Below are 52,192 nucleotides of genomic sequence, written 5' to 3'. Positions count from 1 at the left end.
ACGCGGCAGACTTGGCCGCTATCGCGGCGTTCCTCAGCTTGGTCTTGCTCAGAGGTTTGTCGATTGGCATAAATGCTCCGGAGTCGGGTCATGTTATGCCTCGCACACAAAATTCAGGACAGGCTCGATGGAGCGGTTGCCCCCCCGCTCCATCACACCTATTCCGAGAGTCGCCCTCAGGATCTCACACCGCGCGTCGACTGTCATCCGCGAGCCAGCTTTCACCGGCTGAGCCGCTTCCCTTCCGAGGCTCGCAGAGCCTTGTTCATCCGCAAGCCGTCGGTCAGGTCGCGTGTTCCCCACTTGAAGTCCATCTCAGCTCGGTAGCGATGCAAGTAGCGTTCGCTCACTTGGTGGAACGTCCCGCATCCTCACGAACTGGCAGAGTGGAAGGGGATGACGGTGAACGAGTGGGACGCTGACGTCGGCGTCGATGTGCTGTCCAATGGAAAATACGCGCCCGTCCTCGTGCTCATTCCTCCCGTTTCGGAAGGACTACCGCTCCGTCGAAGGCTGGCGGGAGAGTACGAACATGCGGAACTTGCTCGCATGGCAGTCCTTGACGCCATGGTTGCCATGACGCAAGAATCGTCCGCCCACTGAGATTGCCAAGGCTCATGGTGATGCAGTGCCCCGAGAGGCCGCGACACCAGACTGAACGCGCCGTTGGCGACAGATGGTGTAAACCAGTGCGATTAGATCGGAGATTCGACGGGCGACCATCTAGGGCCGCAGGGCAACACGCCGACCGTTCGGCCCCATCCGAAGAACACGTTTGACGAGCCGCGTTCTTGGTCGGCACGCGACGAAGGGCACGTGTGAGGACCCTCCGTCGCCCCAAGCATTGACTTCCCCGTGACAGTAACTTGACGTCAAATGTCAAGTTACTGTTGAAAGTATCAACTTATTGTTAGCAGCAACCTCTAGGCGGACAGTGCCGCGCATACCTGCCTCACTCCACCGTCACACTCTTCGCCAGATTCCGCGGCTTGTCGACGTCCGTCCCGCGCGCGCATGCCGTGTGATACGCCAGCAGTTGCAGCGGCACCGTATGCAGGATCGGGCTGAGCGCGCCGTAGTGTTCCGGCATGCGGATCACATGCAGCCCTTGCTCGCTATCGATCCGCGTGTCCCCGTCCGCGAACACGAACAGCTCCCCGCCTCGCGCGCGCACTTCCTGCATGTTGCTCTTGAGCTTTTCCAGCAGCGTGTCGTTCGGCGCCACCGTCACCACCGGCATCTGCGCCGTCACCAGCGCCAGCGGCCCGTGCTTCAACTCACCCGCCGGATACGCCTCGGCGTGGATGTAGCTGATCTCCTTGAGCTTCAGCGCCCCTTCCAGCGCGATCGGGTAATGCAGCCCGCGGCCCAGGAACAGCGCGTTCTCCTTGCGCGCGAATTCCTCGCTCCACGCAATCACCTGCGGCTCCAGCGCCAGCACCCCCTGCACCGCCACCGGCAGGTGACGCAGCGCCTTCAGGTGCTCCGCTTCCTGCGCCTCGCTCAGATGCCCGCGCGTCTGCGCCAGCGCCAGCGTCAGCAGGAACAGCCCCACCAGCTGCGTCGTGAACGCCTTCGTCGACGCCACGCCGATCTCCGCGCCCGCCCGTGTGATGTAGGCCAGCGCGCATTCGCGCACCATCGCGCTCGTGGGCACGTTGCACACCGTCAGCGTGTGCTTCATCCCCAGCGAGCGCGCATGCTTGAGCGCCGCCAGCGTGTCCGCCGTCTCGCCGCTCTGGCTGATCGTCACCACCAGCGTGCGCGGATTCGGCACGCTGTCGCGATAGCGGTATTCGCTGGCGATCTCCACGCTGGTGGGGATCTTCGCGATGCTCTCGAGCCAGTACTTCGCCGTCGAGCCCGCGTAGTAGCTGGTCCCGCACGCCAGGATCAGCACCGAATCGACCTCCTTGAAGATCCGGTACGCGCCATCGCCGAACAGCTCCGGGCTGATGCCCGTCACCGCGTCCAGCGTGTTGGCGATCGCCACCGGCTGCTCGAAGATCTCCTTCTGCATGTAATGCCGGTACGGCCCCAGTTCCGCCGCGCCGCTGTGCGCCTGCACGGTCCGCACCTCGCGCTCGACCGTGACGAAGCGGCCCGTCGCCGCATCCTTGTTGCTGATCCAGTAGCGGCCCAGCTGCAGGTCGACGACGTCGCCCTCCTCCAGATAGACGATCTGGTCCGTCACGCCGGCCAGCGCCATCGCATCCGAGGCCAGGAAATTCGCGCCCGCATGCGCGTCGACGCCCACCCCCAGCACCAGCGGCGAGCCCTCGCGCGCACCAACCACGCGGTGCGGCTCGTCCTTGTGGAACACCGCGATCGCGTACGCGCCGCGCAGCTGGCCCACCGCCGTCTGCACCGCCTCCAGCAGGTCGCCGTGGTAGTGGAAGTCGACCAGGTGCGCGATGACCTCGGTGTCGGTCTGGCTGTGGAAGACGTAGCCGCGCGACTTCAGTTCGGCACGCAGTTCATCGTGGTTCTCGATGATGCCGTTGTGGACCAGCGCGATGCGGCCCGGCTGCAGATGCGCCTCGGCACCCGGTCCGTGCGAGAAATGCGGATGCGCGTTGTGCACCGCCGGCGCGCCGTGCGTCGCCCAGCGCGTGTGCGCGATGCCGGTGCCCGCCGCCACGCCGTCCTGGCCGGCCAGCGTCTGCAGCTCCGACACCCGCGAGGTGCTGCGCGCCCGGCGCAGTTGGCCGTCCTGGTGCACCGCCACACCGCAGGAGTCATAGCCGCGGTACTCGAGCCGCTTCAGGCCCTCGATCAGGATGGGAACGATGTCTTTCTGGCTGACTGCGCCGACGATGCCGCACATGATGGTCTCCCCGGATGCCCGGATGAATTTGCGAATGGCGGGATGCTAGGCAGGTCTTGAAGTCAGTTGCTTTCAACGTTTTGCGAATAGTGAAAGAATCCATCATCGTTTGATGAACCAGGCATATCCTTTCACCATTGGACATTTCGTGGAATCTTCTGTCACCCTGGACGCCGTCGACTTGCGGGTGCTGGACCTGCTGCAGCAAGACGCTTCGCTGTCCAACCAGGCTCTGGCCGAACGCGCGCATGTGTCGCCAGCGACCTGCCTGCGCCGCGTCCGGCGGCTCGTCGAGACCGGCGTCATCGAGAAGCAGGTCGCCATCCTCTCGCCGGAGAAGCTCGGCGCGGGACTGTCCGCGCTGGTGGAGATCACCCTCGACCGCCAGGGCGCCGAGCACCTCGATGCCTTCGAGGCCCTCGCCATCGCGGCGCCCGAGGTGCAGCAATGCTGGCGCGTCGCGCCCGGGCCGGACTTCGTGCTGGTGCTGCAGGTGCCGGACATGCCGGCGTATCACGCGCTGGTGCAGCGGCTGTTCACGCAGCATGCCAACGTCCGCAACGTGAAGGCCTTCTTCAGCGTCAAGCGCGCGAAGTTCGAGCCGCGCCTGGCCCTGCCAGCGGCACGCCCCTGAGGGCAGTCCCCGCCGCTGCCGCCGTGAACTCCCTCGCCCCCGCGAGGGGGAGAGCGGATGACTGCGCCGTCAGCGCTTGAGGATGAGCAGCCCCTTGAGGTACTCGCCCTCGGGGAAGTAGATCGTCTGCGGATGATCCGGCGTCGCGCCGACGCGATCCAGGATCAAGCCATCCGTGCCCGCGTCGATGCCGGCGCCCGCGACGATCTTGTGGAACAGCTCCGGCCCCACGCCGCCCGAGCACGAGAACGTGAACAGCAGCCCGCCCGGCTTGAGCAGCATCAATCCCAGCCGGTTGATGTCCTTGTAGGCGCGCGCGGCGCGCTCCGCATGCGCCGCCGTCGGCGCGAACTTCGGCGGGTCCAGCACGATCGCATCGAACTGGCGTCCCTGCTTCAACAGGTCGCGCAGCGTGTGATTCACGTCCGCATCCAGCGCCGTGTGATGCGCCGGATCGAAGCCGTTGAGCGCCACATGCGCCGTCGCGCGCGCCAGCGCCGGACCCGACGAATCGACGCTGATGACTTCCGTCGCCCCGCCCGCCAGCGCCGCGACCGAGAACCCGCCCGTGTAGCTGAAGCAGTTCAGCACCGAGCGGCAGCCGTATTGCCGCACCACCTCGGCGAACTTGCGGCGGTTGTCGCGCTGGTCGAGGTAGTACCCGGTCTTGTGCCCCTCGGCCACATCCAGGCTCAGCTTCCAGCGGTTCTCCGAGATCACGAGCTCGGTCCCGCCCTCGCCGCGCAACCAGCCGGTCACGGCGTCCATGCCCTCGAGCGTGCGCACGTTCGCGTCGGAGCGCTCGTACAGCCGCGACAGCCCGGTCTGCGCGAGCAACTGATCGGCGATGGTCTGCTTCCAGCGCTCCATGCCCGCGGACAGGAACTGCGCGCTGAGCGTATCGCCATAGCGGTCGACGATCAGACCCGGCAGGCCATCGGCCTCGCCATGGATCAACCGGACCGCGTCCGAATCGATCGGCATGCGCGCGCGCAGCGCGATCGCGGCGGCGATGCGGCGCTCGAAGAAGGCCGCGTCGATGCGCTCCTTCTCATCGAAGCTCCACGCGCGCACGCGGATCAGCGACTCGGGGCTGAACGAGGCCCAGCACAGGAACTGACCCTCGGCGGACTCGACACGCACGGTCTCGCCGGCGTCGGCCTTGCCCTTCTCGATCGAACCCTGGAACACCCACGGATGGCGGCGCAGCAGCGAGCGATCCTTGCCCGGGCGCAGACGAATGACTTTCATGGGGCGCGATTGTCTCAGCGCTTCTCCGCCGGCCCCAGCGTCCCGAACGCCCAGCCGATGTTCAGGCTGACCATCGGCGTGCTGTGCCGGTCGCCGCGCAGCGCCTTCCACTGGCCCACGCCCACCTTCACGCGCAGGCGGTCCTTGCCGGTGCCTTCCCACTGGCCCCACAGCTCGCCCTGCGTCACCGCGCCGCCGCCGACCTGCACGCCGCCGCCGCCGGCCGCGCCGATCAGCGCCTCCGCGCCCACGCGCATGCCGCTCCACTTCGGCGACTGCGCCCCCATGCCGAACATGCCGTACGAGAACGCGCCCGCCTTGCCCAGCGCCGCGCTGCCCGCCTGCGCCACGCCGTACCAGGGGCCGCCGAAGTCGCGCGTCATCCCCAGCCCCAGCCCGGTCACGCCGGCCCGCGTACCGTCCTTGAAGACGAACTCCTTGAAGTGCGGCACGCTCATGTACCAGGTCTGCGCCCGCACCGTGCCGGACTCCAGCGGCGGGCTGCTCAGGATGCGCGACACCTTCTCCAGCGGCAGCGCCAGCGAACCGCGCACCTGCAGCGAGTCGTAATGCCCCCACGGCGCCTTCATGTAGCCGGCATCCAGGCGCAGCGTCGGGCCCCACGGCGTGATCCAGCGCAGCGTCGGCCCGACCCGCACCAGCCAGCCATTGCCGGTGTCCATGTCGCCGCCGCCGCCCAGGCCGAACGAGACCTGCCCGCCCACGCGCAGCCGCTCGCTGCCGATGCCCCAGTCCTGGCCGGCATTGGCCAGGATCTCCATGTAGCCGTCGTGTCCGCCCGCCGCGGCGCCTGAAGCCTCCAGGCCCCACCACGACGCGCCGTTGCCGAAGTACTGCCGCAGGTCCGCGCCAGCCTTGCCCTTGCGGCTGTTCAGCGGCACGCCGCCACGCGTGCGGCTGCCGCCGCGCGGCTTCTCGACACCCGCGCTGATCGCGATCTCGTCGAAGCCCATGCCCGTGCGGTCGCCCGCCCGCCCCGGCGCGCCTGAATCGCTCGGCGAGAAGCTCAGGAAGCGGTCCATCCGGCCGATCGTGAAGGCCACGCCGGTGTCCTTGATGTTGCCGCTGCCATTGGGGAAGGCCACGTGCGACACGCCCACGCCGGCGTACCAGTTGCCGAACTCGCGCCGCAGCGACAGCTCCGGCCGCAGCATCAGCCCGCCGCCCGGGCGGATCTTGTCCGAACTGACGCCGCCGCCAGCGCCGGCATACAGGCTCGCCGCCAGGTGCCAGTCCTGCCCGAGCCGGAAACGCCGCTGCACGTTGAAGCCGACCGTGAACAGGCCGCCGAACTCGCCCTGCGCCGCGCCGTACGCGGCCGGGCCCAGGCCCCAGTCCTCGTTGATCGCGACCATGTAGCTCGCGCCCAGGAACGCCGTCTTCTGCCCCGTGGGCATCGTCATCGGCGTCCAGTTCAGCTCGAAGGCGGCGGGCCGGCTGTCCGTCGCCGTGACCAGCTTCGGGCCGGCCGGTGCCGATGACGGCGCCGCCTCACCCGCGTGCGCATGCGCCTGCAGTTGCGCGGCCAGCAGCGCCGAGCACAGCAGCAGCGGACGGGACGGGAAGTTCGAAGCGGTCGGGACGAAGCGGATCATCGGGATCAATCGGTTATTTCTTGCGGGCACGCGGGTGCGCCGCGTCGTAGACCTGGGCCAGGTGCTGGAAGTCCAGCCGGGTGTAGACCTGCGTGGTGCTGATGTTGGCGTGGCCCAGCAGCTCCTGGACCGCGCGCAGATCGCCGCTGCTCTGCAGCAGGTGCGACGCGAACGAGTGACGCAGCATGTGCGGATGGACATGCGTGGGCATGCCCGCGGCGAGCGCGCGCTGCTTCAAGCGCTTGCGGACCTGATCGGCGCTGAGCCGGCGGCCGCGCGGACCGACCAGCAGCGCCGGCTCGTCCGCCGCCGCCCACTGGCCGCGCAGCGCCAGCCATTCGCCCAGCGCCTTCATCGACGCGCTGCCCAGCGGCACCGCGCGGAACTTGCCGCCCTTGCCCAGCACCTGCGCCTCGGCCGCGTCCAGCGCGATCCAGCCGGCCGCCGCCGCGTGGTGGCGCACATCCAGGCCCACCAGCTCCGACACCCGCAGCCCGCTGCCGTAGAGCAGCTCCACGATGCAGCGCTCCAGCGCCTCCACGGCCGGATCGGCGGGGTCCTGATGATGCTCGGCCAGCCGCACCGCGTCGTCGACGCCGAGCGCCTTGGGCAGCGGCCGCCCCTGCTTGGGCGCGTGCAGGTCGGTGATCGGGTTCGCGTCGACCAGGCCGTTCTGGCCCAGCCAGCGGTACCAGCCGCGCCACGCCGACAGGATCAGCGACAGCGTGCGCGGCTTGAGCCGCTCGCCATGCAGCTTGGCCAGGAAGCGCCGCGCCTGCGGCAGCGACAGGCGCAGCAGGTCCAGCCCCTCGGCCGCGGCGAAGCCGCTCAGCCGCCGCAGCGCGTCCGCATACAGCGTCAGCGTGCGCTCCGCCAGGCGGCGCTGCACGCGCAGGTGATCGAGGTAGCGCTGCTGCCCGTCAGTCAGGCTGGGCGGCGGCATGCGGATCGGCGTCCAGCAGACGCGAGAGCGCGGCGCTCGCGATCTCGCCGACGCGGGACAGGAACTCGGTGCCCATCTCGGCCGTGTAGCGCGTCGGATCCGGCGAACCCAGCACCAGCAGCCCGAAGGGCTGCGCCGGCGCGCCCGCCGTCAGCGGCACCAGCGCCAGCGAGGCCACGTCATCCTCCAGCCAGCGCGCCGCCTCGAAACCCGAATTGATGCCGCAGTACGGCTGGTTCAGGCTGCCGACGAAGGTCTTCACGTCCGCGCTGACCTCCGCCGCGAACGGCGCCAGCGCATGGCCGGCATCGACGTTCCACAGGCGCAGGTTGGCCTGCGGGATCAGGAACTGGTGGCGCAGCTCGCGCAGCAGCACCTCGGGCAGCTGGCGCTCGTCGCGCGTGAGCATCAGCGCCAGCGTCCAGCGGTGCAGCCGGTCGGCGATCGCGACGTTCTCCTGCCCGTTGCGGATCATCTCGACGATCTTGTGCTCCAGGCCGCGGATCTTCTCGCGCAGCAGCTCCGCCTGGCGCTCCTGCAGCGAGACCGCGCGCTGCCCGTGCGGATGCGAGATCCGGACGTTGGCCAGCAGCTCGGCGTGACGTTCGAAGAACGCCGGGTCATTCGCCAGGTAGTCGGCGATGTCTTGTTCGGTGATGCCTTCGATGCCGCTCACAGTTCGATTTCTCCTTCAAAGACCGTCTGTGCCGGCCCTGTCATGTAGACCGGGGCATCGAGCCCCGGGCCGCCCGGCGTCATGCCGGCCCATTCGATGCGCAGGTCGCCGCCGCGGGTGTGCACTTCCACCGCCTCGTCCAGCCAGCCGAGCCGGATGCCGGCGACCACCGCCGCGCACGCGCCGGTGCCGCAGGCCAGCGTCTCGCCGGCGCCGCGCTCATACACGCGCAGCTTCACCTCGCGACGGCTGATCACCTGCAGGAAACCGGCATTCACCCGGCGCGGGAACGCCTCATGGTTCTCGACCAGCGGGCCAACGATGGCCACCGGCGCATGGTCGACGTCCTCGACCCGCTGCACCGCGTGCGGATTGCCCATCGACAGCACCGCGACCTCGGCCGTCATGCCGTCGCCCAGGTCCAGCGGCCAGCGCGCGTAGCCGCCATCCACGCCATCCGCCGGCCGGGCCGTCGCGCGCGCCGGATCGAACGGGATCGCAGGCAGGTCGAAAACCGGCGCCCCCATGTCCACCGTGACGCGGCCATCGTCGCGCAGGCGCAGCTCGAGCAGCGCGTTGATCGTCTGGACGCGGATGGTGCGCTTGTCGGTCAGCCCCTTGTCGACGACGAAGCGCACGAAGCAGCGCGCGCCGTTGCCGCACTGCTCCACCTCGGAACCGTCCGAGTTGAAGATGCGGTAGCCGAAGTCCACGTCCGGCGTCTTCGGCGCCTCGATCACCAGCACCTGGTCGCAGCCCACGCCGAAGCGGCGGTCGGCGACGCGCCGCAGCTGGTCGGCGCTCAGCGGCATCGGGTGGCGCGTGGCGTCCAGCACGACGAAGTCGTTGCCGGCGCCCTGCATCTTGGTGAAGCGCAGTTTCATGGGGGCGGATTATCGGGAATACAGCGACGGCTCGCCGGGCGGCCGCGTCTTGAATCGCTTGTGGACCCAGAAATACTGGGCCGGGTGTTCGCGGATGCGGTCCTCGAGCCAGCGGTGGAAGCGCAGCGCGTCAGCCTCCACATCGCCGCTGGGGTAGCCGGCCAGCGGCTCATGGGCGTGGATGACGATGCCCTCCCCCTTGGGCAGCATCGTGACGATCACCGGCTGCACCACCATCTTCATGGTCTCGGCGATCTTGGCTGGCGCCAGCAGCGTGTTGGCCGGCACGCCGAAGAAGGGCACGAAGGCCGAATCCTTGGGGCCGAAGTCCATGTCCGGCAGGTTCAGGAAGGAATAGCCGTCGCGGATCGCCCGCAGGATGCTGCGCACGCCCTCCTGGCGGTCGACCAGCTTGGTCGTCCCGAAGCGCGATCGGGCCTTGCGCAGCGCCTCGTCGAACAGCGCGTTGCTCTGGCGCTGGTAGATGCTGGCGCCTGGGCGCGACTGGTTCAGCATCAGCGCCGGGCCGATCCAGTCCAGGCCCACGAAATGCGGCATCAGCCACATCACCGGCCGGTCGACCTGCTCGGACAGCTTGATGTTGCCCTCGATGCGCATCAGGCGCAGCAGGCGCCGGTCGGACGCGTACCAGAGCAGGCCACGCTCGAGCAGGCTGCGGCCCAGCCAGCCGAAGTGCTCGCGCACCAGGGCCTGGCGCTCGGCCAGCGGCTTGTCGGGGAAGCAGAGTTCCACGTTGCGCAGCGCGACGCGCCGGCGCGATCCCGCGACCCGGTGCAGCAATGCGCCCAGTCCCCAGCCGAGCGCGGCCAGCCAGCGCAGCGGCAGCCAGTGCAGCAGCCAAAGCAGCGCGATCAGCGCATATGTACCCAGTTTTCCCATCCACCCATCCGTGGGCCCTTTCGGGCCTTTCCTATAATGCGCGCCCATGTCGCCGAGTTAATCTGGACAACTTGCGGGGCGACTCATAAATCCCGCTAAAGCGTTCGCCGCCTGACTCCCAGGTCTCGGCAACGCCCGAAGACTGAATCACAGGAGTTTAAATTGGCGAGCGATTTCCTCTTCACCTCGGAATCCGTATCTGAAGGCCACCCGGACAAGGTGGCGGACCAGATCTCCGATGCCATCCTCGACGCGATCCTCGCCCAGGACCCGCGCTCGCGCGTCGCCGCCGAGACGCTGTGCAACACCGGCCTGGTGGTGCTGGCCGGCGAGATCACGACCAACGCCCACGTCGACTACATCCAGGTCGCCCGCGACACGATCAAGCGCATCGGCTACGACAACACCGAATACGGCATCGACTACAAGGGCTGCGCCGTGCTCGTGGCCTACGACAAGCAGAGCAACGACATCGCCCAGGGCGTCGACCAGGCGTCCGACGACCACCTGAACACCGGCGCCGGCGACCAGGGCCTGATGTTCGGCTACGCCTGCGACGAGACGCCCGAGCTGATGCCCGCGCCGATCTACTACGCGCACCGCCTGGTCGAGCGCCAGGCCCAGTTGCGCAAGGATGGCCGCCTGCCCTTCCTGCGCCCGGACGCCAAGAGCCAGGTCACGATGCGCTACGTCGACGGCAAGCCGCACAGCATCGACACCGTGGTGCTGTCCACGCAGCACGCGCCCGAGATGTCGCTGGGCGACAAGATGAAGCCCGAGTTCTACGAGGCGGTCATCGAGGAAATCATCAAGCCGGTGCTGCCCAAGGAGTGGCTGCAGGACACGAAGTACCTGGTCAACCCGACCGGCCGCTTCGTCATCGGCGGTCCGCAGGGCGACTGCGGCCTGACGGGCCGCAAGATCATCGTCGACACCTACGGCGGTGCCTGCCCGCACGGCGGCGGCGCGTTCTCGGGCAAGGACCCGACGAAGGTGGACCGCTCGGCCGCCTACGCGGCCCGTTACGTGGCCAAGAACATCGTGGCCGCGGGCCTGGCCAAGCAGTGCCAGATCCAGGTCGCGTATGCGATCGGCGTGGCCCGGCCGATGAACGTCACCGTCTACACCGAAGGCACCGGCGTCATCCCGGACGACAAGATTGCCGCGCTGGTCAACGAGCATTTCGACCTGCGTCCCAAGGGCATCATCCAGATGCTGGATCTGCTGCGTCCGATCTACGGCAAGACGGCGGCGTATGGCCACTTCGGCCGTGAGGAGCCGGAGTTCTCGTGGGAGCGCACGGATAAGGCGAAAGCGCTGCGCGCGGCGGCGGGGCTGTAAGCCCTCTCCGCTCCCCCGGTCATTTGCCGCACATTCTCCAAACGGCATGACCTCGATCCCCTGATTCAGGGCCGCCTCGCGCGGCCCTGCGCACTTGCGGCCTACCCCTGGCGCGGCAGAATCGGCGCATGCATGCCCCGCCCGTCACGCCGTCCCCGCTGACCATCCTGATCGTCGACGACCAGAGCGCCACGCGCGTGGCGCTGACCGCGGAGCTGGACCGCGCCGGCCACCGCGTGCTGGAGGCCGACAGCGCCGAATGGGCGCTGGAGCTGTTCCGCCGCTACCGGCCCGATGTCGTGCTGCTCGACGTCGAGATGCCCGGTCACGACGGCTACTGGACCGCTCGCGAGATGCGTGCCGCCGAGCCTGGCGGCTGGACGCCGATCATCTTCCTGTCGCAGTTCAACCAGGACGAGGATGTCTGGAAGGGCATCGAGTCCGGCGGCGACGACTACCTGGTCAAGCCGGTCTCCGCGATGATCCTGCACGCCAAGCTGCGCGCGATGCAGCGCCTGGCGCAGATGCGGGCGCGGCTGGTGCAGATGTCCGAGGAGCTGCGCGCCGCCAACGCGCAGCTCGAGGAGCTCTCCAGCGTGGACGCGCTGACGGGCTTGATGAACCGCCGCGCGCTCGATGCGCGGCTGCAGCAGGAGCTGGACCGCGCGCGCCGCGAAGGCAAGCCGCTGACGCTGATGCTGTGCGACGTCGACTACTTCAAGCGCTACAACGACGCCGCCGGCCACGTGGCCGGCGACGCGTGCCTGCGCCGCGTCGGCCAGTTGCTCAAGGAGACCTGCCGCCGGCCCAGCGATTGCGCCGGGCGCTACGGCGGCGAGGAATTCGCGCTGATCCTGCCCAACACGCCGCGCTCCGGCGCGATGACCTACGCCCGCGCGCTGATGCGCACGATGGAACTGGCGGCGATCCCCCACCCGGACTCGCCCATCGGCGGCACGCTGACGCTCTCGGGCGGCATCACCACCTGCCTGCCGGACGAGAGCACCAGCGCCGAGGGCCTGATCATTCGCGCCGACGACGCGCTCTACAACGCGAAGTCCACCGGCCGCAACCGCTTCTTCAGCTACGAGATGCAGATGGACACGCAGGAGCAGCGCCGGCAGGCCGCGCCGTCATCGACGCCGCCGTCCGCGCTACCGCCCCCAGCCTCCCCCACTTGAGGCATGGCCGGCACGCCCGGCATGCGAACCGTCCCCGCATAATCGGCTCCGGCACGCCTTGCTGCCGCCCGTCGATGCTGCCCGGCCATGGATCCCTCCGCCTCGCTGCCGCCGCTGCGCATCCTGGTCGTGGACGATCAGGCGAGCACGCGCGGCTTCCTGTGCCGGCAGTTGCAGGCCATCGGTCATCACACGCTGGAGGCCGATGGCGGCGACAGCGCGCTGACGCGCTTCGTCGGCGAGCGACCGGACCTGGTGCTGCTCGACGTCGAGATGCCCGGCCACGACGGCTACTGGGTCGCGAGTCAGATGCGCGCGCATGAACGCGGCGGGTGGACGCCGATCATCTTCCTGTCCAGCCGCGACCGCGACCAGGATCTCTGGCAAGGCATCGAGTCCGGCGGCGACGACTACCTGGTCAAGCCCGTCTCCAACACCGTGCTGCAGGCCAAGCTGCGCGCGATGCAGCGGCTGCGGCGCATGCAGGCGCGGCTCCAGGAGGTGTCGGATGAGCTGCGCCACAGCAACGAGCGGCTCGAGAAGCTCTCCGGCGAGGACGCGCTGACGCGCCTGATGAACCGGCGCGCCTTCGATGCCCGGCTGGCGCAGGAGATCGCCTGCGCGCGGCGCGACCAGCAGCCGCTGACGTTGGTGCTGTGCGACATCGACCACTTCAAGCGCTACAACGACAGCTACGGCCACCTGGCCGGCGATGCCTGCCTGCAGCGCGTCGCGCAGCTGCTGCAGCAGACCTGCCGGCGCCCGCGCGATTGCGCCGCCCGCTATGGCGGCGAGGAGTTCGCGCTGATCCTGCCCGGCACGCCGCGCTCCGGCGCGATGACCTTCGCGCGGGCGGTGATGCGCACGCTGCGCAACTGCAACATGCGCCATCCCGATTCGGTCGAGTCCTACGTCACGCTGTCGGGCGGCATCACGACCTGCGTGCCCGACGCCGAGACCTCGGTCGAGGGGCTGCTGCGGCGCTCCGATGACGCGCTCTACACGGCGAAGTCGCGGGGCCGCAACCGCTTCTTCAGCTTCGAGATGCAGATGGACACCGTCGAGCAGGCGCCCAGCGGCTTCGCGCCGCTGTGAAGGGATTGCCTGCTGACACATCCGGGAGGAATCGGCGTTACCGTTGCCGCCTTTCGACCCTCGCCCGTCTTCCATGCCCGTGATCGATCACGACGCGCTGCGGCGCCATGCCATCGCCCGCACCTTCTTCAAGCCGACCACGCTGCTGCGCGCGATCCAGCGCCTGGGCTTCGTGCAGGCCGATCCGATCCGCGCGCCGGCGCGCGCGCAGGACCTGATCCTGATGCACCGGGTGAAGGACTACCGCGCCGGCCAGCTCGAGGCCCGCTACGCGCGTCTGGCGATCGAGGAAGACTGCCTCGTCAACTACGGCTTCCTGGCGCGCGAGACGCTGGCGCTGCTGCATCCGCGCGTCGCGCGCCGCGCCTGGGACGACGCGATGAACGCGCGCGCCGCCGAGGTGCTGGACTTCATCCGCGCGCGCGGCCGCACCCATCCGCAGGACGTGCTCAAGGCCTTCAGCCACGGCCGCGTCGAGGGCTACTGGGGCGGCGAGCTCAACGCCAGCACGCATCTGCTCGACGGCATGCACTACCGCGGCCTGCTGCGCGTGGCGCGGCGCGACGCCGGCACGCGGGTCTACGAGGCGATCGAGCACGCGCCGCAGGACGACAGCCCGGACGCCCGCCGCGAGCGCGCCGGCGCACTGCTCGACATGATCGTGGCGCTCTATGCGCCGCTGCCCTCGCCGAGCCTGGGCTACCTGACCTCACTGCTGGGCTACGGCGCCCCGCACCTCAAGACCGAGGCCCGCGAGGTGCTCAAGCACGCGAAGTCGCGCTGGGCGCACGCCAAGGTCGATGGCGAGGTCTGGTACTGGCCCGCCGACGAGAACCCCGCCTCGCGCGCCCATCGGCCCGAGCCGGACCGGCTGCGCTTCCTCGCGCCCTTCGATCCGCTGGTCTGGGACCGCCGCCGTTTCGAGCGGCTGTGGGGCTGGGCCTACCGCTTCGAGGCCTACACCCCCGCCGCGAAGCGGACCATGGGGCACTACGCGCTGCCGATGCTCTGGGGCGAGCAGGTGATCGGCTGGGCCAACCTGAAGGTCGAGGGCGGGACGCTGGTCCCGGACCTCGGCTTCATCGGCAAGCGGCCGCGCGACGCGGCCTTCCGCGCCGCGCTGGACCAGGCCTGCGCGGACATGGCGGCGTTCCTCGGCCTCGCCGGCTGAGCCTCAGGCGTTCACCAGCGCCATCGATACCTCGGGATAGCGCGCGCCGGCAACCGGATGCGCGTCGATCAGATCGCGCAGTTCCTCGCGCAGCACGTCGTTGAGACGGATGCGCGCGGCCATCGCGTTCTCCTCCAGCCGTGCGATCGAGCGCGTGCCCGGGATCGGCATGATGTCCGGACCGCGGTCCAGCAGCCAGGCGAGCGCCAGTTGCGCCGGCGTCAGACCATGATCGCGGGCCAGCGCGACGATCGCATCGGCCAGCGCCAGGTTCTGCGCCATCGAGTCGCCCTGGAAGCGCGGATTGACGCGGCGCCAGTCATTCGCGGCCAGTTGATCGGCGCTGCGGATCGCGCCGGTCAGGAAGCCGCGCCCCAGCGGGCTGTACGGCACCAGCGCGATGCCCAGTTCGCGGCAGGTGGGCAGCACCTCGGCCTCGACGTCTCGCGTCCAGAGCGAGTACTCCGACTGCACCGCCGCGATCGGATGCACGCGATGGGCGCGGCGGATGGTCGCGGCCGAGGCCTCCGACAGCCCGAGATGGCGCACCTTGCCGGCGCGCACCAGCTCGGCCATGGCGCCGACGGTCTCCTCGATCGGCACCGCGGGGTCGACGCGGTGCAGGTAGTACAGGTCGATGTGGTTGACGCCGAGGCGGCGCAGGCTGGCGTCGCAGGACGCGTGGACGTGCGAGGGCTTGCCGTTGACGCCGGCCGACAGCCCGTCGGCGTTGCGGACGATGCCGAACTTGGTCGCCAGCACGACCTCGCGCCGGCGGTTGGCCAGCAGGCCCGACAGCAGGCGCTCGTTGGCGCCGTTGCCGTAGATGTCGGAGGTGTCGAGGAAATTCATCCCGAGGTCCAGCGCCCGGTGCAGGACGGCCATCGAGGTGGCCTCGTCGGCGGGACCGTAGAAATCGGACATCCCCATGCACCCGAGTCCGAGCGCGGAGACCTCCGGCCCGTGGGCGCCAAGGCGGCGGCGGGGCAGTTGCGGCAGGTTGTTGAGCGGTTCCCTGGACATGATGGTCATGGCGCGACTCCTTGATGGCGAGGTGGGCGCGGCGTCGACATGAGCGCCGCGATGTCCATCACTTTAGGAATCCGCCCCCCTGCGGGACCAGCGCAAAGCTCGCCCGTCCTTGCCCAATCCTCCGGAACCCCGTCTCGCGCCCGCGCGGGCACTGGCGACGCGCGCGTCGCACTTGCACAATCCGCCGCATGGTCGCTCCCACTCCCATTTCCCTCGCCGACGGCTTCCCCGACGCGCTGCAGGCGCTGCGCGCGCAGATGGTGGATCTGACGCTGCGTCACATCGACGCCGACGGCTCGCGCCCCACCGCGATCCCCTGCCTCCAGCTGATCAAGGCCAGCTGCACCGCGCCGCGCACCGCGCCGGCGCTGTACGAACCGGGCGTGGTCATCGTGCTGCAGGGGCGCAAGAAGGTGGAGCTGGGCGCCGAGACGCTGTTCTACGACCCGCTGCATTTCCTGCTGGTGTCGATGACGATGCTGCCCCGGGGCCAGGTCATCGACGCCACGCTGGACAAGCCCTACCTGTGCGTGCGCGTGAGCTGCGACACGCCGACGCTGGCCGAGCTGATGCTCGAGGTCGGCCCGGCGAGCAGCGACGCCGCGCCCGCGGCGCAATCAGGCCTGAACGTGGCGCCGGTGTCGGAGTCGCTGCTCGGCGCGACGCTGCGGCTGATGCAGCTGCTGGACAGCCCGCAGGACCAGCGCGTGCTGGGCCCGCTGCTGCAGCGCGAGATCTTCTACCGCGTGCTGACCGGCCCGCTCGGGCCGCGCCTGCGCGCGCTGGCGCAGCAGGACAGCGCGACGCGCCGCCTGTCCCGCGCGATCGATGAGCTGAACCGCCGCTTCCACGAGGCCATCAGCATCGAGGAACTGGCCGAGGTCGCGCACATGAGCGCCTCGACACTGCACCAGCGCTTCAAGCAGCTGACCAGCATGTCGCCGATGCAGTACCAGAAGCAGCTGCGGCTGCAGCACGCGCGCCGGCTGATGCTGGGCAGCGGGCTGGATGCGGCGGCCGCGGCGCACCAGGTCGGCTACGAGAGCGCCTCGCAGTTCAGCCGCGAATATCGGCGGCTCTTCGGCACGCCGCCGCGGGCCGACATCGAGCAGCTGTTGCGCGCCGGATGAAGCCCGCGATGAACGGCTCCGACACCGCCAGCGTGACGCCTGCCGCGATGCCCGCCGCGGCGCTTGCCGATACCGCGCCATTGAGCGCGATGCTGGCGCGCCATGCGCCGCGCGAGGGCGTCTGGCCCACGGCCCTGCCGCGGGTCTGGGCGATCCGGCTGGACGGCCCGGGCGGCGAGCTCGCGCATGCGGTGCAACCCGCGGCGCTGTGCGTGATCGCCCAGGGCGCCAAGGAAGTGCGGCTCGGCGACGAGCGCTACGTCTACGACGCCGCCCGCTTCATGGTGTTCACGACCGACCTGCCGGTCAGCGGCCGCGTGATCGAGGCCTCGCCCGAGCGGCCCTACCTGTGCCTGCGCCTGGACTTCGACGCGGAGGAGGTCGCGGAGCTCGTCGCGCGCAGCGGACCGCCCAGGGCGCCCGCCCCCGCGGCCGATGACGGCGCCGAGGACACGTCGCGCGGCCTGTTCGTGAGCGCCGTCACCCCGGACATGCTGGACGCCGCGGGCCGGCTGATGCGTCTGCTCGACCACCCGGAGGACCACGCCGCGCTCGCGCCGCTGGCGATGCGGGAGCTGGTCTATCGCGTGCTGCGCAGCGAGCAGGGCGAACGCCTGGCGCAGGTCGCGCGCGCCGACAGCCAGACGCAACGCGTGCAGCGCGCGATCCGCTGGCTCAAGGCGCATTACGCGAAGCCGCTGCGCATCGAGGCGCTGGCGAAGGAGGCGCACATGAGCGCGTCCTCGCTGCACCACCACTTCCGCGCGCTGACCTCGATGAGCCCGCTGCAGTACCAGAAGCAGCTGCGCCTTCAGGAAGCGCGCCGGCTGCTGATCGCCGAAGGCCTGGAGGTGGCGCGCGCTGGTCATGCCGTCGGCTACGAAAGCCCGTCCCAGTTCAGCCGCGAATACAGCCGGCTCTATGGCGCGCCGCCGTCGCGCGACGCGGCCAGGCGCCGGGACGGGCCGCCCTCGCGGCTGAGCGCCTGACGCGGCGCCCGGCGCCCCCGGCGCGATGGCGCCGCTACTTGCTGAAGCACCCGCCCGCCAGCATGGGCGCGCCCTTCAGCCGATCGTCGGTCGGATTCAGTTCGGCGACGCGGTTCTCGTAGACGCGGGTGCACTTGCTCCCTTGGCGAACGATCTTCGAGCCGGAACCGCTCGTCGACGTGCTCGTGACGATGGGCAGAGTGCCTGCGGCATCGGCGATCGCGGACTCGATGGTGCGCCGCTCGCTGTGTGAGCGCGGATCGTTGCGGACCTGATCGGCCATGCGCAGGCGTGGATCGGCGGCGCCGCCGCCCTTGGGCAGCGCGAGGTTGAGCCTGGAGCGGCCGTCGCCGGGCGGTGCCGAGGCGGCCGGAGCCGGCACGGCGGGCGCCGCGACGGTCTGGATCGCGGAGGTCGGCGGCGTGGCGGTCACCTGGACCTCCGGCACCGCCACGACGATGGGGGCCGGAACGCGCGGCCGTTCGGGGCGAGGGTCCAGACGCGCGGCCGGCGCGGGCTGGCGCTCGGCGGCCAGCGGCAGCAGCCGCACCTCGGTCAGCCGGGGCGGCTCGCGGCGCCCCGGGTGGCGCCATCCATGGTCCATCCATAGCACCGACACCGCGACGCCCTGCACCAGCAGCGCCGCCGCCACGCCCAGCCATCGCCGCCCGCGCGCCGGGCCCTTCCATTGCGCCGCGGTCATGCCGGCGCGCTGCCTCGATCCATCGCGCCCTCCCCGGCCGACGTGTTCCGGGGCGCGATCCTAGCGGCACGCCAAGCCATTGCCGCAGGTCAGCGCCCGGCGGCTTCACGCGCGCTTCATGAAGCACGGCCGCTGTCGCGGCGCTCCAGATTGCTTCGCCGTGAAGGACGTTGGCCCCTTCGCGCCCCTGGAAACCGCGGGGGATGCGCGGAATCGGCGCTTGCGCTACACTCCTCAGCTTGGATTCGCACAAGACCACCCTCTTCAGGTCTTTCTCTGCAGCCCCTCCTGGCTCTCTCACGGGCCCTTCTGCGAGCGGCTCGCATCTGCATCAGCCCCCGGTTCGTGCGCTTGAGCGTTTCTGGCTTCGGTCCGTGCGCGCGTCTTCGGCGCGCGTGACAGCCGGGGCAACTTTCCGTGCCTGTTCCGCCGCCGTGTCAACGGACCGGAACGGTGTACGTTCCCAAACCGCGCCAAGACGGTTGCTTATTGCGATTGCCTGTCAAGGCGCACACCTCATGAAAACTATGCGTAACAAAAGCATTGAGGTGGGGCGATTCCTTGTCTCACCAATGTCCAAACCCCATGCCGACGGCGGTTTCGCCGCGGCGGTCTCGATCAGGTCGGGACGCGGCATGGCAAGCATTGATCGCGTCATGCGATTCGTGCCGGCCTTCGAGACCCGCCGCGCCGCGTTGCGCTACGCGGAGAACGAAGGCACGGCCTGGGCGCGCAGCCACTGAGCGGCGCACCATCGATCCCGAGGCGAAGGCCTGCGTCCCGACGCGACCGCCGCCCTTTTCATCTTCAAGATAGGAGCATCCCGCATGGCCAAGGAAGAACTGATTGAAATGCAGGGCGTCGTCAACGAAATCCTCCCGGACTCGCGCTTTCGCGTGACCCTGGAGAACGGCCACCAGGTCATCGCCTACACGGGCGGAAAGATGCGCAAGCATCACATCCGCATCCTGGCCGGCGATGCGGTGTCCCTCGAGATGTCGCCCTATGACCTGACCAAGGGCCGGATCACCTTCCGTCACCTGGCGCGCTCGAACCACTCGGGCCCGCCGCCGGTCCGCCGCTGAATCCCGCCGCCGCCTTGGGGGATCCGTCTCCCGCGGCGGCGTCTGAATTCATGACCACCGCCGCGCCCGCCGCCGAAGCCGACGACCCGATGCCCGTGCCGCCTGAGCAGCCGGACATCGACGCCTGCTGCGGCAACGGCTGCGATCCGTGCATCTTCGACCTGCACGATCTGGCGATGGACGATTTCCGGCAACGGCTGCGCGCCTGGAAAGCCCGTCACCCCGAGGCGCCCTGACCGGCGCCTCCTCCCCACCCCGAAGGGCCGCCTCGCGCGGCCCTTTCCTTTTGGGGAAGTCTCCCCGTCCCATCGCCCAGGCCGGATTGCGTTTCGTGACCTTTCAGGGACATTCCGGGGATTCAGAACAGGCGCCGGAAGGCCGACATTCCTGACAGGCGCCGCGCTTGCCGTGCCGGCGCAGGCTCCTCGTGCGGAGGTCTGAATGTTCATGCCCGGCCAGTCCCGTGTCCCCGCCTCGCGCTCCGACGCGCAGGCCAACCTGCGCTTCGCGCTCGCCCGCTTGAGCGCCGATTGGCGCCACCTGGACCTGCTGCCGCTGGAGGTGCTGCTGCGCCATCTGCTGATGGCGGAGCACCGCTGCATGCCGCACCCGAGCGTGCTGCGCGAGCGTCCCACCAACCGCTGGCTGCTGCCGCGGCTGCGGCGCCGGCGGCTCGAGGTGGCGGAGCGCCTGATCGCGCTCGGCGGCCGGGTCAGCCATGCGGCGCTGGCGCGCGTGCTGCCACGCGGCCATGACTGGCCTGGGATCTCCGCCCTGGTCGGCCGCCACGCCTGGGATCCGGTCGAAGGGCGGCAGCCACGCAGCCGCCGGCCGGCGATCGACGGGCCGGTGATCGGCGAGCCGCCCTATTCCCGTGCCGCGAGCAGCGCGCCCGCCACCTCGGCGAAGCCCGCGCCGCGCTCGGCCGCCGTCACGTAGAGCGGCGGGTGATCCAGCATCGGCAGGAAGCGCGCGATGTTGGCCACCCCCACCGACAGGGGCACCCGCTCGAACATCAGTTGATCGTTGGTCGAGTCGCCGACATAGACCCACTCCCGCGGATCGAAATCCCTTCCCGTCAGCCGCTTCACCGCCCAATGGGCGGCGCTCCATTTGCTGTGATCGCCGATCCAGCCGTTGACGTGGATGGAACTCACCGTCGCCACCAGTCCGTGCGCGCGCATCCGGTCGCAGACGGCGGCGATGGCCTCGTCATCCAGCGAAGCGAATTCGCCGTGGTCGATGGCGATGTCGGTGAGCCGCCCCGCGCTGTCCCGCGCCCGCGTGGCGCCGGGCACCGCGGCGGCGATCTCGTCCGCGCAGGCCTGCAAGCGCGCGAAGTTCGCGGCGCGCGTCGCGTCATCTTGTGCGAACTCGGTGGCCAGCGTCTCCCCCACTCGATGGAGCAACACCCCCCCGTTTTCCGCGACGATCCCCCGCACGGGCCATTCCATCGCGAAGGACTCGCTCCAGCCGGCGGGACGTCCGGTGATCGCGATCACCGGCACGCCGGCCGCGTGCAGGCGCGCCAGCGCCTCGAGCGCCGCTGGCGCGATCACAGCCCCCGCCGCCCCGCCGGTCAGCGTGTCATCAATGTCGGTCAGCACGCCGCGCACGCCGTGCCAGGCCTCGCGGGGACAGTCGATCAGGGGCTTCATCGCTCGCATGGGCCGGGATTGTGCGTCTACAATCGCGCCCTGTTCCGAGGAGCGTTGCGACCTCCCACCCCATCGAGGCCAGGCTCGGAACCGCCGCGCGGCGACATGCCCGCGGCCATGGCAACCGCGCTCACCCGTCGACCCCTTCCTGGGCCGGGTGAGGACCGAGCGGCAAGCGCCCCTCTTCTCTCTCCGGCTTTCCAGATCGCTGGCGTCGACGGTTCATCCTCGCAGGAGTCCGCATGAACGCCCAACTGAAGCCGCTGGCCCAAGACCAGTACCTGATCAAAGACCTGTCGCTGGCCGACTGGGGCCGCAAGGAAATCAAGATCGCCGAGAGCGAGATGCCCGCGCTGATGGCCATCCGTCAGGAATACGCCGCGGCCCAGCCGCTCAAGGGCGCGCGCATCACCGGCTCTCTGCACATGACGATCCAGACCGCCGTGCTGGTCGAGACGCTGCAGGCGCTGGGCGCCGAGGTCCGCTGGGCCTCGTGCAACATTTTCTCGACGCAGGACCACGCCGCCGCCGCGCTGGTGGCCGCCGGCACCCCCGTCTTCGCCTACAAGGGGGAGACGCTGGAAGACTACTGGGACTACACCCACCGCATCTTCGAGTTCGGCGCCAAGGGCACGCCGGGCGAAGGCCCCAACATGATCCTGGACGACGGTGGCGACGCGACGCTGCTGATGCACCTGGGCCAGAAGGCCGAGAAGGACCTCTCGGTCCTGGCCAACCCGGGCAGCGAGGAAGAGCGCATCCTGTTCGCCGCGATCAGGAAGAAGATCGCCGAAGACTCGACCTGGTACACCCGCAAGAGCGCCGAGATCATTGGCGTCACAGAAGAGACCACCACGGGCGTGCACCGCCTGAAGGAGATGTCGGACAAGGGCACGCTGCTGTTCCGCGCGATCAACGTCAACGACTCGGTCACCAAGAGCAAGTTCGACAACCTGTACGGCTGCCGCGAGTCGCTGGTGGACGGCATCAAGCGCGCCACCGACGTGATGATCGCCGGCAAGATCGCGGTGATCGCCGGCTACGGCGACGTGGGCAAGGGCTCGGCGCAGGCGATGCGCGCGCTGTCGGCCCAGGTCTGGGTCACCGAGATCGATCCGATCTGCGCCCTGCAGGCCGCGATGGAGGGCTTCCGCGTCGTGACGATGGAATACGCCGCCGACAAGGCCGACATCTTCGTGACCACGACCGGCAACAAGAACGTGATCCGCCACGAGCACATGGCCGCGATGAAGCACAACGCGATCGTGTGCAACATCGGCCACTTCGACAACGAGATCGACGTCGCTTCGCTTGAGAAGTACGAGTGGGAGGAGATCAAGCCGCAGGTGGACCACGTGATCTTCCCGGACGGCAAGCGCATCATCCTGCTGGCCAAGGGCCGCCTCGTGAACCTGGGCTGCGGCACGGGCCATCCGAGCTACGTGATGTCCTCGAGCTTCGCCAACCAGACGATCGCTCAGATCGAGCTGTTCGCGCACAAGGACGCTTATGCGGTCGGCAAGGTCTACGTGCTGCCCAAGCATCTGGACGAGCACGTCGCCCGCCTGCAGCTCAAGACGCTGAATGCGCAGTTGTCGGAGCTGACCGACGAACAGGCCGCCTACATCGGCGTGTCCAAGTCCGGCCCGTACAAGCCCGACACCTACCGCTACTGATCCGCGCGAGCCTCTGCACCGATGAGAGCCGATCAGCTCCTCGTCTCGTCCGGCCTGGCGCCGACGCGATCGGCCGCGCAGCGGTTGATCGAGCGCGGCGCCGTGCAATGGGACTCGCCCAAGGGCTGGGTCCCGTTGAAGAAGGCCGGCGAGGCGCTGCCCGAGCAGGCGCGGCTGCGCGTCACCGACGACGCGGAACTGCGCTATGTCTCGCGCGGCGGATTGAAGCTGGAAGGCGCGCTGCGCCTGGCCGGCATCGATCCGGCGGGGCGGGTCGCGCTCGATGTCGGCCAGAGCACCGGCGGCTTCACCGACTGCCTGCTCAAGGCCGGCGCGGCGCGCGTGGTCGGCATCGACGTCGGCCATGGCCAGCTGCACGCGTCGCTCCAGGACGACGAGCGCGTCGATGCGCTCGAGGGCACGCATGTGCGCGAGCTCGGCGCCTCACGGTTGCTCGAACTGGCGCCGCTGGACGGCTTCGCGCTGATCGTCGGCGACCTCAGCTTCATCTCGATGATCGGCGCGCTGCCGCAGCTTGATCCCTGGCTCGCCGCGGACGGGCAGGCGCTGCTGCTGGTCAAGCCGCAGTTCGAGCTCGGCCCGCAAGCCATCGGCAAGGGCGGCCTGGTCAAGGACCCGTCGCTCTATCCGGTGCTCGAGCAGCAGGCGCGCGACGCGGCGGCGGCGCTCGGCTGGTCGGTGCACGGCTGGTTCGACAGCCCGATCACCGGCGGCGACGGCAACCGCGAATTCTTCCTGTGGGCCCGCAAGGCGAGCGCCTGAGCGCCGGCCCGCATTCCCTTCCGATCCCCGGATCCTCCGATTCCATCGACCTTCCAGGACCCCACGCCATGACGACGCCGGTCAGCATCGAATTCTTCCCGCCCAACACGCCGGTCGGCACCGAGAAGCTGAAGACCGTCGTGCAGGAGCTGCGCGCGGTGAATCCGCAGTACTTCAGCGTCACCTACGGCGCGGGCGGATCGACGCGCGAGAAGACGCTCTCGACCGTCGCCGACATCGCCGCGCAGGGCTTCGACGCCGCGCCGCACCTGTCCTGCGTCGGCTCGACGCGCGAGAACATCGCCGAGATCCTGGCCACCTACCGCGCGCAGCACATCCGCCGCGTCGTCGCGCTGCGCGGCGACCTGCCCAGCGGCACGGCCACGGCGGGCGAGTTCCGCTACGCCTCCGAACTCGTGCACTTCATCCGCGAGACGCAGGGCGAGGACTGGGACATCGAGGTCGCGGCCTATCCCGAATACCACCCGCAGCAGCGCTACGCGGCGCGCGACCTGCAGTTCTTCGCCGACAAGGTGCGCGCCGGCGCCAGCGGCGCGATCACGCAGTTCTTCTACAACCCCGATGCCTACTTCCATTTCGTCGACGCCACGCGCGCGATGGGCGTGGACGTGCCGATCGTGCCGGGCATCATGCCGATCAACAACTACGCGCGCATCGCGCAGTTCGCGCAGCGCGACGGCATCGAGATCCCGCGCTGGGTCGCGCTGAAGATGGAGGGCTACATGGACGACGCCGCCTCGGTGCGCGCCTTCGGCCTGGACGTCGTCGCGCAGCTGTGCGAACGCCTCATCGCCGGCGGGGTGCCGGGGCTGCACTTCTACACGCTCAATCAGAGCGCGCTGACGCTGGAGTTGTGCAAGCGCCTCGGCCTCGCGGCCAAAGCTTGACAACGAGCAAGCGCTCTTCGATATCTCCGGGAACTTCCCCAGTTCCCTGCCGTTCCTTGTGAAGGGTCAAGGTTCGCCCCTGGAGGCGGGCGTTCAATCCCGGGTCATTCATTGACCCCATGGAGTGAACGCATGTCCCGCCCCCCCGTCCTGTCCCCTTCGATCGCGCTCGCCGCGCTGGCCACGCTGATGACGGCCGCGCTGCCGGCCCAGGCCCAGAGCAGCCCATGGCTGTACCGCGCCCGCGCCGTCAACATCGACCCGGCGGACAAGGGCCACACCCGCCCCGACCTGGGCCTCTCGCTGAGCCGCAAGACGATCCCGGAACTCGACTTCAGCTACTTCTTCACGCCGAACCTGGCGGCCGAACTGATCCTGACGGTGCCGCAGCGGCACACGCTCTACTCGAAGGGCTCGCGCATCGGATCGGTGAAGCACCTGCCGCCGACGCTGACGCTGCAGTACCACTTCAATCCGGAAGGCAGCTTCCGTCCCTACGTCGGCGCGGGCCTGAACTACACCTTCTTCTCCGGCGCGCGTTTCGAGCCCGCGGTCCAGTCCCTTCAGCCGAGCATCGAAAAGCACAGCCTCGGCTTCGCCGCGCAGGCGGGCTTCGACGTGGCGCTGAACAAGCAGTGGTCCCTGAACGTCGACGTCAAGAAGCTGCAGATGAACACCGACATCCGGCTGGCCGGCTCGACCATCGGCAAGTTCAAGATCGATCCGCTGCTGATCGGCGTGGGCCTCGGCTACCGCTTCTGACATCGCTTCTGACATCGCTTCCGGCCGCGCGGGCGCGTCGACTCGCCAGCCCGGCAAGGAAAGCCGAAGGGCCGCGCAAGGCGGCCCTTCTTCATGTGGCGTCCCGCGCGTGGCGGGATCGTCCGTCGAGGATCAGTCCTCGTTCTTGAACACCAGCTTGACCTCGTGGGTCTCCTTCTGGCCGCTGGGTTCGAACTTCCAGTCCATCAGCGCGCGGGTCACCGCCTTGTCGAAGACCTTGCGCGGCTCGGCTTCCAGGATCTCGACGCCGGAGACCTTGCCATCCGGCTCAATGTTCATCTTGGCGCGGACCGAGCCCTGCGAGATCGACTGGCGGGCGGCCTCGGCCGGGAATTCCGGCGGCACCTTCTTGACGATCTTGGGCGTGGCGTGGGCGCCGGCGGCCAGGGTCAGCGCCGCGGCCAGGCCCAGCAGGGTGCGGGAAACGGTGTGGGTCAGGGTCTTGCTCATCTTGGGACCTCGTACGTCTTGGGTGAGGAAAGCGGGGTTTCCGGTAGGAAGGGGATGCGGGATCGCGCTCAGGTCGCGGCGCGCGCGGTGCTGAAGAAGCCCACCGCCTGCACCAGCCGCGAACTGCTGTCACGCAGCGAGTCGGTCGAGCGGGTCAGCTCGTCGACCAGCGTGGTGTTCTGCTGCGTGGCGCGGTCCAGCTCGTTCATCGCGTTGTTCACGACGCCGACGCCCGCCGCCTGCTCCTGGGCCGAGTGCGAGATCTCCTCGATCAACTGACCCATGTTGTTGACCTCGTCGACCACCGAGCGGATGGTCGCGCCGGCGTTGTTGACCAGGGCGGTGCCGTTCTCGACCTTGACGGACGATTCCTGGATCAGCACCTTGATTTCCTTGGCGGCCTGCGCCGAGCGCGAGGCCAGCGCGCGCACTTCCGACGCCACCACCGCGAAGCCCTTGCCGTGCTCGCCGGCGCGGGCGGCTTCGACAGCCGCGTTCAGCGCCAGGATGTTGGTCTGGAAGGCGATGCCGTCGATGACACCGATGATGTCGCCGATCTTGCGCGAGCTGGCGCTGATCTCTTCCATCGTCGCGACGACCTGGCTCACCACCGTGCCGCCGGCCGAGGCCGACTGGCGCGCCTTGGTCGCGATGCTGGCGGCCTTGCGGGTCAGTTCGCTGGCGCCGTTCAGGTTGGAGGCGATCTGCTCGACCGACGCAGCGGTGTTCTGCAGGCTCTCGGCGGAACGCGCGGTGCGGTCCGACAGGTCCACGTTGCTGCCCGCGATCTCGTTGGAGTTCTGCGCCACTTCGCCGGCCGCGGCGCTCACGCTGGCGACGACGCCGGACAGCGCGGTCTGCATGTCGCGCATCGCGTGCAGCATCTGGGCCAGTTCATCGGAGCCCTGCACCTCGATGTGCTGCGACAGGTCGCCGGCGCTGATCGCCTGCGCCGCGTCCTTGGCCTTGCGGGCCGGCACGATGATGGAGCGGCCGATCGTCAGGCCGCCGACACCGCCGATGAGCACCGCCACCACCACCAGCGCGGCCGTGATCAGGATGGACTGGTTGGCGAGCTTGGCGCCGCCTTCGGCCAGGTCGCGGCCATTGGCGAACTGCAGCTCGACCAGGCTCTTGAGCGCGTCCTGATAGTCCTTCTGCGCGGGACGCACGTCCTTGATCAGGGCCTCGCGGGCTTCGTCCGGGCTGCCGTCCTGCTGCACCTTCAGGAACTTGGACACCGAGTCCACGAACTTGGCCTGGAAGTCGCGCACCTTCGCCGCGACCTCTTTGTCCTTGGCGTCGGAGACCTTGCCTTCGAGCTCGGTGAGCTGCTTCTGGCCGTCTTCCAGCGCCTGGGCGATGTCGGCCTTCTGGCGCTTGATCGCGTTGGCGGTGTCCAGCAGCAGCAGGTCGCGCGAGGCGCGGGCGATGACGTTGACATCGCTCTCCAGCGCGTTGGCCAGCGCGATCTTCACCAGGCTGGAATTGGCCGTCGTGCTCAGGTCATGGGACAGCCGGCTGGCGTTGTGGGCGCCGAAAGCGCCGATCACGATCAGCAGCAGGATCAGCAGCGCGTAGCTCAGCGTCAAGCGCTGGCCGATACGCAGGCGGGACAGAAACGACATCGATTCCCTCGCAACGGATGAGTTATTGAATGGGCGGACCGCAAGACATCCGCCGGCGCTCGTGACGCTGGCGGCGCGGACCGGCCATTGGCTTCGGCGCGATCATCGTTGGACTTGATTCGGGTCATCCATGCCGGTTTTCGGGGGCCCGTGAATTCTGACGCGGCACTTGCAACTGAATGCAAACGGGCCTTCAACCTGTCTTCAACCTCCTTGGTGGAAGCCCTAATGCGATGCACGGCGCGGTTTCATGAAAGCTGCCCACTCGTTCGCGAAGTGGGAGGCAAGGCCCGGTACCCGCGTGGTAACCACGCGCGAGACGGCGCACCGAGGGTCAGGGCTTGCCAGGCTGGCCGGGCACGGAGGGATCGGTCGCCTCCTCGGCCACTTCGACGCGATTGCGGCCGCCCTGCTTCGCACGGTACATCGCCGCATCGGCGCGCCGCAGCGAGTCCTCGATGCCGGCGTCGTCGGCGCGCAGCACCGTGACGCCGATGCTGACGGTGTACGAGATCGTCGGCTCGTCGCCCACTTTCAGGTCCTTGGCATCGATGACCACCGGCGCCCGCGCGATGCGCTCACGCAGACGCTCGGCGAAGCGGCGCGCGCCCGGCAGATCGGTGTGGGCGAGCCCGACGACGAACTCCTCGCCACCGAAGCGTCCGGGCAGGTCCACATCCCGGGAGCTCGCCTTCAGCACCTGCGCCAGCGCGCGGATCACGGCGTCGCCCGCGGCATGCCCGTAGCGGTCGTTGACCGACTTGAACCGGTCGATGTCCAGCATCAGCAGCGCCGACGGCGTTCGGTAGCGGCGCGCGGTGCGCAGCAGGCCGCGGAGTCCCTCCTCCGTCGCCATGCGGTTGGCCAGTCCGGTGAGACCGTCGGTGCGCGAGCGCTGTTCGAGCTCCGCGTTCAACTTGGCCAACTGTGTCACCAGCGCCTCGGTCGAACGCAGCCAGCGCGACAGCGCCTGGTAACCGAACTGCGCGACGAAGAGCACGATCAGCGTGAAAACCCAGAAGAACACCCAGGCGGTGCTGAGCATCGCGCGCGAGGCCTCTTCCAGGCGCGGCCAGTCATGACTGCCGAGCGCCGCGCGCAGCTGCAGCGATCCCAGGCCCAGGCTGATCAGCCCGTAGCCCAGCACGGCGAGCACGATCGCGAACAGCAGCCCCAGGCCCATGGCGCGGCGGCCGCTGGGCGGCGGCGTGAACAGCGCAGGCCGGCGCAGGATCCAGCGCGACAGCCGCGGCCAGGTGAGCGCCATCAGCGGCCCGCCGAGCAGCACGCTCTGCAGGAAGGCGCCCAGCCACCAGCCCTGCCAGATCGGCAGTTGGCGATCGGCCGGGAGGTCATGGCTGAAGTTCCAGATCAGGGCGCCGGCCGAGCTGAACACCGCGGCCACGAAGCACAGCGGCACGAAGAACAGCCAGGCGCGCAGGCTGCGCAGTCCGCGCGGAGCGCCGACGGCGCGGTAGCCCAGCGCCAGCACGCCCAGGCCGAGCGGATTGGCGCAGGCGAAGACCGCGGCCCAGCCCGGCGCCAGGCCGGCGTCCACGGCCAGCACGAAGGTGGCGAGCCAGGCCGGCACCGCGCCCCAGCGCCAGCCCAGGCTCAGCGCCCACCACAGGCACAGCGGGATCGGCGGATAGAAGGTGAGGAAGACGGTGGTGCCGCCCAGGTCCACCGGCACGCCGGACCACGCCCGCCGCACGGCGAGCACGCCCAGCACGACGCAGGCGGCGATCGTCGCCAGCCAGCCGCCGAGGATCCAGCGGCGCTCCACCGCCCGGCCCTCGCGCCACAGCGCCCGGACCGACAGGCTGCCCGGGGTCTCGGGCACCAGGTCGGCGGGGCGCTGCAGCGGGTTCATGGCTGGCCCTGTGCTCCAGGAGCGGACGGCGCGGGCCCGGCGCCGGGTCTGGCCCGGGCGCCGAAGATGGCCGAGCCGACCCGCACCATCGTGGCGCCCTCGAGGATGGCGGCGTCCATGTCGGCGCTCATGCCCATGCTGAGCGTGTCCAGGCCCAGCCCCAGGTCCGCGTTCAGCGCGGCCAGCAGCCCGGCCAGCGCGCGGTGCGGGCGGCGTTGCTCGTCCAGCGTCGCGGCCGGCTCGGGGATCGCCATCAGGCCGCGCAGCCGCACCCGGGGGAGCGCGGCGACGGCTCGGGCGACGTCGGCCACCTCGGCCGGCGCCAGCCCGCTCTTGCTGTGCTCGCCGCTGATGTTGACCTGCAGGCACAGGTTCAGCAGCGGCAGTCCGTGCGGGCGCTGGTCCGACAGCCGCTGCGCGATCTTGAGCCGGTCGACGCTGTGGACCCAGTCGAAGCGCTCGGCCACGACCCGGGTCTTGTTGCTCTGCAGCGGGCCGATCAGGTGCCACTCGACGCGCGCGCGCAGGTCAGCCAGCGCGTCGATCTTGTCGACGCCCTCCTGCACGTAGTTCTCACCGAAGCGGTGCTCGCCCGCCGCGAATGCTTCTCTCACATCCGAGGCCGGGAAAGTCTTTGTTACCACCAGCAGCGTGACGCTGTCCACAGGCCGCGACGCCTGCTGGCAAGCCCGCTCAATGCGGCCATGGAGCTGTTGTATGTTCTCGGAGATCGTCGCCATAATCGCCAACGCTTTTTTTCATCCCATGGACATCACCCAACTGCTGGCATTCTCGGTCAAGAACAAGGCCTCCGACCTCCACTTGTCCGCTGGGCTCCCGCCCATGATCCGCGTCCATGGCGACGTGCGCCGCATCAACGTCGAGGCGCTCGAGCATCGCCAGGTGCACGACATGGTGTACGACATCATGAGCGACGCCCAGCGCAAGATGTATGAGGAGACGCTGGAATGCGACTTCTCGTTCGAGATCCAGGGCCTGGCGCGCTTCCGCGTCAACGCGTTCAACCAGAACCGCGGCGCCGGCGCCGTCTTCCGGACCATTCCGAGCAAGATCCTGACGCTGGAGCAGCTCAACTGCCCCAAGGTCTTCACCGAGCTGGCGATGAAGCCGCGCGGCATCGTGCTGGTCACCGGCCCGACGGGCTCGGGCAAGTCGACGACGCTGGCCGCGATGGTCAACCACCTCAACGAGAACGAGTACGGCCACATCCTGACCGTCGAGGACCCGATCGAATTCGTCCACGAGTCCAAGAAGTGCCTGGTCAACCAGCGTGAGGTGGGCCCGCACACGATGAGCTTCGCCAACGCGCTGCGCTCGGCGCTGCGGGAAGACCCGGACTGCATCCTGGTGGGCGAAATGCGCGACCTGGAAACCATCCGCCTGGCGCTGACCGCAGCGGAGACGGGCCACCTGGTCTTCGGCACGCTGCACACCTCGTCCGCCGCCAAGACGGTGGACCGGATCGTCGACGTGTTCCCGGCGGCGGAGAAGGACATGGTCCGCGCGATGCTGTCGGAATCGCTGCAGGCGGTGATCTCGCAGACGCTGTGCAAGACCAAGGACGGCAGCGGCCGGGTGGCGGCGCACGAGATCATGCTGGGCACCTCGGCGATCCGGAACCTGATCCGCGAGAACAAGATCGCGCAGATGTATTCGTCGATCCAGACGGGTAACAACCTGGGCATGCAGACGCTGGACCAGAACCTGACCGAGCTGGTGCGCCGCAACGTGATCTCGCCGGCCGAGGCCCGCGGCAAGGCCAAGATGCCGGAGAACTTCCCCGGTTGACGCCATCGGCCGCAGCCTGGCGCCGCGGCCCGCTTCTTCCCCCACGACGACAGACAGACCGGGCCCCGGGTGACCGACCGGCGGCCGGCACAGAGGACAGGACCCCGCCATGGAACGCGATCAGGCCACCAAGTTCATCAACGACCTGCTGCGGCTGATGGTGTCGCGCAAGGGCTCCGACCTGTTCCTGACGGCGGAGTTCCCGCCCGCGATCAAGGTCGACGGCAAGGTGACGAAGGTGTCGCCGCAGCCGCTGACCGGCCAGCACACGCTGCAGCTGGCGCGGGCGATCATGAACGACAAGCAGGCGGCCGATTTCGAGCGCACCAAGGAGTGCAATTTCGCGATTTCGCCGCAGGGCATCGGCCGCTTCCGGGTCAACGCCTACATCCAGCAGGGCCATGTGGCGCTGGTGCTGCGGACCATTCCGCAGACGCTGCCGACGATCGAGTCGCTGGACCTGCCGCACGTGCTGAAGGACGTCACGCAGACCAAGCGCGGCCTGGTGATCCTGGTGGGCGCGACGGGCTCGGGCAAGAGCACGACGCTGGCGGCGATGGTCGATCACCGCAACGAGACGACGCACGGCCACATCATCACGATCGAGGATCCGGTGGAGTTCGTGCACCCGCACAAGAACTGCATCGTCAGCCAGCGTGAGGTCGGGCTCGACACCGAGGGCTGGGAGCAGGCGCTGAAGAACACGCTGCGCCAGGCGCCGGACGTGATCCTGATGGGCGAGATCCGCGACCGCGAGACGATGGAGCACGCGGTGGCCTTCGCCGAGACCGGTCACCTGTGCATGGCCACGCTGCACGCCAACAGCGCCAACCAGGCGCTGGACCGGATCATCAACTTCTTCCCGGAAGAGCGCCGCGCGCAGTTGCTGATGGACCTGTCGCTGAACCTGAAGGCGCTGGTGTCGCAGCGGCTGCTGCCGCGCCAGGAAGGCAAGGGGCGGATCGCGGCGGTCGAGATCCTGCTGAACACGCCGCTGATCTCGGACCTGATCTTCAAGGGCGAGGTGGGCGAGATCAAGGAGATCATGAAGCGCTCGCGCGAGCTCGGCATGCAGACCTTCGACCAGGCGCTGTTCGACCTGTACGAGATGGGCAAGGTGACCTACGAGGACGCGCTGCGCAACGCGGACTCGGTCAACGACCTGCGCCTGCAGATCAAGCTCAACAGCGAGCGGGCGCGTAGCGGCGATCTGTCGTCGGGCACGGAGCATCTGACCATCGTCTGAGGGACACTCCACGGGTCTTCATCCACCCGTGACAGGTCCCTCCATGAGCAGCATCGGCCAGCGTTCCTACGAATCGACCCCGCCCCTTCGCGTCGCCTTCCTGGGGCTGGGCGTGATGGGCTTCCCGATGGCAGGCCACCTGGCCAAGGCCGGGCATCAGGTCAACGTCTACAACCGGACCGCGGCGAAGGCGCAGGCCTGGGTCGCCGAGTTCGGCGGCCAGACGGGCGCGACGCCGCGGGAGGCGGCCAGGGAGGCGGACATCGTGTTCTGCTGCGTCGGCAACGACGCGGACTTGCGCTCGGTGGTGCTGGGCGCGGAGGGTGCGCTGGCGGGGATGAAGCCGGGCGCGGTGTTCGTCGACCACACGACGGCCTCCGCCGAGGTCGCACGCGAGCTGTCCGCCGCGGCGGGCGAGGCGGGGCTGCATTTCATCGACGCGCCGGTGTCCGGCGGGCAGGCGGGCGCGGTGAATGGCGCGCTGACCGTGATGTGCGGCGGCGACGAGGCGGTGTTCGAGCGCATCCGCCCGTATGCGCTGCACTTCGGCAAGGCGGTCACGCGCGTCGGCGAGGCCGGCGCGGGACAGCTCGCGAAGATGGTCAACCAGATCTGCATCGCGGGCATCGTCCAGGGACTGTCTGAAGCGATCGCCTTCGGACAGAAGAGCGGGCTGCCGATGCCGCTGGTGCTCGACGTCATCGGCAAGGGCGCGGCGCAGAGCTGGCAGATGGACAACCGCGGCAAGACCATGGTCGACGACAAGTTCGACTTCGGCTTCGCGGTGGACTGGATGCGCAAGGACCTCGGACTGGTGCTCGACGAGGCACGCCGCAACGGCGCGCGGCTGCCGCTCACCGCGCTCGTCGATCAGTTCTACGCCGATGTCCAGAACATGGGCGGCGGGCGGTTCGATACCTCGAGTCTGATCAAGCGGCTGCGCTGATCACAGGCGTGCTGGCGGTTTGCGCCGGCCGCTGGCCCTCACTCCCGCCCGCAAGCAAGCGGGCGAGGGAGTAAAGACGAGCCGGACGACGCAGTAAACCCCCTCGCCCCCGCCAGGGGGAGAGGGAAGGGGAGAGGGGCCTCGCGCCACAGCGCTGCTGCCCTTCGAAGCCCCCCCTCTCCCCTGCCCTCTCCCCCCTCGCGGGGGGCGAGGGAGTTCACCACGGCGCCTCGTGCGTAAGGCGCGGATCAGCCCGGCTGACGCTGCGCGTCCAGTCCCCCGCCGAGCACCTTGTACAGCTGCACCTGGTTCTGCAACTGCGCCAGCCGCACCTGCAGGGCCAGTTGCTGCGCCGCGAAAGTCGCCCGCTGCGCATCCAGCAGATCCAGGCTGGACGCCGCGCCATTGCGATAGCTCAGGTCCACCAGTTCCAGCCGCGTCGCTTCCGCCTGCGCTTGCGCATCCTGGGCGCGCAGCTGCTCATCCAGCGTCGCTCTGCCGGCCAGCGCGTCGGCCACTTCCTTGAAGGCCGTCTGCACGGTCTTCTCGTACTGCGCCACCGCGATCTCGCGGTTCGCCCTGGCCGCCGCGACGCTGTTCTTCACCCGCCCCGCATCGAAGATCGGCATCAGTGCCGAGCCCGCGATGCTCCACGCGCTCTGGCTGAACAGATCCTTCAACGCGCTGCTCGCCGTCCCCACGCTGGTCGTCAGCGTCAGGCTCGGGAAGTAGGCCGCGCGCGCCACGCCGATATTGGCCTCGGCCGCCACCAGCTGCTGCTCGGCCTGCCGCACATCGGGCCGGTCCACCAGCACCTGCGACGGCAGCCCCGCCAGCAGCGCGCCCATGGTCTGGTCGCTCAGCGGCTTGGCCGCCGGCAGCGACTCCGGCAGCGCCTGCCCCACCAACAGCGTCAGCGCGTTCAAGTCCTGCTGGCGCGTGCGCTCGGCCTGCGCCAGCGTGGCGCGCGCCGATTCATAGGACGACTTGGACGTGCTCAGGTCCAGGTTGGACGCCGCGCCGTTGTCGAACTTCAGCTGCATCAGCTTGAGGCTGTCCTCGCGCGTGGCCAGCGTCTGCCGCGTCAGCGCCAGCAGCTCCTCATCGGCCTGCACCGCCAGATAGGCCGACGCCACGCCCGCCACCAGGCTGATCTGCGCCGAACGCGCCGCCTCGCCCGTCGCCAGGTACTGCGCGAAGGACGCGGCGCTCTGGTTCTTCACGCGGCTGAACAGGTCGATCTCGTAGGACGTCACCTGCAGGCCCGCCTGATACACGCTGACGATCTTGTTGTCGCCATTGGCGGTGGTCTGCGGCCCGCGCTGCGCCGACAAGCCGGCGTTGACCGTCGGCCAGCGGCTCGCCGCCGTGACGTTGGCCTGGGCCCGCGCCACGTCGACGTTCAACAGCGCGACGCGCAGGTCGCGATTGTTCTTCAGCGCCAGCTCGATCAGTTGCTTGAGCCGCTCATCGCGGAAGAACTGCTGCCACTGCAGCTCGGTCGCTGCCTTGCCATCAGCCGATTCCGCGCCCGGGCCCTGCGGCCACTGCGGCGCCACCGGCGCCTCGGGCCGCTGATGATCCGGCGCCAGGTTCACGCAACCGGCCAGCAACGCCACCGTCGCGGCCGCGGCGGCCATCACGGAAAGTTTTCTCGTCATCATCTTCAGACTCCGTCCGCGTTCTTCGCGGCTTCGACGGCCTTGGCCGCATTGGGCCCATCGAGCTCATGCGCATACATCTTGCGCTGGCGCTCGCTGCCCTTGAAGAAGCGCCGCACGACCAGGAAGAACACCGGCACGAACACCACCGCCAGCAGCGTCGCCGTCACCATGCCCGACAGCACGCCGGTGCCGATCGCGCGCTGGCTCGCCGAGCCCGCGCCAGTGGCGAAGAACAGCGGCGTCACGCCCAGGATGAAGGCCATCGAGGTCATGATGATCGGCCGGAAGCGCAGATGCGCCGCCTCCAGCACCGACTCCACCAGCCCCTTGCCCTGCGCCTGCAGGTCCTTGGCGAACTCGATGATCAGGATCGCGTTCTTCGCCGACAAGCCGATGATGGTGATCAGGCCGACCTTGAAGTACACGTCGTTGGGCATGCCGCGCAGCGTCGCCCCGGCCAGCGCGCCCAGCAGGCCCAGCGGCACCACCAGCATCACCGACAGCGGGATGGACCAGCTCTCATAGAGCGCCGCCAGGCACAGGAACACCGCCAGCAGCGAGAACGCCAGCAGGATGCCGGCCTGCGAGCCCGACAGCTGCTCCTCGCGCGACAGGCCCGTCCACTCGTAGCCGATGCCCGGCGGGAGCTGCTGGATCATCGACTCGAGCTCCTTCATCGCCTGGCCCGTCGAGGCCCCGGCCGCCGCGTCGCCGGCCAGGCGCATCGCCGGATAGCCGTTGTAGCGGGTGGCCTGCATCTGGCCGGTGATCCAGCGGCTGGACGCGAAGGCCGACAGCGGCACGTTGGCGCCCTGCGCGTTGGTCACGTTGATCGCCAGCACGTCGTCCGGCGTCATGCGCTTGGGCGCGTCGGCCTGCACCACGACCCGCTGCATGCGGCCGGTGCTCGGGAAGTCGTTCACGTACGACGAGCCCAGCTGGATGCCCAGCGTGCGCGCGATCGTGTCGTAGCCCACGCCCAGCGCCTGCGCCTTGTCGCGGTCGATGTCGATCTGCAGCTGCGGCGCGTCCTCCAGGCCGTCCGGCCGCATGGCGGTGATGAGCTTGCTCTTCTGCGCCATGCCCATCAGCTGGTTGCGGGCCTGCAGCAGCGCCTCGTGGCCCAGGCCGCCGCGGTCCTGCAGCCGCAGCGCGAAGCCGGTCGCCGTGCCCAGCTCGGGGATCGGCGGCGGCGACAGCGGGAAGATGAACGCGTCGCGCACGCCCATCATCATCGCGCCCATCACGCGGCCGGCCAGCGCCTGCGCCGTGTGGTCCTTGCCCTTGCGCTCCTCCCACGGCTTGAGCGGCACGAACACCAGCGCGGCGTTCTGACCTTGGCCCGAGAACGAGAAGCCGATGACGCCGATGGTGTCGGCCACTTCCGGCTGCTTGTGCAGGAACTGCTCGACCGCGGCCACGGCCGCCTCCGTCCGGTTGGACGTGGCGCCCGGCGGCAGCTGGACGTTGACGATCAGGTAGCCCTGGTCCTCGTTCGGCAGGAACGAGGTCGGCATGCGGATGTAGAGCCAGCCCACCACGGCCACGATCGCGGCGAAGGCCACCATCATGCTGCCGCTGCGCTTGAGCAGCCTGGACACCCAGCCCTCGTAGCCCTTGGCGGTGCGCGAGAAGCCGCGGTTGAACCAGCCGAAGAAGCCGCGCTTCTCGTGGTGGTGGCCGGCCTCGACCGGCTTGAGCAGCGTCGAGCACAGCGCCGGCGTCAGCGACAGCGCCATCAGCGCCGACAGCGCCATCGAGGCCACCATCGCCAGCGAGAACTGGCGGTAGATGTTGCCCACCGAGCCGGCGAAGAACGCCATCGGCACGAACACCGCGATCAGCACCGTGGTGATGCCGATGATGGCGCCCGAGATCTGGCCCATCGCCTTCCTGGTCGCCTCGCGCGGGCTCAGGCCCTCCTCGCTCATGATGCGCTCGACGTTCTCGACGACGACGATCGCGTCGTCGACCAGGATGCCGATCGCCAGCACCATGCCGAACAGCGTCAGCACGTTGATCGAGAAGCCCAGTGTCAGCATCACGCCGAAGGTGCCCAGCAGCGCCACCGGCACCACCAGCGTCGGGATCAGCGTGTAGCGCCAGTCCTGCAGGAACAGGTACATCACCAGGAACACCAGGATCACGGCCTCGACCAGCGTCTCGACGACCTGCGAGATCGAGATCTTCACGAACTTGGACGAGTCGTACGGGACCGTGTAGTCCACGCCGGCCGGGAAGTACTTCTTGAGCTCCTCCATCCGTTTCTTGATCGCGGTGGCGGTGCCCAGCGCGTTGCCGGTGGGCGAGAGCTGCACGCCGATGCCGGTGGACGGCTGGCCGTTGAGCCGCGTGTAGGTCGCATAGCTCTGGCCGCCCAGCTCGATGCGGGCCACGTCCTTGAGCAGCACCTTGGAGCCGTCGGTGTTGGCACGCAGCACGATCTTCTCGAACTGCGCCTTGTCCTCGAGCTGGCCCTTGACGACGATGGTCGCCGACATGGTCTGGCTGGTGGTGTTGGGCCGGTCGCCCAGCACGCCGGCCGGGACCAGCGCGTTCTGCGACGAGATCGCCGCGTTCACCTCGGCCGGGCTGAGGTTGTACGACTGCATCCTGGCCGGGTCGAGCCAGATGCGCATCGCGCGCTCGGAACCGAACAGCTGCGCCTGGCCGACGCCGGGGATGCGCTGGATTTCAGGAACGATGTTGCGGGCGGCGTAGTCGCCCAGCGCGATCGGGTCCATCGAGCCATCCTTGGACGCCAGCGTCACGAACAGCAGGAAGTTGGAGCGCGACTTGTCCACGCGCACGCCCTGCTGCGTGACCGCCGCCGGCAGGCGCGGCGTGGCGCGCGAGAGGCGGTTCTGGATCTCGACCTGCGCCAGGTCGATGTTGGTGCCGGACTCGAAGGTCACGGTGATCGAGCCGGTGCCGTTGGCCTGGCTGATCGATTCCATGTAGGCCAGGCCGGGAGCGCCGTTGAGCTCCTGCTCGATGACGGAGACGACCGCCTCGTCCAGGGTCTTGGCCGATGCGCCGGGGTAGGCCACCGAGATCACCAGCGAGGGCGGCGCCACGGTCGGGTACTGCGCCACCGGCAACTGGGTGATCGCCACCCCGCCGAAGACCAGGATGAACAGGGCGATCACCCACGCGAAGATGGGGCGATCAATGAAGAAACGTGCCATGTCTTGGATCCTTCCGGAGCGTCAGGCGCTCAGCGGCTCGCCGAGGCCGCCGGAGCCGCGCCGGAGGCCGCTCCGGAAGCGGCGCTCGCCGGGTTGAACGGCACCGGATTGACCGGCGCGCCCGGGACGAACATCTTCTGGAAGCCGTCGGCGATGACCTTCTCGCCGCTCTTGAGCCCGTCCAGGATCACCCACTGGTTGCCGATCGCGTTGCCGACCTTGACCTTGCGGGGCGCGGGCTTGTTGTCGGGACCGACCACCAGCACCGTGTCGCCGGTGGAGCCGCGCGTGACCGCCTGCTGCGGCAGCAGCACCGCCGAGGGCAGTTCCGCCTGCGCGACGCGCACGCGCACGTACTGGCCGGGCAGCAGCGCGTTGTCGGGGTTGGGCACCTCGGCGCGCAGCGTGACCTGGCCCGAGGTCGGGTCGACCGTCAGGTCCGTGAACAGCAGCTTGCCGGTGCGCGGCAGCACCTTGCCGTCGTCGCCCAGGATCTCGACCTGCGCCGCATTGGCGCCGGCGCTGCGCAGCTGGCCCGCGGCCAGCGCGCGGCGCATCGCCTGCACCTCGTTGGCCGACTGCGTGAAGTTCACATAGACGCTGCTGACCTGTTGGATCAGCGCCAGTTGCGTCGCGTCCGCGGCGCCGACCAGCGCGCCTTCGGTGACCAGCGCGCGGCCGATGCGGCCCGAGATCGGGGCGTAGACATGCGCGTAGTCCAGGCTCAGCCTGGCCTGCACCAGCGCGGCCTTGGCGGAGGCGACGTCCGCGGCGGCGGACTTGGCGGCCGCCACCGAGGTGATGTATTCCTGCTGGCTGATCGCCTTGGCATCGGCCAGCGGCTTGTTGCGCGCGGCCTGGGCCGAGGCCTGCGCCTCGTTCGCCTGCGCCTTGGCCAGGGCGGCGTTGGCGCTGTCGACCTGCGCCTGGTACGGCGCCGGATCGATCAGGAACAGCGGCTGGCCGGCCTTCACTTCGGAGCCTTCGGTGAACAGGCGCTTCAGGATCACGCCGTTGACACGGGCCCGCACCTGCGCGGTGCGCAGCGCCTCGACGCGGCCCGGCAATTCGGTCTGCAGCGCCACCGCCTGCTCGCCCACCGTGACCACGCCGACATTGGGCGCAGGCATGCCGCCACCGCCCGGGCCGCCCTTGCCGGCGGCCTCGTCCTTGCCGCAGGCGGTCAGCACGGCGGCAATCGAAATCACCAGCGGCACCAGATAGAGCATGCGCGCGCCGGCCTTCAGGCCCGGGCGCTCCGACCCCGGCGTTGCTTTTGTCAGAGGGGTAGACGTCACGATGGGATTCCTCTCGCAGTACAGATCAGAGTTGTGCGGCTCGGCGGCCACAGGGCCGGACCGGGGGCGACGGAAGGCGGCGGGCATCTTGTGGCAAGTCCCGGCCCTTGCGCAACGACGCGCCACGCCGCCGCGGATCGACCCGAAGCTGCGCAGTATATACATACATTCATGCATGTATGTTTCCGGTCCGTGCTTCTACAATCGCCGCCATGGCCCGCCGCACGAAACAAGAAGCCCAGGAGACCCGCGCTCGTCTGCTCGACGCCGCGGAACAGCTGTTCCATGAGCGCGGCGTGTCGCGGACGTCGCTGCAGGACATCGCGCAGGCGGCGGGCGTGACGCGCGGCGCCGTCTATTGGCACTTCGAAGACAAGGTCCAGCTCTTCAACGCCATGATGGAACGCGCCACCATGCCGCTGGAGGAGGACTTCGAAGCCTCGGTGTCGCCTGGACCGGACCGGCCATTGGACGACTTGCGGCTGCGACTGATGAACGTCATGCACTGTGCGGCGTTCAACGATCGCACACGTCGTGCCTTCGAAATCGCGAACACGCGGGTCGAGTTCGTCGGCGAGATGGCCACGGTGCGCGAGCGCAAGGTGGCCGCGCACCGCGAATGGACCGGCCACAACCGCGACGCCTTCGAGCGCGCCAAGGCGCTGGGTCAGCTGCCGGCGGAGGTGGACTCGCAGCAGGCGGCGATCGGCCTGATGGCGCTGGTGGGCGGCTTGCTGCACCACTGGATGCTGGATCCGGAAGCCTTCGACCTGATCGAGGTCGGGCAGGCGCGGCTGGAGCATTACCTCTCCTCGTTGACGGTGGCGGTGCCGAACCGCTTCCCGCCGCTGACCGCCGCGGAACGCGGCGCGCTGGGCGGGCAACCGGTGTGCTCGACCGGCCGCACGAACGTCGAAGCGGACGCGGAAGGGGCGCCGGACGAGGTCTGAACCCGGTCCCGACCCGGGCGTCCATCCTCACGATTGACCGTCAATCCGGTGGAAAGCCCTGCATTTGGGCAGGGTCCCCTGAGGGAAATCCCAGGGTGCGGCGACAATAGCCGGTTGCCCACGCCCGAGCCGCCGCCGTGTCCATCGCTCCTCCGCCCACCCGTCCGCTGTCCGATCTGAAGAAGACCGGCCAGAAGGCGCTGACCGCCTACCGCCCGTTCTGGGCCAAGCGCTTCGGCCCCGCGCCCTTCCTGCCGGTGTCCCGCGAGGAAATGACCCAGCTGGGCTGGGACAGCTGCGACATCATCATCGTCAGCGGCGACGCCTACGTGGACCACCCCAGTTTCGGCATGGCGGTGATCGGGCGAACGCTGGAGGCGCAGGGATTCCGGGTCGGGATCATCGCGCAGCCGGACTGGAACTCCGCGGATCCATTCCGGGCCCTGGGCAAACCGAACCTGTTCTTCGGCGTGGCGGCCGGCAACATGGATTCGATGATCAATCACTACACGGCCGACCGGAAGATCCGCTCGGACGACGCCTATACGCCGGGCGGCGCCGCGGGCAAGCGGCCGGACCGCGCGACGCTGGTCTACACGCAGCGCTGCAAGGAGGCGTTCAAGGACGTCCCCGTGATCATCGGCGGCATCGAGGCCTCGCTGCGCCGCATCGCGCATTACGACTACTGGCAGGACAAGGTCCGGCGCTCGATCCTGGTGGATTCCAAGGCCGACCTGCTCGTCTACGGCAACGCCGAGCGCGCGATCATCGAGATCGCCCACCGCCTGGCGCAGAAGAAGCCCATCGAATCGATCACCGACGTGCGCGGCACCGCCTTCATGCGCAGGCCCGACGACACGTCGCTGGACGGCTGGTTCGAGATCGACTCCACCGAGGTCGACGCGCCCGGCAGGATCGACGCGCTGCTCAGCCCCTACATGACGACCGAGGAAGCGGCCGCTGAACAGGGCACCGATTGCTCGAAGCAGCAGTCGCAGGCGGCGGGCGCGGATGGTGCCTCGGCCGCCGCGGCCGGCATGCCGGAGATCAAGCCGATCAAGATCGTCCGCCAGACGCTGGCCAGGAACGGCAGCGACGGCCGCGCGCTGGTGACGCCGCGCGACCGCACCGTGATCCGCCTGCCCGCCTACGAGCAGGTCAAGAGCGATCCGGTCCTCTACGCACACGCCAACCGCGTGCTGCATCTGGAGACCAATCCGGGCAACGCCCGCGCGCTGGTGCAGCGGCATTCGTCGGGCGGCGTCGACCGCGACGTCTGGCTGAACCCGCCGCCGATCCCGCTGACGACGGTCGAGATGGATCACGTCTTCGACCTGCCCTACGCGCGCAGCCCGCATCCGGTCTATGCCGACGAGAACGGCAGCCACGATCACGCGACCAAGATCCCGGCGTGGGAAATGATCCGCTTCAGCGTGAACATCATGCGCGGCTGCTTCGGCGGCTGCACCTTCTGCTCGATCACCGAGCACGAGGGCCGCGTGATCCAGAGCCGCAGCGAGGACTCGATCATTCGCGAGATCGAGGACATCCGCGACAAGGTCAAGGGCTTCACCGGGATCATCTCGGACCTGGGCGGCCCGACGGCCAACATGTGGCACATCGGCTGCAAGAGCCCCGAGATCGAGGCGGCCTGCCGCAAGCCCAGCTGCGTCTATCCGGGCATCTGCCCGAACCTGCACACCGACCACGGCCCGCTGATCAAGCTGTACCGCCGCGCCCGGGCGCTGCGCGGGGTGAAGAAGATCCTGATCGGCTCGGGCCTGCGCTACGACCTGGCGATCGAATCGCCCGAGTACATCCAGGAGCTGGTGACGCACCACGTCGGCGGCTACCTGAAGATCGCGCCCGAGCACACCGAGGGCGGTCCCCTGTCCAAGATGATGAAGCCGGGCATCGGCACCTACGACCGCTTCAAGCAGCTGTTCGAGCAGGCCAGCGCGGCGGCCGGCAAGAAGCAGTTCCTGATCCCCTACTTCATCGCGGCGCACCCGGGCACGGCCGACGAGGACATGATGAACCTGGCGCTCTGGCTCAAGCGCAACGGCTTCCGCGCGGACCAGGTGCAGACTTTCTACCCGAGCCCGATGGCGACGGCCACGGCGATGTACCACTCGGGCAAGAACCCGCTGAAGAAGGTGACGCGCGACAGCGAGCCGGTCGACATCGTCAAGGGCGAGCGCCGGCGGCGCCTGCACAAGGCCTTCCTGCGCTACCACGACCCGAACAACTGGCCGCTGCTGCGCGAGGCGCTCAAGGAGATGGGCCGCGCCGACCTGATCGGCAACGGCAAGCATCACCTGATCCCGACCTTCCAGCCGGCGACCGATGGCGGCTACGAATCGGCGCGGCGCAAGAACTCGACGCAGGCCGGCCAGAAGGTCGCGCCGAACAAGCCGCGTTCGGGACAGCTGCTGACGCAGCACACCGGGCTGCCACCGCGAGTCACTGGCGCCAAGCCGGCGCCGCGCGGCAAGCCGGCGGCCAAGCGCGGTCCGCGCTGAGCCTCAGGACCGGGGCCGGCCTTCCGGGTCGCGGTCCTGGGCCGCCGTCTCGGCCGGCTTGACCCACTGCCAGACTTTCCAGCCCAGGCTGATCCAGGCCCACAGCCGCGCGATGCGGCCGGGCGGACTGTCCGCCGCCTCCGGGCCGCGCCGCCGGAAGGCTCGCGTCAGGCCGGCCAGACCGCCCGCGGCAGCCAGCGCCGCCACCGTGCGCCACAGCCGCGGCAGGCTGCTGGCCAGGCGCCAGAGCGCGTGGCCCCGTTCGGCCCATTGCATCGGACGCTCCAGCGCCCGCAGCTCGTTCACCAGCCCGATCCGCAGCTCGGCGCTGCGCAGTTGCAGTTCGAGTTGCCGCAGCTTCAGCCGCTGCCCGGCCTCGCCCCACATCACGGTTGATCCTGCGCGTCAGGCCGGATCGCGCGCTGATCCCGGGCCAGCTCCGCGACGCTCGCCGCGAAGGGCCGGCCAGCCGTCAACTGCCGCTTCGCCCATTGCCAGGACAGCAGCGCCCCGGCCAGGAAGGCCGCGCCCAACCCCGCACCCAGGGGGGCTCGCCAGGCGTCGGGCACCCACAGCAGCAGCGCGACCACCAGCATCAGCAGCGCCGCCACACCCAGCAGCAAGGCCAGCAGCAGCGCGGTCAGCGCGCCGAACAGCCGAAGCAGCTCCGCCTGCAGCTCCACGCCCAGCAATTCCAGCCTCACCCGGGCCAGTTCGAGCGCCCGCTCGGCAACGCGCCGCAGGCGCTCCGTCAGCCCCGGATCGCGTGATTCCATCGCCTGTTTCCCCTCTGTGCCGGTCCCCCCGGACTGCGGAAGCTATCACTGAATCGGGGGAAACGAGGGCGTTCTTTGTCCATCCCGGTCTCAGGCCTTGGGCTAAAGTGCGGTAACGCCTGGTTTCGCGCGCCGCGCGCCGCCCGGCCTGACAAGGTCCATTCAATGCCTGATCGCCAGCACACGCCGCATTCCGCCGTCGTCGAGGACGACGACCTGCTGCAGTTCCTGGACGACCCCGAGCACGCGCTGCTGGACGACCCGTCCCCGCGCAAGCCCTGGCGGGTGTTGATCGTCGACGACGACAGCGATGTCCACAAGGCCACCGAGCTTGCCATGCAAGGCCTGCAGGTGGAGGGACAGCCGCTGGCCTTCCTCCATGCGAAATCCGCCGCCGAAGCGCGTTCCCTGCTCAGCCACGAGCCCGACATCGCGGTCGTGCTGCTGGACGTGGTCATGGAGTCCGACGACGCCGGCCTGCAACTGGTGCGCCACATCCGCGACGAACTGCGCCTGCGCGCCGTGCGCATCGTGCTGCGCACCGGTCAGCCCGGCTACGCGCCGGAGATCGAGACGGTCCAGGCCTACGACATCAACGACTACAAGACCAAGTCGGAGCTGACCCGCACGCGGCTCTACACGGTGCTGACGGCCGCGATCCGCTCCTACCGCCAGATCCGCGCGCTGGAGGCGAACCGGCAGGGTCTGGAGATGATCGTCGAGGCCAGCACCGAGCTCGGCCGCCAGCACGGGCTGCACCGCTTCGCCGAGGGCGTGGTGACGCAGCTCTGCGCGCTGCTGGGCACGCTGCCGGAGGGCCTGGTCTGCGTGCAGACCCATGACGACGCCACCGGCGAAGCCCGCGTCATCGCGGCCGCCGGCCAGTACAGCTCGCTGATCAACCGGCCGCTGCGCGCCGTGCCGGCCGGCAAGGTGCGGGACCTGCTCGCGCGTTGCCTGGCCGCCGGCCACAACCTGCACGAGCACGGCTGCACCGTCCTGTACTTCGGGCTCCCGACCGGGCGCGCGATGGCGGCGCTGGTCGAAGTGCCGCGCGAGCTCGACGAGCTCGACCGCCAGCTGCTGCGCGCGTTCTGCTCCAACATCGCGGTCGGCTTCGAGAACGTCATGCTCTACACGCAGCTGACGGACCAGGCCTACAACGACCCGCTGCTGCAGCTGCCCAACCGCACGCGCTTCATCGAGGTCCTCGAGCACAACCTCAAGACCCCCGAAGGCATCACGCTGGCGCTGATCGACCTGGACGACTTCGCCGACGTCAACGACGCCTTCGGCCACCGCTTCGGCGATCAGGTGCTGCAGGCGGTGTCGCAGCGGCTGGCGCAGCGCCTGGGCCTGAACACCGCGATGGCGCGGATCTCGTCGAACGCGTTCGGACTGCTGGGCCCCGACGAGATGGTCAATGGCCAGCGCATCGCGCTGGTCTTCGAGGACCCCTTCACCGTCGCCGGCGAACGGCTGCAGCTCTCGGCCACCACCGGGCTGGTGCGGCTGGCGCAGTCGCGCGCGCTGGGCTCGGAGCTGCTGCTCGACGCGCAGATCGCGCTCAAGCGGGCCAAGGCCGGCAACCGCGGCGCGTCGCAATACTTCTCGCCGGAGATGGGCGTCGACGCCCGCGAGCGCTTCAAGCTGCTCAAGGGGCTGCGCGCGAGCTTCGAGGAGCGGCGGCTGTTCGTCGTCTACCAGCCCCAGGTGGAGCTGGCCACGCATCGCGTCATCGGCGCCGAGGCGCTGCTGCGCTGGCGCACCGCCGACGGCAAGTTCGTGCCGCCGGACCAGTTCATCCCGCTGGCCGAGCAGTCCGGCCTGATCGTGCCGATCGGGGAATTCGTGCTGAGGACCGCCTGTCACCAGGTGCGCCAGTTGCGCGACGCGGGCTACGCGGACTTCCGCGTCGCGGTGAACATCTCGCTGGCGCAGTTCCGGCATCCGGCCTTCATCGACACGGTGCGCCGCGCGCTGGCCGATGCCGACGTGCCCGGCGCCGCGCTGGAGCTGGAGATCACCGAATCGATGGCGATGGAAGAGGTCTCGGCCGTGCTGCGCGTGCTGGCGGAGATCCGCGGCACCGGCGCGTCGGTCGCGATCGACGACTTCGGCACCGGCTTCTCGTCGCTGAGCCAGCTGCGGCGGCTGGACGTCGAGCGGCTCAAGATCGACCGCGCCTTCGTGCGCGAGGCCCAGAGTTCCGCGGCCGGCGCGACGATCGCGCAGATGGTGGTGAACCTGGGATGCAGCCTGGGCATGCGGGTGGTCGCCGAAGGCATCGAGACGGAAGAACAGCGCCAGCATCTGCTGGCGCTAGGCTGCCACGAAGGCCAGGGCTGGCTGTTCGCCAAGCCGATGCCGGGCGAGGAGCTCGAGCGCTGGCTGGCCGAGCCCAGGTCCTGGACCTCCGCGGCGGCTCATGCGGCCGCATCGCCGGCGCCTTGCCAGCCCCCCTGCGCGGCGGCGGACGCCTCGCCGGCCACCGGCGCGCGGTGAGCGGCAGCGGCGCGAGGGCCGCCACCGGCTTCAAGCCGCTCAGCGGCGGCTGATCAGCAGGCCCAGCAGCAGGCCGACACCGGCGGCCACGCCGATCGACTGCCAGGGGTTGTCATGCACATAGTCGTCGGTCGCCTTGCTGGCAGCCTTGGCGCGCTCGACCGCCGCGGACTGGAAGTCGCCCAGGCTGGTCTTGGCGCGGTCCAGCGTCGACTGCACCCGGGCCCGCAGCTCGGATGCGCCGGCGCTGGTCTGGTCGGCGGTGGCGCGCAGCAGCGACTCGGCATCCGTCACCACCTGGTGCAGATCGGACAGCAGGCGGTCGGAGGGAGAGGTCTTGGCCATGAGCAGTACTCCTTTTTCGGTGGGTGATCAAAAGCGCATCGGCGCGGAACGAAGTCCAGTTGTACGTCTGTCGAGCAACGTCCGGCAAGTCGGCCCCTCGGGTGTCCGACCGCGACGCGCGGGTTTGCCGATACGCGAACCTTGAGCGCCCTCCGGGCACATGGCGTGCCCGTCGGTGCGCGCGGCCCAGCGCTGCGGTCGTCCCTCAGCCGGACGGCCCGTCATCGTCGCCGCACACGGTGTAGTGGCGCACCAGGAAATAACTGGCGCGGGCTTCCCCTTCGACGATCAAGACCTGGCCCTCGAGCGCCTCCAGTTCCGGATCCCGGAAGGGATTGCCGCCAGCCCGGCGCAAGGGCACTCGGCGCCCGTCGGGCAATGCCAGCAGCGTGCCGATCCGGTCGCTCTTGCTCCCCGCGGACAGGCGCTCGCAGGCGACGCGGCCCCGCAGCCGCGCCGGGGAAGGGGCCGGAGCGCCAGGATCGCCGGGATCGCCAGCAGCCGGAGGATCAGCGGGCATGCATGCGTCTCACGTGGAGCAGCCGGCCGCCTTGCTCGGTGGCGACCAGCGAGAGCGGCCGCAGCGTCGCATCCACTGCCGGCAGACTGGCGGTGTAGATGTGGACGACACGCCGGTCGGGCGCGCCCACGACTTCGTAGCTGGTGCGCTGGCAGTCCGCCGGCGCCAGTCCGGACTCGCGCAGCATGGGCGTCACCGCCTGGGTCACGGCAGCGGCGGGCTTGGCCTCGATGGATTTCAGCCGCGGCAGCGAGCGCGCCAGGTTGCGCCCTTCCCGCTCCAGCCGCTCGCGGCGCAGGCCGCGCACGCCGCGGTCCTGCACCGCCGCGAACGCGCGCTTGAACGCCTGGGTCTTCGTCAGCGCGTGGCCCACGAAGGTGACCGGCTGCAGCGACGGATCGCCAAGCAGATAGAACTGCGCCAGCGTCTTGAGGTCGACCGGGTCCAGGTGGGTGCGGGCGCCGGCGAACTGCTGGCGCGCCTCGAGCAACGCGCGGCCGCTCGAGGCGCCCGTCAGCACGCGCTGCAGGAAGAACTGGCAGATCAGATCCGCCGAGCCGTTGCCGGCGCTGGGCCCGTAGGCGATCGTCGTGCTGCCGACGAATGCGGCCGCGCCGTCGGCCAGATAGCGCACCGAGATCGGCCACTCGCCCGAGTCCGCCAGCGCCGGATCGAAGACCTGGGCGCCGTAGCAGCATTCGGCCGCGACGACCGAGCCTGGCGTGATGCGGCCCTTGACGCCGGCGGAGGTCATCGCCTCCGGGAAGTCCCGGCCATGCTGACCGTAGTAGGACGTGTCGTGCTCCGCGCCATGGCAGTTGATGAAGTGCATGCGCGGCGCCAGTTCCGCCTGGGTCCAGCCGGGGCCGTCCGGCGGCGACAGGTGCAGCGGGTTGGCCGGCCCGAAGGTGTTGTCCAGGCTCTGGCGCGTCGACGCCTGCCACACCTCGGCCGACAGGCCGAAGCTGGTGTCGAAGTCACGGCGGTCGCGGGACTGGTGGTCGGCGGCGGCCTTGATCAGCTGCAGCAGCAGCTCGGGCTTGCTGGCGCCCGGCAGATCCGGGAGCCGGCCCAGCACGCGTGTCGGACCCAGGAAGCGGTTCGGATCGGTGCTGTAGGCGGCCTCGCAGGCATACGGCAGGTCGCTGGGCACGTGTGCGTCACCGTCGGACGGCGCGGGATTCTTCAGCGCGACCATCGGCAGCACGTCCGGCCCGCCAAGCAGCACGAAGTAATGCGGCTGGCGCGCCTTGGCCAGCGCGTCGATCGCCGCCTTGAGCGAGCGCGCATCCGGCTTGGCCGGCACCACCGGGGCCCGCAAGGGCTTCATCTCGGACGCCAGATCCACGGCGACCAGCGTCGTGTCGATGCCACGCTTCTTGTCCTGCCGGACCAGCCTGGCGAGCGCGGCATCGATCTTCTTCAGCCCCGAGGCGCCGTACTTCGTGCGCAGCGCGCCGCGATGGATGACCACCAGTTTGTCCATGAACGCCTCCCTGTCATGAATGCCCGCATGCGCGGGAAGCGGCCGATTGTGCGGAGCCGCGCAGCCATCGGCAACGTACGGATTGGGGAGGGCCATGGCGGACTGTCATCAAGCCTGCACGGCCGCTCTGCAACATTCCGACCGCCATGCAAACTTCCGTTACACCTCCCCGCAAGACCGAGCTCGCGCGCCAGTTGCTGGCGCCCGGGCAGCGGCGGCTGCCGGCCGCGCTGCGCGCGCTGCTGATCACCGTCGATGGCCAACGTGACGCCGACGAACTGCGACGCCTCGGACGCGGGCTGGGGCTGGGCGAGGACGGCCTCAAGCAACTGGCCGACCAGGGCCTGATCGAGCTGCCCAAGGCCGTGGACGCCGACGAGGCCCGCGAGGTTCTCGCCATCGCCCGCGCGGCGCAGGAGCGCGCGAAGCGGCTGGTGTCGACGAAGTTCTTCGCGCTCGACCTGGTGACGCGGATGCTGGCCGGCCGAGAAGGGGAGCTGCGCGATCTGGTGCGCCAGGCCGACACCGAGAGCCGCTTCATGGAATGGGTGGACCTGTGCTGCGAGCGCATCGAGGCGCAATCGGATGTCGAGCGCGCAAGCAAGTTCCGCGAGAGCGTCGAGCGGACGCTGGCGGCGGGGTGAGCGGCGAGTCCCCGCACGGCGTCACCCGAACATCCGCTGCTGCTCATGCCGCAGCGCGAGCAGGCGGTCGGAGAGCTGGAGCTTCTCTTCGGCCCTGCGGCGCGCGGAGTCGGACATCCGTGCGACCAGCGCCTCGAGCTGATCCGCGTTGCCGATGTTCTCGAACGCCTTGAGCTTGTTGACGAAGACCGCCGATTTCTTGCGGCGTTCCAGCATCTCGAGGATGTTGGCCAGCGTGCCGGTGCTGCGCGCGTCCCAGACCATCAAGCCGTAGTCCGCCAGTTCCGCCATGCGCCGGTCCTTCGCGGCGAAGAAGGCGCGCGAACCGCGGGCATGGGGCGAGGCCACCGCGCCGACGGGCCAGTCGCCCAGGTTCTGGCGCGGCGTGTCGCCGGCGCAGTAGACGGTGACGCGCGTGGCGCCGATCGCGAGCAGGTGGCGCTGGGCGGCGGCGTCGACACCGTCCGCGTCGCCGACGACGATGTCGAAGTCCTGCTGGACAACGCGCTCGATGCGCTCCAGGACCTGGCGGTCCAGGTGCTTGAGGCCGATCGATCCGGCGATGAAGACGGTGGTCATCGAGGCGTTCTTCCTTACTTCCAGGTCAGCGCGGCGACATAGAGGTGATTCACCTTGCGGTACTTGCGCAGCAGCAGGCTGGCCACTTCCATCGTGGCGCCGCTGTCGTAGAGGTCGTCGATCAGCAGCGCGTTCCAAAGGCCCTGGTTGCGGATCTCGTCATGCAGCGTGAAGGTGCCGGCGAGGGCATGCATTTTCTCTTCGCGCGTGGGCAGGTCCTTCAATGGCCGCGACAGTGAGGTTTTGAGCAGCAAGCGTTCGAAGACGGGAATGCGCATCCGCAGCGCCAGCGCACGGGCCACGGCAGCGACTGGCTGCCAGGGCCGCACGCGTGACGCCGGCATCGGCACGATGAAGCCGATCGGGCCCAAGCGCGGCATCACATGCGTCTGCAGCGCGCGGGCGAGCGGCTCGGCCTGCTCGCGCTCGCCGCGGTACTTGAGGCGGAAGACGGCCTCGCCGACCTCGGTGCGGGTGTTGTCGAACCGGGGATGGCCCTGGCTGTCGTCGCCGAGGAAGACGCTGTGGAGCATGTGCTTGTCCAGCACGTAGCCGGCGGTCCATGGACCGTCGATCTGTCGCAGGGAGACCTTCATCGCCACGCCTTTCGATGGTGGAAAGACGTCTTGGTCGAAGGGGTGCGAACGGATGGTTCGAGATGCACCCGTCATGCGGCCGCTGACCGGGCGCTGGCGATCGGGCCTCGGACCGGCGCGAGGGGGCCGCAGCGGTGCTGGAAGTCAGGCTTGCGAGGGCGCGGGCGGGGCGCCTATGCTGAAGGCTTGCTCGTTTCGAGTCCTGAGCCCTGTCAAGGAGCTGAGATGAAACCTACTCCCGCCGGCTGGCCGCGACTGTCCAGCGCCGTGTTCTACGACAGCGCCGCGAAGGCGATCCCGTGGCTGTGCGAGGCCTTCGGGTTCGAGGTGCAGCTGCGGGTCGATGGCGAGGATGGCTCGGTCGTCCACAGCCAGCTGGTCTACGGCGAGGCGCTGATCATGGTCAGCGAGGGCGGCGAGGGGAAGCGTTCGCAGCGCTTCGGCATTCCGCTGCGCAGCCCGCTGGCGCTGGGCGGGGCGAACACGCAGAGCCTGATGATCTACGTCGACGATGCCCAGGCGCATTGCGAGCACGCCCGCCAGGCGGGCGCGCGCATCGTCCACGAACCCAAGGTCGAGGACTACGGGCCCGAGTACTGGGCCGACAAGAACTACGGCGCGCTGGATCTGGACGGCCACCTGTGGTGGTTCGTCGAGCGGGTCAGGGGTTGAACACGAACGTCGGCCCTTCCCCGGCCCGCGCGGGGCCTCAGCCCCCGCGCTTGGCCAGGATCGCGCGGCCGACGCGCGAGACCGGCGGGCGGCCCAGCACGCCCGAGATGAACGCGCCGGCATCGACGAGCTTGTCCAGATCGATGCCGGTCTCGATACCCAGGCCGTTCAGCATGAACACCACGTCCTCGGTCGCGACGTTGCCGGTCGCGCCCTTCGCGTACGGGCAGCCCCCCAGGCCAGCGACGCTCGCGTCGAAGGTGTGGATGCCGAGCTCCAGGCAGGCGTAGATGTTGGTCAACGCCTGGCCGTAGGTGTCGTGGAAATGACCGCTGACCTCGACCAGCGGATAGTGCTTGAGCGCCCGCTCCATCGCCGCCTGCACCTTGCGCGGCGTGCCGACGCCGATCGTGTCGGCCACGCCGAGGTGATCGACGCCGATGCCCTTCATCAGCTTCACGACGCGCTCGACCTCGTCGGCCGAGACCTCGCCCTGATATGGGCAGCCGACCGAGCACGACAGCGCGCCGCGCACTTTGATGCCAGCCTCGTGGGCCGCGGCCACGACCGGGGCGAAGCGCTCGATGCTCTCGGCGATCGAGCAGTTGATGTTCTTCTGCGAGAAGGCCTCCGACGCGGCGGCGAAGACGACCACTTCATCAGGCCGCGTCGGCAGCGCGCCTTCGAGCCCCTTCATGTTGGGCACCAGCACGCTGTGCCGGACGCCAGGCCGGCGCTCGATGGCGGCCATCACCGCGGTGTTGTCCGCCATCTGCGGCACCCACTTGGGCGAGACGAAACTGGTGACCTCGATCTCCTTGAGACCGGCATCCTGGAGCATCGCCACCAGCTTGGCCTTGTCGGCGGTACCGACGTTCTCCTTTTCGTTCTGCAGGCCGTCGCGTGGGCCAACATCGACCAGGGTGACATGTGTGGGCAATGCGGTCATGGCTGATTCCTTCAGCTATAGGATTCGACAAGATCGGCGGCATTGCCGACCGAGGTTTGCAACGCTCCCACCCTCTCCCCTACCCTCTCCCGCCCTGCGGGAGAGGGAGTTCAAGGGCTCCGCGTCGCTGGTGTTACTCCCTCGCCCCGCTTCGCGGGGAGAGCAACCGTGTCAAGCGCTCTCGATTTGCCTCCATGGTTGACCGGACTTGAGGATGGCGTTGAGGATGATCAGCAGCTTGCGCATGCACGCGGTCATGGCGACCTTGTAGGCCTTTCCC

General features: G+C 69.3%; 47 protein-coding genes, 1 pseudogene and 1 riboswitch. Of the genes and pseudogenes, 22 read left to right on the top strand and 26 right to left on the bottom strand.

Annotated features, from left to right (window positions below; genetic code table 11):
* Positions 1-952: 952 nt before the first annotated feature.
* Positions 953-2,827: a glutamine--fructose-6-phosphate transaminase (isomerizing) gene (gene glmS / locus ABDW61_RS22975; protein ID WP_343642083.1), complete on the bottom strand. Its 1,875-nt coding sequence runs from the start codon at positions 2,825-2,827 to the stop codon at positions 953-955.
* Positions 2,828-2,975: 148 nt separating this feature from the next.
* Between glmS and ABDW61_RS22970 the strand changes: the two genes are divergently transcribed.
* Entirely contained in the window at positions 2,976-3,461 is a 486-nt protein-coding gene (locus ABDW61_RS22970; protein WP_343642081.1) for an Lrp/AsnC family transcriptional regulator, read from the top strand.
* A gap of 69 nt (positions 3,462-3,530) precedes the next feature.
* Here the strand turns inward: ABDW61_RS22970 and ABDW61_RS22965 are convergent, their stop codons facing one another.
* Genes ABDW61_RS22965 through ABDW61_RS22940 form a run of 6 tightly spaced genes read right to left on the bottom strand, consistent with a single transcriptional unit; the run spans position 3,531 to position 9,731 of the window.
* The gene (locus tag ABDW61_RS22965) at positions 3,531-4,712 is read right to left on the bottom strand and encodes a class I SAM-dependent rRNA methyltransferase (protein WP_343642079.1); all 1,182 of its coding nucleotides are present in this window, start codon (positions 4,710-4,712) and stop codon (positions 3,531-3,533) included.
* Between the two features lie 14 nt (positions 4,713-4,726).
* Entirely contained in the window at positions 4,727-6,328 is a 1,602-nt protein-coding gene (locus tag ABDW61_RS22960; protein ID WP_343642077.1) for a hypothetical protein, read from the bottom strand.
* Positions 6,329-6,341: 13 nt separating this feature from the next.
* A complete protein-coding gene (locus tag ABDW61_RS22955; RefSeq protein WP_343642075.1) occupies positions 6,342-7,271 on the bottom strand; it encodes a tyrosine recombinase XerC in 930 nt (309 codons plus the stop codon).
* Entirely contained in the window at positions 7,249-7,947 is a 699-nt protein-coding gene (locus ABDW61_RS22950; RefSeq protein WP_343642073.1) for a DUF484 family protein, read from the bottom strand. Before ABDW61_RS22950 ends, ABDW61_RS22955 begins: the two co-directional genes overlap by 23 nt.
* On the bottom strand, positions 7,944-8,831 hold the full coding sequence (gene dapF / locus ABDW61_RS22945; RefSeq protein WP_343642072.1) for a diaminopimelate epimerase: 888 nt from the start codon (positions 8,829-8,831) through the stop codon (positions 7,944-7,946). Before dapF ends, ABDW61_RS22950 begins: the two co-directional genes overlap by 4 nt.
* A gap of 9 nt (positions 8,832-8,840) precedes the next feature.
* Positions 8,841-9,731, bottom strand: coding sequence for a lipid A biosynthesis acyltransferase (locus ABDW61_RS22940; protein WP_343642070.1), 891 nt, complete (start codon positions 9,729-9,731; stop codon positions 8,841-8,843).
* A 162-nt stretch (positions 9,732-9,893) separates the two neighbouring features.
* Here ABDW61_RS22940 and metK point away from each other — a divergent pair, with 162 nt between their 5' ends.
* The 4 genes from metK (at position 9,894) to ABDW61_RS22920 (ending at position 14,519) form a co-directional block, all read left to right on the top strand.
* The gene (metK, locus tag ABDW61_RS22935; RefSeq protein WP_343642068.1) at positions 9,894-11,072 is read left to right on the top strand and encodes a methionine adenosyltransferase; all 1,179 of its coding nucleotides are present in this window, start codon (positions 9,894-9,896) and stop codon (positions 11,070-11,072) included.
* A gap of 128 nt (positions 11,073-11,200) precedes the next feature.
* Entirely contained in the window at positions 11,201-12,253 is a 1,053-nt protein-coding gene (locus ABDW61_RS22930) for a diguanylate cyclase (RefSeq protein ID WP_343642066.1), read from the top strand.
* 87 nt (positions 12,254-12,340) lie between these two features.
* The gene (locus tag ABDW61_RS22925) at positions 12,341-13,348 is read left to right on the top strand and encodes a diguanylate cyclase (protein ID WP_343642065.1); all 1,008 of its coding nucleotides are present in this window, start codon (positions 12,341-12,343) and stop codon (positions 13,346-13,348) included.
* 73 nt (positions 13,349-13,421) lie between these two features.
* Positions 13,422-14,519: a crosslink repair DNA glycosylase YcaQ family protein gene (locus ABDW61_RS22920; RefSeq protein ID WP_343642063.1), complete on the top strand. Its 1,098-nt coding sequence runs from the start codon at positions 13,422-13,424 to the stop codon at positions 14,517-14,519.
* A 3-nt stretch (positions 14,520-14,522) separates the two neighbouring features.
* On the opposite strand, the gene ABDW61_RS22915 is transcribed toward ABDW61_RS22920, so the two are convergent.
* On the bottom strand, positions 14,523-15,551 hold the full coding sequence (locus ABDW61_RS22915; RefSeq protein WP_343642062.1) for an aldo/keto reductase: 1,029 nt from the start codon (positions 15,549-15,551) through the stop codon (positions 14,523-14,525).
* Positions 15,552-15,739: 188 nt separating this feature from the next.
* Between ABDW61_RS22915 and ABDW61_RS22910 the strand changes: the two genes are divergently transcribed.
* Complete coding sequence (locus ABDW61_RS22910) at positions 15,740-16,681, top strand: AraC family transcriptional regulator (protein ID WP_343642060.1); 942 nt, start codon at positions 15,740-15,742, stop codon at positions 16,679-16,681.
* A gap of 8 nt (positions 16,682-16,689) precedes the next feature.
* Entirely contained in the window at positions 16,690-17,670 is a 981-nt protein-coding gene (locus ABDW61_RS22905; protein WP_343642058.1) for an AraC family transcriptional regulator, read from the top strand.
* Between the two features lie 34 nt (positions 17,671-17,704).
* Here ABDW61_RS22905 and ABDW61_RS22900 read toward each other — a convergent pair whose 3' ends face one another.
* On the bottom strand, positions 17,705-18,373 hold the full coding sequence (locus tag ABDW61_RS22900) for a hypothetical protein (protein WP_343642057.1): 669 nt from the start codon (positions 18,371-18,373) through the stop codon (positions 17,705-17,707).
* A gap of 827 nt (positions 18,374-19,200) precedes the next feature.
* Between ABDW61_RS22900 and infA the strand changes: the two genes are divergently transcribed.
* From infA to ABDW61_RS22885, 3 genes are all read left to right on the top strand, one after another.
* Entirely contained in the window at positions 19,201-19,458 is a 258-nt protein-coding gene (gene infA / locus ABDW61_RS22895) for a translation initiation factor IF-1 (protein WP_343642056.1), read from the top strand.
* Between the two features lie 50 nt (positions 19,459-19,508).
* Positions 19,509-19,694, top strand: a complete 186-nt coding sequence (locus tag ABDW61_RS22890; protein ID WP_343642054.1) for an oxidoreductase-like domain-containing protein — start codon at positions 19,509-19,511, stop codon at positions 19,692-19,694.
* A 205-nt stretch (positions 19,695-19,899) separates the two neighbouring features.
* The gene (locus ABDW61_RS22885; protein WP_343642052.1) at positions 19,900-20,397 is read left to right on the top strand and encodes a hypothetical protein; all 498 of its coding nucleotides are present in this window, start codon (positions 19,900-19,902) and stop codon (positions 20,395-20,397) included.
* Here the strand turns inward: ABDW61_RS22885 and ABDW61_RS22880 are convergent.
* On the bottom strand, positions 20,325-21,116 hold the full coding sequence (locus ABDW61_RS22880; RefSeq protein WP_343642050.1) for an HAD-IIB family hydrolase: 792 nt from the start codon (positions 21,114-21,116) through the stop codon (positions 20,325-20,327). The two genes, ABDW61_RS22885 and ABDW61_RS22880, sit on opposite strands and share 73 nt — an antisense overlap.
* Positions 21,117-21,156: 40 nt before the next feature.
* Positions 21,157-21,255, top strand: a riboswitch (S-adenosyl-L-homocysteine riboswitch).
* 103 nt (positions 21,256-21,358) lie between these two features.
* Between ABDW61_RS22880 and ahcY the strand changes: the two genes are divergently transcribed.
* The 4 genes from ahcY (at position 21,359) to ABDW61_RS22860 (ending at position 25,245) form a co-directional block, all read left to right on the top strand.
* The gene (gene ahcY, locus ABDW61_RS22875) at positions 21,359-22,792 is read left to right on the top strand and encodes an adenosylhomocysteinase (protein WP_343642048.1); all 1,434 of its coding nucleotides are present in this window, start codon (positions 21,359-21,361) and stop codon (positions 22,790-22,792) included.
* A gap of 21 nt (positions 22,793-22,813) precedes the next feature.
* Positions 22,814-23,575 (top strand): TlyA family RNA methyltransferase, encoded by a 762-nt coding sequence (locus ABDW61_RS22870; RefSeq protein WP_343642046.1) that lies wholly within the window; start codon positions 22,814-22,816, stop codon positions 23,573-23,575.
* Between the two features lie 68 nt (positions 23,576-23,643).
* Positions 23,644-24,483, top strand: coding sequence for a methylenetetrahydrofolate reductase [NAD(P)H] (metF, locus tag ABDW61_RS22865; protein ID WP_343642045.1), 840 nt, complete (start codon positions 23,644-23,646; stop codon positions 24,481-24,483).
* A gap of 132 nt (positions 24,484-24,615) precedes the next feature.
* Positions 24,616-25,245, top strand: coding sequence for an OmpW family outer membrane protein (locus ABDW61_RS22860; RefSeq protein ID WP_343642044.1), 630 nt, complete (start codon positions 24,616-24,618; stop codon positions 25,243-25,245).
* Positions 25,246-25,377: 132 nt separating this feature from the next.
* Here ABDW61_RS22860 and ABDW61_RS22855 read toward each other — a convergent pair whose 3' ends face one another.
* The 4 genes from ABDW61_RS22855 to ABDW61_RS22840 form a co-directional block, all read right to left on the bottom strand.
* A complete protein-coding gene (locus ABDW61_RS22855; protein ID WP_343642042.1) occupies positions 25,378-25,716 on the bottom strand; it encodes an energy transducer TonB in 339 nt (112 codons plus the stop codon).
* Positions 25,717-25,784: 68 nt separating this feature from the next.
* The gene (locus tag ABDW61_RS22850; protein ID WP_343642041.1) at positions 25,785-27,344 is read right to left on the bottom strand and encodes a methyl-accepting chemotaxis protein; all 1,560 of its coding nucleotides are present in this window, start codon (positions 27,342-27,344) and stop codon (positions 25,785-25,787) included.
* Between the two features lie 334 nt (positions 27,345-27,678).
* Positions 27,679-29,217 carry a diguanylate cyclase gene (locus ABDW61_RS22845; RefSeq protein ID WP_343642039.1) on the bottom strand — a complete coding sequence of 513 codons (1,539 nt, stop codon included), beginning with the start codon at positions 29,215-29,217 and terminating at the stop codon, positions 27,679-27,681.
* Positions 29,214-29,957 carry a YggS family pyridoxal phosphate-dependent enzyme gene (locus ABDW61_RS22840; RefSeq protein ID WP_343642037.1) on the bottom strand — a complete coding sequence of 248 codons (744 nt, stop codon included), beginning with the start codon at positions 29,955-29,957 and terminating at the stop codon, positions 29,214-29,216. The genes ABDW61_RS22845 and ABDW61_RS22840 overlap by 4 nt, the downstream gene beginning before the upstream one ends.
* A gap of 25 nt (positions 29,958-29,982) precedes the next feature.
* On the opposite strand from ABDW61_RS22840, the gene ABDW61_RS22835 reads away from it, so the two are divergent.
* From ABDW61_RS22835 to ABDW61_RS22825, 3 genes are all read left to right on the top strand, one after another.
* Positions 29,983-31,026: a type IV pilus twitching motility protein PilT gene (locus ABDW61_RS22835; RefSeq protein ID WP_343642036.1), complete on the top strand. Its 1,044-nt coding sequence runs from the start codon at positions 29,983-29,985 to the stop codon at positions 31,024-31,026.
* A 109-nt stretch (positions 31,027-31,135) separates the two neighbouring features.
* Positions 31,136-32,272, top strand: a complete 1,137-nt coding sequence (locus tag ABDW61_RS22830) for a PilT/PilU family type 4a pilus ATPase (RefSeq protein ID WP_343642034.1) — start codon at positions 31,136-31,138, stop codon at positions 32,270-32,272.
* A gap of 43 nt (positions 32,273-32,315) precedes the next feature.
* Positions 32,316-33,218: an NAD(P)-dependent oxidoreductase gene (locus tag ABDW61_RS22825; protein WP_343642032.1), complete on the top strand. Its 903-nt coding sequence runs from the start codon at positions 32,316-32,318 to the stop codon at positions 33,216-33,218.
* Positions 33,219-33,466: 248 nt separating this feature from the next.
* On the opposite strand, the gene ABDW61_RS22820 is transcribed toward ABDW61_RS22825, so the two are convergent.
* The 3 genes from ABDW61_RS22820 to ABDW61_RS22810 are packed head-to-tail and all read right to left on the bottom strand — an operon-like array spanning position 33,467 to position 39,299.
* Positions 33,467-34,882, bottom strand: a complete 1,416-nt coding sequence (locus ABDW61_RS22820) for an efflux transporter outer membrane subunit (RefSeq protein ID WP_343642030.1) — start codon at positions 34,880-34,882, stop codon at positions 33,467-33,469.
* 2 nt (positions 34,883-34,884) lie between these two features.
* Positions 34,885-38,070 (bottom strand): efflux RND transporter permease subunit, encoded by a 3,186-nt coding sequence (locus ABDW61_RS22815; RefSeq protein WP_343642028.1) that lies wholly within the window; start codon positions 38,068-38,070, stop codon positions 34,885-34,887.
* A 29-nt stretch (positions 38,071-38,099) separates the two neighbouring features.
* Positions 38,100-39,299 (bottom strand): efflux RND transporter periplasmic adaptor subunit, encoded by a 1,200-nt coding sequence (locus ABDW61_RS22810; protein ID WP_343642085.1) that lies wholly within the window; start codon positions 39,297-39,299, stop codon positions 38,100-38,102.
* A 281-nt stretch (positions 39,300-39,580) separates the two neighbouring features.
* On the opposite strand from ABDW61_RS22810, the gene ABDW61_RS22805 reads away from it, so the two are divergent.
* Entirely contained in the window at positions 39,581-40,318 is a 738-nt protein-coding gene (locus ABDW61_RS22805; RefSeq protein ID WP_343642026.1) for a TetR family transcriptional regulator, read from the top strand.
* A 143-nt stretch (positions 40,319-40,461) separates the two neighbouring features.
* Positions 40,462-42,840 (top strand): YgiQ family radical SAM protein, encoded by a 2,379-nt coding sequence (locus ABDW61_RS22800; protein ID WP_343642084.1) that lies wholly within the window; start codon positions 40,462-40,464, stop codon positions 42,838-42,840.
* Positions 42,841-42,843: 3 nt separating this feature from the next.
* Here ABDW61_RS22800 and ABDW61_RS22795 read toward each other — a convergent pair whose 3' ends face one another.
* The gene (locus ABDW61_RS22795; RefSeq protein WP_343642024.1) at positions 42,844-43,227 is read right to left on the bottom strand and encodes a hypothetical protein; all 384 of its coding nucleotides are present in this window, start codon (positions 43,225-43,227) and stop codon (positions 42,844-42,846) included.
* Entirely contained in the window at positions 43,227-43,616 is a 390-nt protein-coding gene (locus ABDW61_RS22790; protein WP_343642022.1) for a phage holin family protein, read from the bottom strand. Before ABDW61_RS22790 ends, ABDW61_RS22795 begins: the two co-directional genes overlap by 1 nt.
* A 165-nt stretch (positions 43,617-43,781) precedes the next feature.
* Between ABDW61_RS22790 and ABDW61_RS22785 the strand changes: the two genes are divergently transcribed.
* Complete coding sequence (locus ABDW61_RS22785) at positions 43,782-46,121, top strand: EAL domain-containing protein (protein ID WP_343642020.1); 2,340 nt, start codon at positions 43,782-43,784, stop codon at positions 46,119-46,121.
* Between the two features lie 39 nt (positions 46,122-46,160).
* On the opposite strand, the gene ABDW61_RS22780 is transcribed toward ABDW61_RS22785, so the two are convergent.
* The 3 genes from ABDW61_RS22780 to ABDW61_RS22770 all read right to left on the bottom strand — a co-directional run bounded on the left by ABDW61_RS22780 (position 46,161) and on the right by ABDW61_RS22770 (position 48,472).
* The gene (locus tag ABDW61_RS22780) at positions 46,161-46,466 is read right to left on the bottom strand and encodes a DUF883 family protein (RefSeq protein ID WP_343642018.1); all 306 of its coding nucleotides are present in this window, start codon (positions 46,464-46,466) and stop codon (positions 46,161-46,163) included.
* A gap of 205 nt (positions 46,467-46,671) precedes the next feature.
* On the bottom strand, positions 46,672-46,986 hold the full coding sequence (locus ABDW61_RS22775; RefSeq protein WP_343642016.1) for a hypothetical protein: 315 nt from the start codon (positions 46,984-46,986) through the stop codon (positions 46,672-46,674).
* Positions 46,976-48,472, bottom strand: coding sequence for a hypothetical protein (locus ABDW61_RS22770; RefSeq protein ID WP_343642015.1), 1,497 nt, complete (start codon positions 48,470-48,472; stop codon positions 46,976-46,978). Before ABDW61_RS22770 ends, ABDW61_RS22775 begins: the two co-directional genes overlap by 11 nt.
* Positions 48,473-48,618: 146 nt before the next feature.
* On the opposite strand from ABDW61_RS22770, the gene ABDW61_RS22765 reads away from it, so the two are divergent.
* The gene (locus tag ABDW61_RS22765) at positions 48,619-49,116 is read left to right on the top strand and encodes a hypothetical protein (RefSeq protein WP_343642014.1); all 498 of its coding nucleotides are present in this window, start codon (positions 48,619-48,621) and stop codon (positions 49,114-49,116) included.
* Between the two features lie 21 nt (positions 49,117-49,137).
* Here ABDW61_RS22765 and ABDW61_RS22760 read toward each other — a convergent pair whose 3' ends face one another.
* Positions 49,138-49,695, bottom strand: coding sequence for a hypothetical protein (locus ABDW61_RS22760; RefSeq protein WP_343642012.1), 558 nt, complete (start codon positions 49,693-49,695; stop codon positions 49,138-49,140).
* A 14-nt stretch (positions 49,696-49,709) separates the two neighbouring features.
* Positions 49,710-50,291, bottom strand: coding sequence for a ComF family protein (locus tag ABDW61_RS22755; RefSeq protein WP_343642011.1), 582 nt, complete (start codon positions 50,289-50,291; stop codon positions 49,710-49,712).
* A gap of 225 nt (positions 50,292-50,516) precedes the next feature.
* On the opposite strand from ABDW61_RS22755, the gene ABDW61_RS22750 reads away from it, so the two are divergent.
* A complete protein-coding gene (locus ABDW61_RS22750; protein ID WP_343642009.1) occupies positions 50,517-50,963 on the top strand; it encodes a VOC family protein in 447 nt (148 codons plus the stop codon).
* A gap of 37 nt (positions 50,964-51,000) precedes the next feature.
* Here the strand turns inward: ABDW61_RS22750 and ABDW61_RS22745 are convergent, their stop codons facing one another.
* Complete coding sequence (locus ABDW61_RS22745; RefSeq protein ID WP_343642008.1) at positions 51,001-51,912, bottom strand: hydroxymethylglutaryl-CoA lyase; 912 nt, start codon at positions 51,910-51,912, stop codon at positions 51,001-51,003.
* A gap of 171 nt (positions 51,913-52,083) precedes the next feature.
* Positions 52,084-52,192: pseudogene (locus ABDW61_RS22740) on the bottom strand (IS110 family transposase); the annotation flags it as partial.

Source organism: Roseateles sp., from assembly GCF_039595595.1.
Classification (GTDB): Bacteria; Pseudomonadota; Gammaproteobacteria; order Burkholderiales; family Burkholderiaceae_C; genus Roseateles.
This window is presented reverse-complemented; position numbering and strand designations above follow the sequence as displayed.

Excerpts from the sequence above, each read along its gene's own strand:
- glmS (WP_343642083.1), bottom strand. The coding sequence starts at position 2,827 with ATGTGCGGCATCGTCGGCGCAGTCAGCCAGAAAGACATCGTTCCCATC.
- ABDW61_RS22965 (WP_343642079.1), bottom strand. The coding sequence starts at position 4,712 with ATGAAAGTCATTCGTCTGCGCCCGGGCAAGGATCGCTCGCTGCTGCGC.
- ABDW61_RS22960 (WP_343642077.1), bottom strand. The coding sequence starts at position 6,328 with ATGATCCGCTTCGTCCCGACCGCTTCGAACTTCCCGTCCCGTCCGCTG.
- ABDW61_RS22955 (WP_343642075.1), bottom strand. The coding sequence starts at position 7,271 with ATGCCGCCGCCCAGCCTGACTGACGGGCAGCAGCGCTACCTCGATCAC.
- dapF (WP_343642072.1), bottom strand. The coding sequence starts at position 8,831 with ATGAAACTGCGCTTCACCAAGATGCAGGGCGCCGGCAACGACTTCGTC.
- ABDW61_RS22940 (WP_343642070.1), bottom strand. The coding sequence starts at position 9,731 with ATGGGAAAACTGGGTACATATGCGCTGATCGCGCTGCTTTGGCTGCTG.
- ABDW61_RS22930 (WP_343642066.1), top strand. The coding sequence starts at position 11,201 with ATGCATGCCCCGCCCGTCACGCCGTCCCCGCTGACCATCCTGATCGTC.
- ABDW61_RS22925 (WP_343642065.1), top strand. The coding sequence starts at position 12,341 with ATGGATCCCTCCGCCTCGCTGCCGCCGCTGCGCATCCTGGTCGTGGAC.
- ABDW61_RS22920 (WP_343642063.1), top strand. The coding sequence starts at position 13,422 with ATGCCCGTGATCGATCACGACGCGCTGCGGCGCCATGCCATCGCCCGC.
- ABDW61_RS22915 (WP_343642062.1), bottom strand. The coding sequence starts at position 15,551 with ATGACCATCATGTCCAGGGAACCGCTCAACAACCTGCCGCAACTGCCC.
- ABDW61_RS22910 (WP_343642060.1), top strand. The coding sequence starts at position 15,740 with ATGGTCGCTCCCACTCCCATTTCCCTCGCCGACGGCTTCCCCGACGCG.
- ABDW61_RS22905 (WP_343642058.1), top strand. The coding sequence starts at position 16,690 with ATGAACGGCTCCGACACCGCCAGCGTGACGCCTGCCGCGATGCCCGCC.
- ABDW61_RS22900 (WP_343642057.1), bottom strand. The coding sequence starts at position 18,373 with ATGACCGCGGCGCAATGGAAGGGCCCGGCGCGCGGGCGGCGATGGCTG.
- infA (WP_343642056.1), top strand. The coding sequence starts at position 19,201 with ATGGCCAAGGAAGAACTGATTGAAATGCAGGGCGTCGTCAACGAAATC.
- ABDW61_RS22890 (WP_343642054.1), top strand. The coding sequence starts at position 19,509 with ATGACCACCGCCGCGCCCGCCGCCGAAGCCGACGACCCGATGCCCGTG.
- ABDW61_RS22885 (WP_343642052.1), top strand. The coding sequence starts at position 19,900 with ATGTTCATGCCCGGCCAGTCCCGTGTCCCCGCCTCGCGCTCCGACGCG.
- ABDW61_RS22880 (WP_343642050.1), bottom strand. The coding sequence starts at position 21,116 with ATGAAGCCCCTGATCGACTGTCCCCGCGAGGCCTGGCACGGCGTGCGC.
- ahcY (WP_343642048.1), top strand. The coding sequence starts at position 21,359 with ATGAACGCCCAACTGAAGCCGCTGGCCCAAGACCAGTACCTGATCAAA.
- ABDW61_RS22870 (WP_343642046.1), top strand. The coding sequence starts at position 22,814 with ATGAGAGCCGATCAGCTCCTCGTCTCGTCCGGCCTGGCGCCGACGCGA.
- metF (WP_343642045.1), top strand. The coding sequence starts at position 23,644 with ATGACGACGCCGGTCAGCATCGAATTCTTCCCGCCCAACACGCCGGTC.
- ABDW61_RS22860 (WP_343642044.1), top strand. The coding sequence starts at position 24,616 with ATGTCCCGCCCCCCCGTCCTGTCCCCTTCGATCGCGCTCGCCGCGCTG.
- ABDW61_RS22855 (WP_343642042.1), bottom strand. The coding sequence starts at position 25,716 with ATGAGCAAGACCCTGACCCACACCGTTTCCCGCACCCTGCTGGGCCTG.
- ABDW61_RS22850 (WP_343642041.1), bottom strand. The coding sequence starts at position 27,344 with ATGTCGTTTCTGTCCCGCCTGCGTATCGGCCAGCGCTTGACGCTGAGC.
- ABDW61_RS22845 (WP_343642039.1), bottom strand. The coding sequence starts at position 29,217 with ATGAACCCGCTGCAGCGCCCCGCCGACCTGGTGCCCGAGACCCCGGGC.
- ABDW61_RS22840 (WP_343642037.1), bottom strand. The coding sequence starts at position 29,957 with ATGGCGACGATCTCCGAGAACATACAACAGCTCCATGGCCGCATTGAG.
- ABDW61_RS22835 (WP_343642036.1), top strand. The coding sequence starts at position 29,983 with ATGGACATCACCCAACTGCTGGCATTCTCGGTCAAGAACAAGGCCTCC.
- ABDW61_RS22830 (WP_343642034.1), top strand. The coding sequence starts at position 31,136 with ATGGAACGCGATCAGGCCACCAAGTTCATCAACGACCTGCTGCGGCTG.
- ABDW61_RS22825 (WP_343642032.1), top strand. The coding sequence starts at position 32,316 with ATGAGCAGCATCGGCCAGCGTTCCTACGAATCGACCCCGCCCCTTCGC.
- ABDW61_RS22820 (WP_343642030.1), bottom strand. The coding sequence starts at position 34,882 with ATGATGACGAGAAAACTTTCCGTGATGGCCGCCGCGGCCGCGACGGTG.
- ABDW61_RS22815 (WP_343642028.1), bottom strand. The coding sequence starts at position 38,070 with ATGGCACGTTTCTTCATTGATCGCCCCATCTTCGCGTGGGTGATCGCC.
- ABDW61_RS22810 (WP_343642085.1), bottom strand. The coding sequence starts at position 39,299 with ATGCTCTATCTGGTGCCGCTGGTGATTTCGATTGCCGCCGTGCTGACC.
- ABDW61_RS22805 (WP_343642026.1), top strand. The coding sequence starts at position 39,581 with ATGGCCCGCCGCACGAAACAAGAAGCCCAGGAGACCCGCGCTCGTCTG.
- ABDW61_RS22795 (WP_343642024.1), bottom strand. The coding sequence starts at position 43,227 with ATGTGGGGCGAGGCCGGGCAGCGGCTGAAGCTGCGGCAACTCGAACTG.
- ABDW61_RS22790 (WP_343642022.1), bottom strand. The coding sequence starts at position 43,616 with ATGGAATCACGCGATCCGGGGCTGACGGAGCGCCTGCGGCGCGTTGCC.
- ABDW61_RS22785 (WP_343642020.1), top strand. The coding sequence starts at position 43,782 with ATGCCTGATCGCCAGCACACGCCGCATTCCGCCGTCGTCGAGGACGAC.
- ABDW61_RS22780 (WP_343642018.1), bottom strand. The coding sequence starts at position 46,466 with ATGGCCAAGACCTCTCCCTCCGACCGCCTGCTGTCCGATCTGCACCAG.
- ABDW61_RS22775 (WP_343642016.1), bottom strand. The coding sequence starts at position 46,986 with ATGCCCGCTGATCCTCCGGCTGCTGGCGATCCCGGCGATCCTGGCGCT.
- ABDW61_RS22770 (WP_343642015.1), bottom strand. The coding sequence starts at position 48,472 with ATGGACAAACTGGTGGTCATCCATCGCGGCGCGCTGCGCACGAAGTAC.
- ABDW61_RS22765 (WP_343642014.1), top strand. The coding sequence starts at position 48,619 with ATGCAAACTTCCGTTACACCTCCCCGCAAGACCGAGCTCGCGCGCCAG.
- ABDW61_RS22760 (WP_343642012.1), bottom strand. The coding sequence starts at position 49,695 with ATGACCACCGTCTTCATCGCCGGATCGATCGGCCTCAAGCACCTGGAC.
- ABDW61_RS22755 (WP_343642011.1), bottom strand. The coding sequence starts at position 50,291 with ATGAAGGTCTCCCTGCGACAGATCGACGGTCCATGGACCGCCGGCTAC.
- ABDW61_RS22750 (WP_343642009.1), top strand. The coding sequence starts at position 50,517 with ATGAAACCTACTCCCGCCGGCTGGCCGCGACTGTCCAGCGCCGTGTTC.
- ABDW61_RS22745 (WP_343642008.1), bottom strand. The coding sequence starts at position 51,912 with ATGACCGCATTGCCCACACATGTCACCCTGGTCGATGTTGGCCCACGC.